This window comes from Holtiella tumoricola (assembly GCF_027857615.1).
Taxonomy (GTDB): domain Bacteria; phylum Bacillota; class Clostridia; order Lachnospirales; family Cellulosilyticaceae; genus Holtiella; species Holtiella tumoricola.
Genome location: NZ_JAQIFT010000049.1, coordinates 57,672 through 115,342 on the forward strand (window position 1 = coordinate 57,672; position 57,671 = coordinate 115,342).

The 57,671-nt window shown below is 35.0% G+C and carries 60 protein-coding genes (2 of these 60 cut by a window edge); 56 read left to right on the forward strand and 4 right to left on the reverse strand.

Features of this window, described 5'->3' with window-relative positions:
• From flhB to PBV87_RS14230, 44 genes are all read left to right on the forward strand, one after another.
• A protein-coding gene (flhB, locus tag PBV87_RS14015; RefSeq protein ID WP_242847657.1) for a flagellar biosynthesis protein FlhB crosses the window boundary here: on the forward strand, positions 1-59 show its 3' portion. 1,048 nt of this gene lie to the left of the window's left edge; only the last 59 of its 1,107 coding nucleotides appear in the window; its start codon lies off the left edge, out of view; its stop codon occupies positions 57-59.
• Positions 59-2,098, forward strand: coding sequence for a flagellar biosynthesis protein FlhA (gene flhA / locus PBV87_RS14020; RefSeq protein WP_053983916.1), 2,040 nt, complete (start codon positions 59-61; stop codon positions 2,096-2,098). The genes flhB and flhA overlap by 1 nt, the downstream gene beginning before the upstream one ends.
• The gene (flhF, locus tag PBV87_RS14025; RefSeq protein WP_053983915.1) at positions 2,095-3,237 is read left to right on the forward strand and encodes a flagellar biosynthesis protein FlhF; all 1,143 of its coding nucleotides are present in this window, start codon (positions 2,095-2,097) and stop codon (positions 3,235-3,237) included. Before flhA ends, flhF begins: the two co-directional genes overlap by 4 nt.
• Entirely contained in the window at positions 3,230-4,093 is an 864-nt protein-coding gene (locus PBV87_RS14030) for a MinD/ParA family protein (RefSeq protein WP_271012672.1), read from the forward strand. The genes flhF and PBV87_RS14030 overlap by 8 nt, the downstream gene beginning before the upstream one ends.
• Before the next feature lie 112 nt (positions 4,094-4,205).
• Entirely contained in the window at positions 4,206-4,811 is a 606-nt protein-coding gene (locus tag PBV87_RS14035) for a CheB methylesterase domain-containing protein (RefSeq protein ID WP_053983913.1), read from the forward strand.
• Positions 4,812-4,815: 4 nt separating this feature from the next.
• Positions 4,816-6,864: a chemotaxis protein CheA gene (locus PBV87_RS14040; RefSeq protein WP_271012673.1), complete on the forward strand. Its 2,049-nt coding sequence runs from the start codon at positions 4,816-4,818 to the stop codon at positions 6,862-6,864.
• 12 nt (positions 6,865-6,876) lie between these two features.
• Complete coding sequence (locus tag PBV87_RS14045; RefSeq protein ID WP_053983911.1) at positions 6,877-7,332, forward strand: chemotaxis protein CheW; 456 nt, start codon at positions 6,877-6,879, stop codon at positions 7,330-7,332.
• An 18-nt stretch (positions 7,333-7,350) separates the two neighbouring features.
• A complete protein-coding gene (locus tag PBV87_RS14050; RefSeq protein ID WP_053983910.1) occupies positions 7,351-7,977 on the forward strand; it encodes a chemotaxis protein CheC in 627 nt (208 codons plus the stop codon).
• The gene (locus tag PBV87_RS14055) at positions 7,970-8,458 is read left to right on the forward strand and encodes a chemotaxis protein CheD (RefSeq protein WP_053983909.1); all 489 of its coding nucleotides are present in this window, start codon (positions 7,970-7,972) and stop codon (positions 8,456-8,458) included. Before PBV87_RS14050 ends, PBV87_RS14055 begins: the two co-directional genes overlap by 8 nt.
• 27 nt (positions 8,459-8,485) lie before the next feature.
• Entirely contained in the window at positions 8,486-9,235 is a 750-nt protein-coding gene (locus PBV87_RS14060; protein WP_053983908.1) for a FliA/WhiG family RNA polymerase sigma factor, read from the forward strand.
• A 16-nt stretch (positions 9,236-9,251) separates the two neighbouring features.
• Positions 9,252-9,569, forward strand: a complete 318-nt coding sequence (locus PBV87_RS14065; RefSeq protein WP_271012674.1) for a hypothetical protein — start codon at positions 9,252-9,254, stop codon at positions 9,567-9,569.
• 18 nt (positions 9,570-9,587) lie between these two features.
• The gene (locus tag PBV87_RS14070) at positions 9,588-10,019 is read left to right on the forward strand and encodes a DUF6115 domain-containing protein (RefSeq protein ID WP_271012675.1); all 432 of its coding nucleotides are present in this window, start codon (positions 9,588-9,590) and stop codon (positions 10,017-10,019) included.
• A gap of 4 nt (positions 10,020-10,023) precedes the next feature.
• Positions 10,024-10,473, forward strand: coding sequence for a hypothetical protein (locus PBV87_RS14075; RefSeq protein ID WP_271012676.1), 450 nt, complete (start codon positions 10,024-10,026; stop codon positions 10,471-10,473).
• Between the two features lie 149 nt (positions 10,474-10,622).
• A complete protein-coding gene (rpsB, locus tag PBV87_RS14080) occupies positions 10,623-11,369 on the forward strand; it encodes a 30S ribosomal protein S2 (RefSeq protein ID WP_053983904.1) in 747 nt (248 codons plus the stop codon).
• Positions 11,370-11,390: 21 nt separating this feature from the next.
• Positions 11,391-12,302, forward strand: coding sequence for a translation elongation factor Ts (gene tsf, locus PBV87_RS14085; protein WP_053983903.1), 912 nt, complete (start codon positions 11,391-11,393; stop codon positions 12,300-12,302).
• 146 nt (positions 12,303-12,448) lie between these two features.
• Positions 12,449-13,156 (forward strand): UMP kinase, encoded by a 708-nt coding sequence (pyrH, locus tag PBV87_RS14090; RefSeq protein ID WP_053983902.1) that lies wholly within the window; start codon positions 12,449-12,451, stop codon positions 13,154-13,156.
• 18 nt (positions 13,157-13,174) lie between these two features.
• Complete coding sequence (gene frr, locus PBV87_RS14095) at positions 13,175-13,729, forward strand: ribosome recycling factor (protein WP_053983901.1); 555 nt, start codon at positions 13,175-13,177, stop codon at positions 13,727-13,729.
• Positions 13,730-13,783: 54 nt separating this feature from the next.
• Positions 13,784-14,494 carry an isoprenyl transferase gene (locus PBV87_RS14100; protein ID WP_053983900.1) on the forward strand — a complete coding sequence of 237 codons (711 nt, stop codon included), beginning with the start codon at positions 13,784-13,786 and terminating at the stop codon, positions 14,492-14,494.
• Positions 14,495-14,505: 11 nt separating this feature from the next.
• Positions 14,506-15,321 (forward strand): phosphatidate cytidylyltransferase, encoded by an 816-nt coding sequence (locus PBV87_RS14105; protein ID WP_271012677.1) that lies wholly within the window; start codon positions 14,506-14,508, stop codon positions 15,319-15,321.
• A 34-nt stretch (positions 15,322-15,355) separates the two neighbouring features.
• Entirely contained in the window at positions 15,356-16,519 is a 1,164-nt protein-coding gene (locus tag PBV87_RS14110; RefSeq protein ID WP_271012678.1) for a 1-deoxy-D-xylulose-5-phosphate reductoisomerase, read from the forward strand.
• Positions 16,516-17,544: a M50 family metallopeptidase gene (locus tag PBV87_RS14115; protein WP_053983897.1), complete on the forward strand. Its 1,029-nt coding sequence runs from the start codon at positions 16,516-16,518 to the stop codon at positions 17,542-17,544. Before PBV87_RS14110 ends, PBV87_RS14115 begins: the two co-directional genes overlap by 4 nt.
• Positions 17,544-18,599: a flavodoxin-dependent (E)-4-hydroxy-3-methylbut-2-enyl-diphosphate synthase gene (gene ispG, locus PBV87_RS14120; protein ID WP_271012679.1), complete on the forward strand. Its 1,056-nt coding sequence runs from the start codon at positions 17,544-17,546 to the stop codon at positions 18,597-18,599. The genes PBV87_RS14115 and ispG overlap by 1 nt, the downstream gene beginning before the upstream one ends.
• A gap of 371 nt (positions 18,600-18,970) precedes the next feature.
• A complete protein-coding gene (locus PBV87_RS14125) occupies positions 18,971-19,435 on the forward strand; it encodes a ribosome maturation factor RimP (protein ID WP_271012680.1) in 465 nt (154 codons plus the stop codon).
• A 24-nt stretch (positions 19,436-19,459) separates the two neighbouring features.
• Positions 19,460-20,599: a transcription termination factor NusA gene (gene nusA / locus PBV87_RS14130; RefSeq protein ID WP_271012681.1), complete on the forward strand. Its 1,140-nt coding sequence runs from the start codon at positions 19,460-19,462 to the stop codon at positions 20,597-20,599.
• A gap of 2 nt (positions 20,600-20,601) precedes the next feature.
• Positions 20,602-20,871 (forward strand): RNase P modulator RnpM, encoded by a 270-nt coding sequence (gene rnpM / locus PBV87_RS14135; protein ID WP_053986290.1) that lies wholly within the window; start codon positions 20,602-20,604, stop codon positions 20,869-20,871.
• Positions 20,864-21,175 carry a L7Ae/L30e/S12e/Gadd45 family ribosomal protein gene (locus PBV87_RS14140; RefSeq protein WP_053983893.1) on the forward strand — a complete coding sequence of 104 codons (312 nt, stop codon included), beginning with the start codon at positions 20,864-20,866 and terminating at the stop codon, positions 21,173-21,175. Before rnpM ends, PBV87_RS14140 begins: the two co-directional genes overlap by 8 nt.
• A gap of 27 nt (positions 21,176-21,202) precedes the next feature.
• Positions 21,203-23,410, forward strand: coding sequence for a translation initiation factor IF-2 (infB, locus tag PBV87_RS14145; protein ID WP_053983892.1), 2,208 nt, complete (start codon positions 21,203-21,205; stop codon positions 23,408-23,410).
• Between the two features lie 15 nt (positions 23,411-23,425).
• On the forward strand, positions 23,426-23,779 hold the full coding sequence (rbfA, locus tag PBV87_RS14150) for a 30S ribosome-binding factor RbfA (protein WP_053983891.1): 354 nt from the start codon (positions 23,426-23,428) through the stop codon (positions 23,777-23,779).
• A gap of 4 nt (positions 23,780-23,783) precedes the next feature.
• On the forward strand, positions 23,784-24,734 hold the full coding sequence (locus tag PBV87_RS14155; protein WP_271012682.1) for a DHH family phosphoesterase: 951 nt from the start codon (positions 23,784-23,786) through the stop codon (positions 24,732-24,734).
• Between the two features lie 13 nt (positions 24,735-24,747).
• Entirely contained in the window at positions 24,748-25,638 is an 891-nt protein-coding gene (gene truB / locus PBV87_RS14160; protein ID WP_271012683.1) for a tRNA pseudouridine(55) synthase TruB, read from the forward strand.
• A gap of 43 nt (positions 25,639-25,681) precedes the next feature.
• Positions 25,682-26,611: a bifunctional riboflavin kinase/FAD synthetase gene (locus PBV87_RS14165; RefSeq protein WP_271012684.1), complete on the forward strand. Its 930-nt coding sequence runs from the start codon at positions 25,682-25,684 to the stop codon at positions 26,609-26,611.
• Between the two features lie 119 nt (positions 26,612-26,730).
• Positions 26,731-26,994 (forward strand): 30S ribosomal protein S15, encoded by a 264-nt coding sequence (gene rpsO / locus PBV87_RS14170; RefSeq protein ID WP_053983887.1) that lies wholly within the window; start codon positions 26,731-26,733, stop codon positions 26,992-26,994.
• 162 nt (positions 26,995-27,156) lie between these two features.
• A complete protein-coding gene (locus tag PBV87_RS14175) occupies positions 27,157-29,289 on the forward strand; it encodes a polyribonucleotide nucleotidyltransferase (protein ID WP_271012685.1) in 2,133 nt (710 codons plus the stop codon).
• Between the two features lie 154 nt (positions 29,290-29,443).
• Positions 29,444-30,151, forward strand: coding sequence for an AzlC family ABC transporter permease (locus PBV87_RS14180; RefSeq protein ID WP_271012686.1), 708 nt, complete (start codon positions 29,444-29,446; stop codon positions 30,149-30,151).
• Positions 30,151-30,447: an AzlD domain-containing protein gene (locus PBV87_RS14185; protein WP_053983884.1), complete on the forward strand. Its 297-nt coding sequence runs from the start codon at positions 30,151-30,153 to the stop codon at positions 30,445-30,447. Before PBV87_RS14180 ends, PBV87_RS14185 begins: the two co-directional genes overlap by 1 nt.
• Positions 30,448-30,450: 3 nt before the next feature.
• The gene (locus PBV87_RS22925) at positions 30,451-31,074 is read left to right on the forward strand and encodes a GNAT family N-acetyltransferase (protein ID WP_198524886.1); all 624 of its coding nucleotides are present in this window, start codon (positions 30,451-30,453) and stop codon (positions 31,072-31,074) included.
• A gap of 135 nt (positions 31,075-31,209) precedes the next feature.
• A complete protein-coding gene (locus tag PBV87_RS14195; protein WP_053983882.1) occupies positions 31,210-32,601 on the forward strand; it encodes an NCS2 family permease in 1,392 nt (463 codons plus the stop codon).
• Between the two features lie 306 nt (positions 32,602-32,907).
• Entirely contained in the window at positions 32,908-33,339 is a 432-nt protein-coding gene (locus PBV87_RS14200; RefSeq protein ID WP_271012687.1) for a DUF1893 domain-containing protein, read from the forward strand.
• A 152-nt stretch (positions 33,340-33,491) separates the two neighbouring features.
• Positions 33,492-34,877, forward strand: a complete 1,386-nt coding sequence (locus PBV87_RS14205; protein ID WP_271012688.1) for a stalk domain-containing protein — start codon at positions 33,492-33,494, stop codon at positions 34,875-34,877.
• A 68-nt stretch (positions 34,878-34,945) separates the two neighbouring features.
• Positions 34,946-35,530 (forward strand): hypothetical protein, encoded by a 585-nt coding sequence (locus PBV87_RS14210; protein ID WP_271012689.1) that lies wholly within the window; start codon positions 34,946-34,948, stop codon positions 35,528-35,530.
• 149 nt (positions 35,531-35,679) lie between these two features.
• The gene (locus tag PBV87_RS14215; RefSeq protein ID WP_271012690.1) at positions 35,680-35,856 is read left to right on the forward strand and encodes a hypothetical protein; all 177 of its coding nucleotides are present in this window, start codon (positions 35,680-35,682) and stop codon (positions 35,854-35,856) included.
• A gap of 92 nt (positions 35,857-35,948) precedes the next feature.
• Positions 35,949-36,872 (forward strand): nucleoside hydrolase, encoded by a 924-nt coding sequence (locus PBV87_RS14220; RefSeq protein ID WP_271012691.1) that lies wholly within the window; start codon positions 35,949-35,951, stop codon positions 36,870-36,872.
• Positions 36,873-37,032: 160 nt separating this feature from the next.
• The gene (gene rbsK, locus PBV87_RS14225) at positions 37,033-37,917 is read left to right on the forward strand and encodes a ribokinase (protein ID WP_271012692.1); all 885 of its coding nucleotides are present in this window, start codon (positions 37,033-37,035) and stop codon (positions 37,915-37,917) included.
• 227 nt (positions 37,918-38,144) lie between these two features.
• Positions 38,145-38,528 carry a hypothetical protein gene (locus PBV87_RS14230; protein ID WP_053983876.1) on the forward strand — a complete coding sequence of 128 codons (384 nt, stop codon included), beginning with the start codon at positions 38,145-38,147 and terminating at the stop codon, positions 38,526-38,528.
• A gap of 15 nt (positions 38,529-38,543) precedes the next feature.
• On the opposite strand, the gene PBV87_RS14235 is transcribed toward PBV87_RS14230, so the two are convergent.
• The gene (locus PBV87_RS14235) at positions 38,544-39,221 is read right to left on the reverse strand and encodes a Crp/Fnr family transcriptional regulator (protein WP_271012693.1); all 678 of its coding nucleotides are present in this window, start codon (positions 39,219-39,221) and stop codon (positions 38,544-38,546) included.
• A gap of 243 nt (positions 39,222-39,464) precedes the next feature.
• On the opposite strand from PBV87_RS14235, the gene PBV87_RS14240 reads away from it, so the two are divergent.
• The 3 genes from PBV87_RS14240 (at position 39,465) to PBV87_RS14250 (ending at position 44,196) form a co-directional block, all read left to right on the forward strand.
• Positions 39,465-40,958 (forward strand): SLC13 family permease, encoded by a 1,494-nt coding sequence (locus PBV87_RS14240; RefSeq protein ID WP_053983874.1) that lies wholly within the window; start codon positions 39,465-39,467, stop codon positions 40,956-40,958.
• Between the two features lie 46 nt (positions 40,959-41,004).
• Complete coding sequence (locus tag PBV87_RS14245) at positions 41,005-42,873, forward strand: aryl-sulfate sulfotransferase (protein ID WP_271012694.1); 1,869 nt, start codon at positions 41,005-41,007, stop codon at positions 42,871-42,873.
• Between the two features lie 285 nt (positions 42,874-43,158).
• Positions 43,159-44,196 (forward strand): sialidase family protein, encoded by a 1,038-nt coding sequence (locus tag PBV87_RS14250; protein ID WP_271012695.1) that lies wholly within the window; start codon positions 43,159-43,161, stop codon positions 44,194-44,196.
• A 66-nt stretch (positions 44,197-44,262) separates the two neighbouring features.
• Here PBV87_RS14250 and tkt read toward each other — a convergent pair whose 3' ends face one another.
• Genes tkt through PBV87_RS14265 form a run of 3 tightly spaced genes read right to left on the reverse strand, consistent with a single transcriptional unit; the run spans position 44,263 to position 47,933 of the window.
• On the reverse strand, positions 44,263-46,242 hold the full coding sequence (gene tkt / locus PBV87_RS14255; RefSeq protein WP_271012696.1) for a transketolase: 1,980 nt from the start codon (positions 46,240-46,242) through the stop codon (positions 44,263-44,265).
• Positions 46,232-46,894: a fructose-6-phosphate aldolase gene (gene fsa / locus PBV87_RS14260; RefSeq protein ID WP_271012697.1), complete on the reverse strand. Its 663-nt coding sequence runs from the start codon at positions 46,892-46,894 to the stop codon at positions 46,232-46,234. Before fsa ends, tkt begins: the two co-directional genes overlap by 11 nt.
• A 22-nt stretch (positions 46,895-46,916) precedes the next feature.
• Complete coding sequence (locus tag PBV87_RS14265; RefSeq protein ID WP_271012698.1) at positions 46,917-47,933, reverse strand: LacI family DNA-binding transcriptional regulator; 1,017 nt, start codon at positions 47,931-47,933, stop codon at positions 46,917-46,919.
• Between the two features lie 321 nt (positions 47,934-48,254).
• On the opposite strand from PBV87_RS14265, the gene araA reads away from it, so the two are divergent.
• From araA to PBV87_RS14310, 9 genes are all read left to right on the forward strand, one after another.
• On the forward strand, positions 48,255-49,736 hold the full coding sequence (gene araA / locus PBV87_RS14270; protein WP_271012699.1) for an L-arabinose isomerase: 1,482 nt from the start codon (positions 48,255-48,257) through the stop codon (positions 49,734-49,736).
• 12 nt (positions 49,737-49,748) lie between these two features.
• The gene (locus PBV87_RS14275; RefSeq protein ID WP_271012700.1) at positions 49,749-51,386 is read left to right on the forward strand and encodes a ribulokinase; all 1,638 of its coding nucleotides are present in this window, start codon (positions 49,749-49,751) and stop codon (positions 51,384-51,386) included.
• 2 nt (positions 51,387-51,388) lie between these two features.
• A complete protein-coding gene (locus tag PBV87_RS14280; protein WP_053983866.1) occupies positions 51,389-52,087 on the forward strand; it encodes an L-ribulose-5-phosphate 4-epimerase in 699 nt (232 codons plus the stop codon).
• Between the two features lie 170 nt (positions 52,088-52,257).
• Positions 52,258-53,409, forward strand: a complete 1,152-nt coding sequence (locus tag PBV87_RS14285) for an AI-2E family transporter (protein ID WP_271012701.1) — start codon at positions 52,258-52,260, stop codon at positions 53,407-53,409.
• Between the two features lie 147 nt (positions 53,410-53,556).
• Positions 53,557-54,393: an HAD family hydrolase gene (locus tag PBV87_RS14290; RefSeq protein ID WP_271012702.1), complete on the forward strand. Its 837-nt coding sequence runs from the start codon at positions 53,557-53,559 to the stop codon at positions 54,391-54,393.
• Between the two features lie 257 nt (positions 54,394-54,650).
• A complete protein-coding gene (locus PBV87_RS14295) occupies positions 54,651-55,697 on the forward strand; it encodes an ABC transporter ATP-binding protein (RefSeq protein ID WP_271012703.1) in 1,047 nt (348 codons plus the stop codon).
• On the forward strand, positions 55,694-56,569 hold the full coding sequence (locus PBV87_RS14300; protein ID WP_198524884.1) for a carbohydrate ABC transporter permease: 876 nt from the start codon (positions 55,694-55,696) through the stop codon (positions 56,567-56,569). The genes PBV87_RS14295 and PBV87_RS14300 overlap by 4 nt, the downstream gene beginning before the upstream one ends.
• Before the next feature lie 9 nt (positions 56,570-56,578).
• A complete protein-coding gene (locus tag PBV87_RS14305) occupies positions 56,579-57,397 on the forward strand; it encodes a carbohydrate ABC transporter permease (protein WP_271012704.1) in 819 nt (272 codons plus the stop codon).
• Between the two features lie 38 nt (positions 57,398-57,435).
• Positions 57,436-57,671 carry the beginning of an ABC transporter substrate-binding protein gene (locus PBV87_RS14310; protein WP_271012705.1) on the forward strand. Its footprint extends 1,108 nt past the window's final position, so 236 of the gene's 1,344 nt are visible here — the first part of the coding sequence; the start codon lies at positions 57,436-57,438; its stop codon lies beyond the right edge, outside the window.

Genomic DNA, 57,671 nt, shown 5'->3' on the forward strand with positions numbered 1-57,671 from the left:
AAGTTTTAGCCTTTGTTTATAGCTTAGATAAGCAAAAGAAAAGTAGGAGGAAAAACTAGTGAAATTTAAATCCGGAGATATTATATTAGGATTATTTGTAGTTGGGATTTTATTTTTAATTATTATTCCACTACCAGAGTGGATACTTAGTATCTTTTTAATCCTTAATATTTCAATTGCGGCCATGCTCTTATTAAGTGCACTCTTTTCAAAAGAAGCCTTAGATTTATCTCTATTTCCTACCATATTATTAATTACAACTGTATTTAGATTAGGTCTTAATATTTCTTCAACAAGGCTTATTTTAAGAGATGCAGACGCAGGGGCGGTAGTCGATGCATTTGGATCATTCGTAGCAGGTGGGGACATAATCATTGGAGCGATTATCTTCCTCATTATTTCTATTATTAACTTTTTAGTTATTACAAAAGGCTCTGAGCGTGTAGCTGAAGTATCTGCACGTTTTACTTTAGATGCGATGCCAGGTAAGCAAATGGCTATTGATGCAGATCTTAATTCAGGGTTTATTGATGAGACCACAGCTAAAATGCGAAGACAAAAAATACAAGATGAAGCAAGCTTCTTCGGAGCAATGGATGGGGCATCAAAATTTGTAAAGAATGATGCTGTTGCAGGGCTTATTATTTCCTTTATTAATATTGGTGGAGGTATTATTTTAGGTGTTGCTATGAAAGGTATGCCATTTATGGAGGCACTTAATAAATACACAATTCTTACGATAGGAGATGGTTTAGTTAGTGCTATTCCAGCACTTTTTATTTCTATAGCAACAGGGGTACTGGTAACGAAGAATAATCAAGAAGGTCCTATGAGTGAAGCATTGTTTGGACAAATTGTTCAATCACCTATGGTACTTTACATAGTAGGTGCTGTTATTGTAGCACTAGGGGCTTTTACACCAATGGGTTTATTACTTACAGTACCAATTGCAGGGCTTTGGCTCTTATTAGGGTATTATCTAATGAATAAAAATAAAGAAAAAGCTGTTGAAGAAGAAATTGCTACAGAAGACGTTTTAGCAGATGAAATTAGAAAGCCAGAAAATGTTATGGGTCTTTTACAAGTCGATCCAATAGAGCTTGTATTTGGATATGGGATTATTCCTCTTGCAGATGTCAATCAAGGTGGGGATTTATTTGATAGGGTTGTTATGATCAGACGTCAAATAGCCTTAGAACTTGGTGCAATTGTGCCAATCATTAGGTTAAGAGATAATATTCAGCTTCCTCCTAATACATATAGTATCAAGATTAAAGGAACAGAAGTTGCACGTGGAGAGATCTTATTTGACCATTATATGGCTATGAATCCCGGTTATGTAGAAGATGAGATTGATGGTATTGAAACAAGAGAACCAGCTTTTGGTCTTCCAGCACTTTGGATTACAGAATCACAAAGAGAAAAAGCGGAGATTAAAGGGTATACAGTAGTAGATTGTCCATCTATTATTGCAACACATTTAACAGAAATTATTAAAAAGCATTTAGCAGAATTATTAAGTCGTCAAGATGTTCAAACACTTTTAGATAATGTATCAGAAAGTCATTCTGCGCTTATTAGTGAGTTAACACCAAAATTACTTGGGCTTGGAGAAATTCAAAAGGTGCTTGCAAATCTACTTTCTGAAGGGGTATCGATTAGAGACTTAGTAAGCATTTGTGAAATCTTAGCTGATTATGCACCCACTATTCGTGATACAGATGTATTAACGGAATATGTAAGACAAGGATTAGCACGTGCAATTTCTAAAAAGATATTTACACAACCAACCAATCAGGTTATTACATTAGACCCAGCTGTAGAGCAGATGATAATGGATAGTGTTCAGCATACAGAACAAGGTTCATATGTAGCATTAGATCCAAGAACACTACAAGATGTTGTGGGAAGTTTAAAACGTGAAGTGATGAAACTAACCAATGTAGGCTTACAACCTGTACTTTTAACATCACCTATTGTACGTATTTACTTTAAGCATTTAATTAATCAGTATATGCCTGATTTAACCATTATTTCATATAACGAAATTGACCAAAGTGTTGAAATTCAATCTATAGGAATGGTGAGTGCATCATGAGAATACTAAAAATTAAAGGAAAAGATGAACAGACAGTTTTAGCGCAAATAAAAAAAGAATACGGGGAAGATACCGTTATCATTAGTACACAACTTGAAAAACAACAAGGTATGATGGGCTTTTTTAAAAAGCCCACATGCAGTATAACCATTGCAGTACAAGATGAAGAGGAAATAGAGGAAAAGCCAACAAGCGTTTCAGATAACTATGTAGAAGAAACAAAAGGAATGTTTGATTATCTAAAAAATCAAATAGACTTTATCAAAAAGGATATAGCAAAGGTTAAAGACTTATCTGAGACTAAGCAAGTTGCTATGAGAGATACGTCGTTAGTAGGTGAAAAGACGCAAGTAAGCATTACACAAGGTGGGAGCCTCTACAACATTATGAAAGAGAAGCTAACCCGTGAAGGTATTCAAGAAGATGTAGTGGCTCATATTGTCTCAGGACTTGAAGATGAAGAAAATTTAGAAATCGTAGCTAGAAAACTTTATGAGCAAATGGATGAAATCATGCCTACTGCAAATCTATCTAAAGAACTTCCAAAGGTTATTGTATTTATTGGTTCGACAGGTGTTGGTAAAACAACAACGATAGCGAAGTTAACCGCAGATTATGTTATGAATAAAAGAAAAAAAGTTGCCCTTTTTACTGCAGATACCTATAGAATCGCAGCCATTGAGCAACTAAAAACATATGCTGAAATATTAGATGTGCCGATTGAAGTCATCTATTCAGAGAATGATTTAGATGTAGCTCTTGAAAAATGGAAAGATAGTGACCATATTTTTATTGATACTGCAGGACGTTCTCATAAGAATAAAGAACAAATAGAAGACTTAGCGAGGTTGCTACAAAGTATTGGAGAAAAGCAAGTCTACTTAGTATTAAATGTTAATACCAATTATAAAGATGTGAAACATATTGTAGATGTTTATAAGGAGTTTGCAGGATCCTTCCAACTCATTATTACCAAGCTAGATGAAACGGATGAAATCGGAAATTTGATGAATATTGTAGCCTATGCTAAAAGTCCAATCTCTTATGTTACTGATGGACAGAATGTACCAGATGATATTAGAACGTTTGATTGTGATGAGTATGTCAAGGCTCTATTAGGGAGGATAAATCATGAATGATCAAGCACAAGCGTTAAGAGACTTAGTTTCTAAAAAAAATCAGCCCATGCAAAAAATGAAAATTATAACGGTTACAAGTGGGAAAGGAGGCGTAGGCAAAAGTAATTTTACAACAAATCTTGCTCTAAGTTTAAAAGAATATGGTAAAACACCGGTTATTTTAGATGCAGATTTTGGTCTAGCCAATGTAGAAATTATATTAGGTCAACGTCCTAAGTACAATCTATCCCATCTTATTCATAAGAAGTGTACTTTTAGTGAATTAGTTTGTGAAAGTCAATATGGTATTCCTTTTATTTCAGGAGGATCAGGGGTTAAAGATATGCTCTTTTTGAGTCAAGATGAGATGGATACTATTGCAAATCAACTTACAGAACTAGAGCAAAGAACAGATTTACTTTTAATCGATACAGGTGCAGGGATTAATGAAATTGTATTGAAGTTTTGTCAGCTGGCAGATGAAGTCTATGTTATAGTCACACCAGAACCAGCTTCCATGACAGATGCCTATGCACTTATTAAAACATTAGTAAAAGATTTTTCACTTACACCACAATTTAATATTGTTATTAATAAGGCAATGAATAGAGAAGAAGCACATGATGTATATAGAAAGATGGCTTATGTAGTTAAAGAGTTTTTACAAGCATCTATTCGTTATGCAGGGTATATCCCTTATGATCCAAAACTGTTTGAAGCAGTAAAAAATCAAAGGCCTGTGATTCATTATGCACCAAAATGTTCAGCAAGCGAAGCCTATAAAGCCATTGGACGCTCTATATTGAATATGCCAGAACCAGAAAGAAGTTTAAAAACGAGTTGGTTAGATAAATTTAAAAAAGTCTTTTCGTCATGACCACGAAAAGACAAATTTTTCATCTTTCTCTCTCACTCTATAAAAAATGACATGTTATGCAACAGTGTGACAATGTATGATAAAGTTATAATATAGGTTAGGAGACACAAATATGAAAGGCATACAAAATCCTATTAAGAACTATGAATATATTGTAGCGATAGGGACCTCAACAGGAGGGCCTAAAGCATTAACAAAAGTTCTATCAGGTTTAGATAAAACGCTATCGGCAACATATGTTGTGGTACAGCATATGCCAGCTGGATTTACAAAATCTTTAGCTGAACGCCTCAATACATTAAGTGATCTCACCGTTAAGGAAGGGGAGAGTGACGAAAGATTACAACAAGGAACAGTTTATATTGCTCCGGGAGGGAAGCAATTAAAACTTAGAAATGTAAATCAGCTAGAACTTATTTTAACAGATGAAGAAGCTTATAAAGGGCATAAACCTTCGGTTAATGTGATGCTAAATTCACTTCAAATCTTGCCTCCTCATCAGAAACTCATTGTAGTTATTATGACAGGGATGGGAAGCGATGGACTAGAAGGGGTTCAATTATTAAAAAAAGATAAAAATATGACAGTTATTGCACAAGATGAAACTACAAGTACAGTGTTTGGCATGCCAAAAGCAATTGTACAGGCAGAGCTTGCAAATTACATTGTACCGGTTGATGAAATTGCAAAGACTATAAAAACAATAATGGGGGAATAAGATTATGGACATGAGTCAATATTTACAGATTTTTATTGAAGAATCTAATGATAATTTACAAAGCTTAAATGAGCATTTATTAAATTTAGAACATACACCAGATGATGCTCAAATATTAAATGAAATTTTTAGAGTAGCACATACTTTAAAAGGTATGGCAGGTACAATGGGCTATGTAAAAATGCAAAAACTTACACATAATATAGAAAATGTATTATCAGATATCAGAAGTGGGAAAATTCATGTGAATTCAGATATGCTGGATATATTATTCCAGTGCTTAGATGCATTAGAAAACTATGTAGATGAGATTGTAAGAACAGGTCAAGAAGGCCATGAAGAGTATAGAGATTTAATGGAAGCACTTGAGCGTATTATTAATCAAAGTGCAAGTATAAAAGTAGAACAATCAGCTGTATCAACTAGTCAAGCGGAAACTTCAGTAGTTACTTCTATAGATTTAATGAACTTACCAGAAGCACCATTACATATAAAAGATGAAGCATTAAGACAAGGGCTTAATGTATATCAAATTAATATTCGTCTTTCTGCAAATTGTGTCTTAAAATCAGCACGTGCTTTTGTTATTTTTAAAGATTTAGAAACAATTGGAGAGGTAATCTATTCTAATCCGGAAGTACAAGATATTGAAGATGAAAAGTTTGAAGAAAGCTTTTCATTAGTCTTTATTACTCAAGAAGACAAAGAAATAGTTAAGAAAAAAATGCTAGATGTTATGGAAGTTGAAGAAGTTACTATAGGGGTATTTGAGCAAAGTGATAGTTCTGAAGTAGTATCTATTAGCCAAAAAGATGAAGAAGGAGCAGAAAGTGATAAGGCAGTAAAAACTGAACAAGCAGCTGTACAACAACAAAATGGGCAAGCTGCAAAAACTCAGCAAGTTGCTAATAAAAGTGTGCGTGTAAGTATTGAACGCCTTGATAACTTAATGAATTTAGTCAGTGAGCTTATTATTGTAAAAACCCAACTAGATGGTGCAAAAGGCCATGGACAAGATGAGCATGCAACCAACTATAATGATTCTATTGAATACTTAGAACGTATTACAGATAATCTTCATCAGGCAGTTATGAAAGTAAGAATGGTTCCAGTTGAATCTGTATTTAATCGTTTCCCACGTATGATTCGTGATGTATCTCGTAAACTAGGAAAAGATATTGAACTTGTAATGTCAGGGGAAGAAACTGAACTTGACCGTACAGTTATTGATGAGATTGGTGATCCACTTATTCATTTACTTAGAAATGCAGCCGACCATGGTCTCGAAACAACAGAAGAGCGTCGTAAGCTTGGAAAAGATCCAAAAGGAACAATTCGTTTGCAAGCCTATCAAGATGGCAACAGCGTTGTAATTGAAGTAAGCGATGACGGTAAAGGTATTAATATCGATAAAATACGAGAAAGTAGTATTAAAAAAGGTGTTATAACAAGAGAAGAAGCCTCAGCTTTAAGTGAACAAGAAGTATTAGAATTATTATTTAAACCAGGTTTTAGTACATCAAGTGAAATTACAGATTTGTCAGGTCGTGGTGTTGGTCTTGATGTTGTTAAAAGTAAGATTACAGGACTTGGTGGTCATGTAGAAGTAAAAACGGAGATTGGTCGTGGAAGTAAATTTATTGTTCGATTACCACTTACGCTTGCTATTATTCAAGCATTAATGGTTAAAATAGCAGATGAAAAATATGCTATTCCACTTAATAATATTCAAAATATTGAAGATGTAAGAAAAGAAGAGATTAAGTTTGTTCAAAATCAAGAAGTTATTGTTTTAAGAGAAGAAGTTATTCCTATTGTAAGGCTTCACAAATTATTGGATCTTGAACAAGAAGAACGAGATGTTATGATGATCGTTATTGTGAAAAAAGGTGAGAAACAAATAGGATTTATGATAGACTCTTTAATTGGGCAACAAGAGATTGTTATTAAACCACTTGGAAAATACTTAAGTCATATTAATATGATTGCTGGGGCAACAATTTTAGGAAATGGTGAAGTAGCACTTATTCTTGATGTAAATACTTTAGTATAGGGGGACAAAAGAATGAAAAATGAGTATACGATGAATAAACAATTTGTTGTATTTAAATTAGAACAACAATATTATGGAGTAGATATACAAATTGTTCAAATTATAGAACGTATGAAAAGCATTATGCGCGTACCTAAAGCATCAGCTTGTATAAAAGGGGTAATGAACTTACGTGGAGAAATTATTCCGGTAGTGGATATGCGTACAAAGTTTGGATTAGAAGCAAGAGCATACGATGAAGACACACGTATTATTATTGTAAAAATAGATGAAGATATGATAGGAATTATTGTAGATCAAGTAAAAGAGGTTATTGAACTTTCTAGTGAACAAATTGAAACGGTTCCCAATATGCAAGATAAAACAAATGCTAACCATGTTCAAGGTGTTGGTAAACTAAAAGAGGAAGATATGATTGTAACCTTACTCAACTTAGGAACGATTATTGAAGAGGCATTCGAAGTTTAAGAATGGGGGAAGCATAAAATGAACATTCTCAATGAAATCACACCTGAAAAAATAGACATGCTTCGCGAAGCAGGAAATATTGGGTCAGGCAATGCAGTCACATCACTCAGTACACTTCTAGGTCAATCCGTGGATATGAGTATTGCAACGGTTAATATCAAAAAAATTGAAGAGCTTAACCAGGTTCTTGGAGATGAAGAAAACTATATTGCAGCAATGTTAATAGAAGTTTATGGAGAATTAAAGGCCATGCTTTTACTTGCATTAGAAGCAGATAGTGCCTATGAACTGGTTAAGCGTATCTTACAAAAAGAAGGACTATGGAAAGAAGAATCAGATTTTAATGAATTTGATTACTCAGTATTAAGTGAGACGGGGAATATTTTAGCAGGAGCTTATTTAAATGCTCTAAGTACACTAGCTAACCTTGAACTGATACCATCGGTACCTCAAACGGTTATTGACATGGCAGGAGCTATTTTAAGCTTTACAGCTACAGAATTTACACAAGAAGAAAATGCCATGATGTTTATTGAAACAAAATTTAAAGATAGTGAAGAATTATTAAATGGAACTTATATACTGATTCTAAATCAAGCCTCTTTAGAACGTATAACAGATTCTTTAGGTAGATATTATGAATAATGATTATATAAAAGTTGGTATGGCAGATCTTAATGTAGCAAGTGCACCAGCAGTTTTAACTACATTAGGACTGGGATCTTGTGTTGGCATTGCACTTTATGATCCTGCCATCCAATTGGGGGGAATGGCTCATATTATGTTGCCAGATAGCACTCAAATTAGAAATAATGAAAATGAAGCAAAGTTTGCAGATACAGGCGTAAAAGCATTACTTAGTATAATGGAAGCTAAAGGTGCAAAACGTCACCGTCTTGTTGCAAAAATTGCTGGAGGTGCTCAAATGTTCTCTTTCCCTAATATGGATGAATCTATGCGAATAGGTGTACGTAATACAATTGCTGTTAAATCCCTGCTGGAACTGTATAAAATTCCTCTTTTAGGAGAAGAAACTGGAGAGAACTACGGGCGGACTATTGAGTTACATACAGAAACGGGAAAATTAGTTGTAAAAACCATTGGTCATGGTATAAAAGAAATTTAGCATTAACAAATTACGGGGGTTCTCAAGGTGGAAGAAAAAAATATAGAAGTATTGTGGAAAAAATATGAAAAGTCAAGAACACAAGAAATCAAACAAGCATTAATAGAACATTATGTGTATCTTGTAAAATTAGTAGCAGGGCGATTAAGTATTTACTTAAATCATTATGTGGATTTAGACGATTTATTAAGCTATGGTGTAATTGGCCTTATCGATGCTTTAGATAAATTTGATTCTGCAAAAAATGTTAAGTTTGAAACCTATGCTTCTTTACGCATAAGAGGTGCTATTTTAGATGAAATCAGAAAGTTAGATTGGGTTCCACGCAGTCTACGAAAGAAACAAAAAGATTTGAACAAGGTTTATTTTGAACTTGAGAATAAACTTGGGAGAACACCTACAGACGATGAAATTGCTAATACATTACAAATGACTAAAGAAGATTACTATGGACTTTTACAAGATACCAATATTGCAAATCTTGTATTTATAGAGGATTATGAGTTACAAGCATCTAGTGTAAAAGATGAAAAGAATGATATGCCCGATGAATATATGGAAAAGCAGGAGATCATGCTGAAACTTAAAGAGGCACTGGATGAATTACCTGAGCGTGAAAAGCGTGTAATTACATTTTATTATTTTGAAGAATTAACTTTGAAAGAAATTAGTAATATACTAGAAGTCTCTGAATCACGTGTTTCACAACTTCATACAAAAGGTGTTTCAAGATTAAAAGTGAAGTTAGCAAAATATCATTTAGCCTTACCTCTATAAAAAAGGAGTGATTTGTATGATAAGACCCATAGATACTCAAATTCTGTATCCCAATTCACCTGAACTTTCAAATAGACAACAAATAGATAATCAAAAACCTTATTTACAACAAGAACAATTTGCACAGCTTATGCAAAAAGAACAGTTAGCTAAACAAGAAAAAGTTCATAAGATGGAAAAAGGTCAAAAAGTACAAGATTCTCTCCAAGAAAAAAAGAATAAGCAACAGAAAGAACATAGTAAAAAAGATAATAACAAACAAAAAGTACATGAAAAGATAAAGCCACAATCTTTAAATGGATACAGTGAAAGTCAAATTGATATACGTATTTAAAAGAAGGAGGCAAATCAAATGGATATAACAAGTTTACCTTATCTTGGACTTTTATGGACAGGAGTAGGCTTCTTGTGTATATTAGTAGGCTTCTTTATATTTGCTTATCATGAAAATGAAGAATCAGACTATACAAGTATAAATACAAATAGTGCAGAGGAGCTATTTGCCTATTTCTTAGAAGAAGAAGAAAAGAAAAATGATGCATTACGCCAAAGTTTAAAAACTACAGATAAGGCACAAAGTCCTTCAGTCAATCAAAAAGACAAGGATAAAAACAAAGAAAAAGAAGAAATGAAAACAATAAAATCAACTCAAGATGATACTCATATCTATAAAGAAATTGAAAAGCTTTATAATAGTGGAGTATCGGTAGATGAAATTGCCAAAAAGCTAAATAAGGGTAAAGGAGAAATACAACTTATGATTTCTCTTTATTCTATGAGGTAGAACAATGAAAAAAAAGGAAAAGTTTATTTATTGGTTTATCGGTTTAGGGTGTGGCATCATGTTATCAGGAATTATAATTACTTTTATAGGACTTAATCTGAAAACCATAGAGAATCCAAATATTAACCAACAAAAAATAGTTGATGACTTACCCAATGAATCTATAATGGAAAAGCCAATAACAGAAGATAAAGAACGACAAGAAGTATCTGAAGTTGAACAAGAGGTAAGGGAATCTGCTTATAAATGGGTAAATATCCCGAGCGCATATAGTGCAACACAAATTAGCTATTTTCTAGAGACTGAAGGTATAGTGGATGATGGTGTAGCTTTTAGAAACTATATAGCAGAACAAAAAAAGACAACAAAGTTAAGAACAGGGAATCAATATTTACCTATGAATGGAGAATATGACGAGATTCTTAATATTTTGACAGCCCAACCTAGCAATTAAAAATAAAAAATAAGATATTGTGTTCTAGCTTGGAATATGATATAATTCAATGCGAAAATAAAACACACGTATGGTGTGATACAAACGAGGTGCTTAAATAAGTGGTTTGTATTAGAACCCATGCGGAGGACTAACCAGGAGGAATTAAAATGAGCGTTATTTCAATGAAACAACTTTTAGAAGCTGGTGTACACTTCGGTCACCAAACAAGAAGATGGAATCCTAAAATGAAAGAATACATCTTCACAGAAAGAAATGGTATCTACATCATCGACCTTCAAAAAACAGCTAAAAAAATCGATGAAGCTTACGCAGTAATTCGTCAAGTTGGCGAACAAGGTGGTAAAGTATTATTCGTAGGTACTAAAAAACAAGCTCAAGATTCAGTTAAATCTGAAGCAGAACGTTGTGGTATGTACTACGTAAATCAAAGATGGTTAGGTGGTATGCTTACAAACTTCTCAACAATCAAAAGTCGTGTTGCTAGACTTAAACAATTAGAAGAAATGTCACAAGATGGTACTTTTGAAGTACTTCCTAAAAAAGAAGTAATCGAACTTCGCAAAGAAATGGATAAACTTGAAAAGAACTTAGGTGGTATCAAAGAAATGAAACAATTACCAGACCTTATGTTCGTAGTTGATCCAAGAAAAGAAAAAATTGCTATCCAAGAAGCTCACATCTTAGGAATTCCAGTAGTAGCTATCGTAGATACTAACTGTGATCCAGAAGAAGTTGATTACGTAATTCCAGGTAATGACGATGCTATCCGTGCGGTTAAATTAATCGTTGCTAAAATGGCAGATGCAATTATAGAAACAAATCAAGGTGAAATCTTTGAAGCAAATGCAGAAGACGAAGCAGAAGCAAACAGCGAACAAGTAATCGCTGAATAAGAAATCTGGAGGTAATGAATTATGGCTATTACAGCTGCAATGGTAAAAGAGTTACGTGAAAGAACTGGCGCAGGTATGATGGACTGCAAAAATGTATTAAATGAAGTTAATGGCGATATGGAAAAAGCTATTGAAGTATTACGCGAAAAAGGCTTAGCAAAAGCTGCTAAAAAAGCTGGTCGTGTTGCTGCTGAAGGTCTTGTAAAAGAAATGATTTCTGCTGATCACAAAACAGCTGCTTTAGTTGAAATCAACTCAGAAACAGACTTCGTTGCTAAAAACGAACAATTCATTACATTCGTTAACCAAGTAGCAGAAATGGTACTTAATAACGATGTAACTGATGTAGAAGCATTAAAAGCACTTCCATGGAGTGAAGATGCTTCTAAAACAGTTGGCGATGTTTTAACAGAAAAAATCGCTACAATTGGTGAAAACTTAACACTTCGTCGTATTGCACGTATGACAACAGAAGGCGTATTCGCTTCTTACACACATGGTGGTGGAAAAATCGTTTCTGTTGTAGAAGTTGCAACAGAAGGTGATAAAGCACTTGAAGTTGGACGTAACGTTGCAATGCAAGTTGCTGCTGCTAACCCAGAGTTCATCAGAACTACAGATGTTCCAGCAGAAAAACAAGAAAAAGAAAAAGAAATCCTTATGCACCAAGCACTTAATGAAAACCCAGGTAAACCTGAAAACATCATTGAGAAAATGGTAATGGGTAGATTAGCTAAACAACTTAAAGAAATTTGTTTACTTGAACAAGAATATGTTAAAGATCCAGATTTCACAGTTGGTAAATATGTTGCAGCTGAACTTGGTAACGCTGATGTAGTTAAAGCATTCGTACGTTTCGAAACTGGCGAAGGTATCGAAAAAGTAGAAGAAAACTTTGCTGAAGAAGTTGCTAAACAAATGGCTGGTAACTAATCATTCGATTAGCATATTAAGGGGGGACACGTTGTGTCCCCTTTTTTACGGGTGAAAGCCTTAGAAAATAAAGGTATTATTTTATTTTATATCTAGAAATGCAAAAGATTTTGTGGTAGAGTATTCATAGCAGGAAGGTGAAGATTATGCAAAAATATAGTCGTGTACTAGTTAAATTAAGTGGTGAAGCACTTGCTGGAGAACAACAAAGAGGCTTTGACCATAGTGTCATCACACGCGTTGCACGTGAATTAATTGAACTTGTTCGTAATGGAATCGAAGTTAGCGTTGTTATTGGCGGTGGTAACTTCTGGAGAGGGCGTACTAGTGGTGATATGGATCGTACAAAGGCAGATCAAATTGGTATGCTTGCAACTATTATGAATGCTATTTATGTAGCAGATGTATGTCGTGCAGAAGGTATTGAGGCTGTTGTTCAAACACCATTTGCTGTAGGTAATATGACTGAACTTTTTTCTAAAGAGCGTGCGCTTTTACATATGAAAGAAGGGAAGATTGTATTTTTTGCAGGTGGAACAGGTCATCCATTCTTTTCTACAGATACAGGCGCAGCTTTAAGAGGATGTGAAGTAGAAGTAGGTGCACTTCTTTTTGCTAAGAATATTGATGGGGTATATGATAGCGATCCAAAGCTAAACCCTGAAGCTAAAAAGTATGACAGCATTTCATGCCAAGAACTTTTAGCTAAAAACTTAAAAGCTATTGATGCAGCAGCAGCAACCTTATGTATTGATCAAAAGCTTCCTATTATTGTTTTTGATTTAGATATGCCTAATGGCATTTTAAAAGCAGCAGCTGGCGAAAAAATAGGTACAACCATTTATGTGGAATAACTTTTAGGAGGATATTTTATGAGTCAACAACTTAAAACTTACGAAGAAAAAATGCAAAAAACAGTCAATACCCTTTTAGACGAATTTAACACTATTAGAGTCGGAAGAGCAAATCCACATGTATTAGATCGTATCAGTGTAGATTACTATGGTACTCCAACACCAGTTGTACAAGTAGGTAACGTGAGTATTCCAGAAGCACGTATGCTTGTTATCCAACCATGGGATGGTACAATGCTTAAACTTATTGAAAAAGCTATTAATGAATCTGATCTTGGTATCAACCCTTCAAATGATGGTAAAGTTATTCGTCTTGTTTTCCCTGAACTTACAGAAGATCGTCGTAAAGAACTTACAAAAGAAACAAAGAAAAAAGGGGAAAATGCAAAAGTTGCAATCCGTAATATTCGTCGCGATGCAATAGATGCTTTCAAAAAAGCTCAAAAAGCAAATGAAATCACTGAAGATGAATTAAAATCAGTAGAAGATGGTGTGCAAAAATTAACAGATAAATTTGTATCAGAAATTGATCGCCATATTGAGAACAAAAATAAAGAAATTTTATCTGTTTAATCATTTAAAACTCCTCAATATGAGGGGTTTTTGTTTTATTAAGGAGGCGTAAGGATGGAAAAGTCGAAATTACCGAAACACGTTGCGATTATTATGGACGGAAATGGGAGATGGGCTAAAGAAAAGGGGTTATCTCGCAATGAAGGTCATAAAAAGGGTACAGAAGTTGTCAAGAAAATTACACAGCATGCAGAAGACTTAGGTATAGAATATGTTACATTGTATGCTTTTTCTACAGAAAATTGGAAAAGACCTCAAGATGAAGTAGAAGGACTTATGAATTTACTTCGACAATATTTGAAACAACATATCAAAGATGCTAAACGTAAGAATGCATGTTTCCATGTGATAGGGGATCGTTATGGACTACCAAGTGATATACAAAAACAAATTAATGAATTAGAGTCACTGACAAAAGATAAAAAAGGAATTTGCATTAATATTGCAATTAACTATGGAGGCCGTGATGAACTTATACGTGCTAGTCGTAGGATGATAGAAGCGATGCAAAGAGATGGACTTACAGCAGCTGATATTAATGAAGAATACTATGAACAATTTTTAGATACTGCAGGTATACCTGATCCAGACCTTATGATTCGTACAAGTGGAGAAATGCGAACAAGTAACTATTTACCATGGCAGCTTGCTTATAGTGAATTTTATTTTACATCATGTTTATGGCCAGACTTTACAGTTAAAGAGTTTGAACAAGCATTACTAGAATATAGTAATAGAAAAAGACGATTTGGTAAAAGCGAATAGGAGGAAATGCTGTGCTTAAACGAGTATTAACAGCTGTAATAGGAATACCTTTTGTTATTTTACTAATGGCCTTAGGAAATCCTATCTTAGGGATTGTAGGATGTATCGTAGCACTTATTGGCGTACATGAGTTTTATCAAGTTATAGAGAAAAAATACAAACCTATAACGTGGATAGGCTATATTGTACTGATTGTATTTTTTGTTGCTTATGAGTGGATAATGAGACACTTTGGTATATTTATAAGTGGCACATTAATGATATTGCTCATTGCTATGGTTGTAACGTATCCAAAACACAATATTGTAGATATTGCACTTACCTTATTTGCACCATTATATGTAGGACTTCTTATTAGCTTTATTATTATGATTCGTGGGGCAGAATATGGAGATTTTCTAGTATGGCTTGTCTTTATTAGTGCATGGGGAAGTGATACATGTGCATACTTTACAGGGATGTTATGTGGCAAGCATAAGTTGGCACCTGTACTAAGCCCTAAGAAGACCGTTGAAGGTGCTGTTGGAGGTGCTATTGGTGCTGCAGTTATTGCATGGATTTACACATGGATCTATACCCAATTTGCATATCCAATGATGGAAGAAAAAATGATTTTTATCATGGGCATTGTATTTGTAAGTGCTATACTTTCTCAATTTGGTGATCTAGCAGCATCAGCTATTAAGCGTACATTAGATGTAAAAGATTTTGGATATATTTTTCCAGGGCATGGTGGGGTATTAGATCGTTTTGATAGTATTTTGTTTGTAGCCCCATTTATAGCAATTACATTAGAATTTGTAGCAGGGCTTAAAATGATTGCTTAAAAGCAATATTAGAAGAAGAGGAGTTAACCAAGAGATGACAAAGAAAATTGCGCTTTTAGGTTCCACAGGTTCAATTGGAACGCAGACACTAGAGGTAGTAGCCAATGACCCCTCTTTAGAGGTAGTAGGCCTGACTGTACATCATAATATTGATTTACTTGAAGAGCAAATTAAAATGTTTCATCCACGTTTAGTATGTGTTATGGATGAAAAAAAAGCATTAGAGCTTCAAGAACGTGTTAGAGCACAAGGTATTAAGGTAGAAGTTCTAGCTGGAATGGAAGGACTTATTGCGGTAGCCACTATGGAGGAAGCAGACACTGTGCTGACAGCTGTAGTAGGCATGATAGGGCTATTGCCAACTATTGAAGCAATAAAGAAAGGTAAAGTCATTGCACTTGCGAATAAAGAAACACTTGTTACAGCGGGTGAGTTGGTAATGGGAGCTGCAAAGGCACATCAAGTTTCTATTTTACCCGTAGATAGTGAGCATAGTGCTATTTTTCAATGTCTAAGAGGAAATGAGCATCAATCTATTTCTAAATTGATTTTGACTGCATCTGGTGGGCCATTTAGAGACTATACAAAAGAAATGCTCCAAGATGTTACTGTAGAAGCAGCTTTGAAACATCCAAACTGGAGCATGGGTAGCAAAATTACTATTGATTCTGCAAGTTTGATGAATAAAGGCCTAGAAGTAATAGAAGCAAAACATCTTTTTGATGTTACACCAGAACAAATTGATGTGATTGTTCATCGTGAAAGTATCATTCATTCTATGGTAGAATACAAAGATGGGTCGACAATGGCACAGCTTGGACTACCTAATATGATGCATCCGATTGCTTATGCTTTATATTACCCAGAACGCAAACCTACATCTTGTGTTCATCCATTAGATTTTACAAAAGTAAGTAAGCTTACGTTTGATCCACCTAAAAAAGATTTATTCCCATGTTTGCAACTGGCATATGATGCTTTAATGGTTGGGGGAACCATGCCAGCTGTACTTAATGCAGCCAATGAAGTAGCAGTAGATGCCTTCTTAAAAAAACAGATTACCTTCTTACAAATTTCGCAAATTATTCATGAAGTCATGGCTCGTCACATATGTATAAATAGACCAAGCCTTGATGAAATCATAGGGATAGATGAATGGGCGAGAGTAATGAGTAGACAGGAGGTACAAAAACAATGAGTAAGATCATTATGATTGTGTTAATGTTTGCCCTTATTGTTTTAATCCATGAATTAGGACATTTTTTAGCGGCACGCTTTTTTAAAGTGCGTGTAAACGAGTTTGCCATCGGAATGGGGCCAAAATTATTTGGTATCCAAAAAGGAGATACACTTTATTCTATACGTGCACTTCCTCTAGGAGGATTTTGTGCTATAGAAGGTGAAGGCGGAGATTCTTACGAAGAAGATTCTATGATGAGTAAGAAGCCTTGGCAAAAATTTATTATCTTTATTGCAGGTGCAGTCATGAACTTTTTACTTGCATGGGTGATTTTTGCATCCATTATTGGTTATACAGGCACTGCAAGTAATACAGTATCTTTTGTTGAACCTAACTCTCCAGCGTATGAAGCAGGACTTAAAGAAGGGGATATGATTGTTGCTATTAACGGCAATAAAACAAAAGATTTTGTTGCCATTAAAGAGCAATTAGGCACATCAGCAGACGCTCATACTTTCCAAGTTATTGAAAGTAATAAAGCAGAAAAAACTTTAACCATTGAACCTAAACAAGTAGAAGATGGACGTTATATGTATGGGTTTAGACCAGGTAAAGCAGCAGCTTCATTTGTAGATATTGTTTGGGGCGGATTAAGAGATAGTGTAATGGTTGTGGTTCAAATATTCCAGACTTTTATTATGCTCATTACAGGTGAAGTACCCGTTCAAGAATTAGCAGGTATTGTAGGTGTTGTGCAGATTAGTTCTGATATGTGGAATGAGGGTATGAAACAAGGGATGATGACCGCTATTATGACCATTGTCAATTTAGCAGGTTTACTTTCAGCTAACTTAGCAGTCTTTAATCTATTGCCTTTACCAGCCTTAGATGGAGGACGTATTGTCTTTACAATTATTGAAATGATTAGACGTAAACCAGTAGATCCTGAAAAAGAGGGGATGGTACATACTATTGGATTTATTCTTCTAATGGTACTTATGGTTTTCGTACTCTTTAATGATTTAAGAAGGGTGTTTGGATAATGTATACAAGAGAACAAACAAGACAAATTCAAATTGGTCAAGTTAAAGTTGGTGGAGGTGCACCTATTGCCATCCAATCTATGACTAATACAAAAACACATGATATAGATGCTACAGTTGCACAAATTCTTAAACTAGAAGAAGCAGGCTGTGAAATCGTACGTGTTGCTGTTCCAGATGAAGCAGCAGCTAAAAGTATTGAGCAGATTGTTAAACGTATTCATATTCCATTGGTTGCAGATATTCACTTTGATTATCGTTTAGCGCTTATGGCTATTGAAAACGGTATTAATAAATTACGTATTAATCCAGGGAATATAGGTGATGAAGATAAAGTACGTAAAGTTGTAGAAAGTGCAAAGGCACATCAGATTCCTATTCGTATTGGCGTAAACTCAGGATCAGTAGAAAAAGGATTGCTTGAGAAATATGGTAAAGTATGTGCAGAGGCTATGGTAGAAAGTGCAAAAAAACATATTGATATTTTAGAAGAAATGAACTTCCAGGATATTGTCGTATCTTTGAAAGCCTCTACAGTACCTTTAGCCATAGAAGCTTATACACTTTTTGCTGAAAAATACGCTTACCCACTTCATGTAGGTATTACTGAATCAGGTACGCTTTATAAAGGTACTGTTAAATCTTCAGCAGGACTTGGTGCTATACTTTCTCGTGGAATAGGTGATACGATTCGTGTATCTCTTTCAGATGATCCAGTAGAAGAGATTAGATGTGCAAAGACTGTACTTCAATCATTAGAACTTCGGCATTTTGGGGTTGAAATTATTTCTTGCCCAACTTGTGGAAGAACCAATGTAGATCTTATAGGACTTGCAACAGAAGTTGAAAGACGTACAGCGCATATTAAGAAACCACTTCGTATTGCTGTAATGGGCTGCGTAGTTAATGGACCAGGTGAAGCTAAAGAAGCAGATATTGGTATAGCAGGTGGAAAAGGTGAGGGCCTAATCTTTAAAAAAGGTGAAATAATCCGTAAAGTTCCAGAGGAAAGCCTAATCGAAAACTTTATGCAAGAATTAGAAGAATTACTTTAGTATTTAGATTTTAGGACTTTAAAGAGAAGTCTAGAGTGTAAATTTAGAGTGTAGATTGAGAAAGAAAAGATTAAAGAGGTAGGAAGATGTGAATCATACATTGACCTACCTCTTTGGCATCTAAATGAGGATGATGAGTGAATTTCTTAAGAAGATACAGGGGTTCAGCATGTTTTCATACAAGACTTTATTTTGAATAGAGTCTTGATTTTTACATAAAAAAGGTATATACTTTTTGTAGTATATATTATTGTGACGTGAAAGAGTGGGTTAATCGCCCACTCTTTCTATATGCTTAGGTGAACTTTTCTTAACAAAATGAATAGTTCATTAAGAATAAGTCAAACTATTTGTATGAGAGGATGATTGGTATGAACAAAAAACAAATAGTCGATGAAGTAACTAAATATCTTGAGCCTATACTTGCAGAATTCAATTATGAGCTTGTAGATGTGGAGTTTGTAAAAGAAGGACCAACCTTCTATCTTCGTATCTATATTGATAAAGAAGGCGGCATAACAATTGAAGATTGTAGAGTAACTAGCCGTACGATTGAACCAGTCTTAGATGAAAAAGATATTATTGAGCCAGCTTATATGTTAGAAGTAAGTTCTCCTGGCCTTGACCGTGTAATTAAGAAAGACAAAGATTTTGAACGCTTTAATGGTGAAGTGGTAGATGTTAAACTCTACACCCCTATTAATAAACAAAAAACTCTTCAAGGTGAACTTATAAGCAAAACAGATGAGCTTTTAACTATTTGCGATGAAGAAGGGGAAACAATTGAAATTCCAATGAAAAATGTAGTTGTAGTAAGATTGGCTATTTTATTCTAAATAGCTTATTATAGGAGGATTATAATGAATCAAGATTTTATGTTAGCAATTGATCAGATTGCTAAGTCAAAAGGAATTAATAGAGATAAATTATTTGATGCGATTCGTCAATCTATTGAAGCTGCTTGTAAAAAGCATTTTGGTAACGTAGGACCTGTTAAACCAGTAATCCGTGTGGACATTAATGAGCAAACAGGTGACGTAAAAGTTTACTCTGTTAAGCGTGTAGTAGAAGATGAAGATGTACTTGTTGATATTGCAGAAATTAGTGTATCAGATGCTAAAAAAATCAACCCAATTATTGATGTAGATGACGTTGTAGATGTTGAAATTACACCAAGAAACTTTGGACGTATTGCTGCACAAAATGCAAAACAAGTTGTTATTCAAAAAATCAAAGAAGCTGAACGTGAAATGGTCTATAATGAATATAGTGTTAGACTTAATGACCTTGTTAAAGGTCAAGTATTAAGAAAAGATAAAAATGGATTTATTATCCAACTTGACCACACTGAAGCTTCATTACCATTAACAGAATCTATTCCAAATGAAACATTTGAAGATATAATGGGAGAACAAGAAGGCCTTCCACAAAAAGCATTCTACTTACTTAACGTAAAAGACTTTAATAAAAATGAGCAACGTCCAGATGGTAAACAAAAAGGTGGGGCACAAGTTATTGTATCTCGTACACATCCAGACCTTGTAAAACGTCTTTTTGAGCAAGAAGTTGTAGAGATTAAAGAAGGTACAGTTGTGATTAAGAGTATCGCAAGAGAAGCTGGTTCACGTACAAAAATTGCTGTACACTCAAATGATCCTAATGTAGATCCAGTAGGTGCATGTGTAGGTGAAAAAGGTAAACGTATTAGCTTAGTAGTAGAAGAGCTTAACGGAGAGAAAATCGACGTTGTACGTTGGAGTGAAGAACCAAAAGAGTTTATTGAAGCAGCACTTAGCCCAGCAAAAGTTTTAGAAGTTGCTTTAGAAGAAACTGAAACAGAGCGTGGAACAGAAAGAAGTGCAAAAGTTATTGTTCCAGAAAACATTTTAACTTTAGCAATCGGTAAAGGCGGTCAAAATGTTCGTCTTGCTGCTAAATTAACAGGATGGAAAATAGATATTAAAAGTCAACCAGAACCAAGTGAGGGTGAAGAATTCTAATGATGAAAGCGAAAAAAATTCCTTTACGTAAATGCACAGGTTGCGGTGAAATGAAAGATAAACGTGAAATGATACGTATTGTCAGAGACAGTGAAGGAAACTTTTCACTTGATTTTACAGGTAAAAAAGCTGGAAGAGGGGCTTATATCTGTAAAAACATCGATTGTCTCACCCAAGCTGAAAAAAATAAGGGGCTAGAACGCTCATATAAAACAAGTGTAGACAAAGAAATTTATAACCAACTTAGAAAAGAGTTTGAAGCAAATGAATAATCCTAGAATCTATCAACTTATTGGTCTTTGTCAAAAAGCAAGACATCTGATTTCAGGTGAATTTGCTGTTAAACAAGCAGTACTGAGTGAACAGGTAAAACTTGTTATAGTGACAGAAGATGCTTCAAAAAATACTTTAAAATTATTTACTGATAAATGTAGCTATCGTCAGATTCCATTTTTTGTATGGGGCGATCGCAATGAACTTGGACGTATGTTAGGTAAAGAAACCCGAGTTGTTATTGGAATAAAAGATGAAAAACTAGCGGAGAAGATAACTGAGATGATTAAAAGTGATGGATAACATGTAAAAGTTTATGGAGGTGGATTCATGTCAAAAGTGAGAGTATATGAAATCGCGAAACAACTTGATATAAGTACAAAAGAGATACTTGATAAATTAAAAGAATATGGTTTTGAAGTACATAGCCATATGAGTTCATTGCAAGAGGATGAAGTGAATCTAATCATGGAATACTATGCACAAGAAGAACCTACTAATGAAAAAAAAGTTGAATCTGAAGAAGTCATTAAGCCACCCACACCTACATTATCTGAACTTGAAAAGGCTAAAGAAACTTTGAAAAAGCAAGAAGAGCCATTACAACAATCAACACAAATAGCCGATCCGCGAACTACTAAGGAACGCACCAGGCCAGATTTAACGCATCAAGTTAAATCTACTAAAGGTAAGAATAAAAAGAAAAATAAAAATAAAAAGTTAGAAAAGGCAGGAAATATGGGACAACAAAATTTTGATAATGAAAACAAAAACTTAAACGAAGATATTAAAGTAATCGAAATCCCTGCGAATATTAGTATTCGTGATTTAGCTGACAAAATGAATATGGCAGCAATTGAACTTATTAAAAACCTTATGAAAAAAGGTAAAATGGCTACAATTAATCAAGAAATCGACTTTGAACTTGCAGCACAAGTAGCAGAAGAATTTGATATTATTGTAGAATTAGAAGAAGAAAAAGATTTACTAGAAGAAATCTTTAAAGAAGTTGAAGATAAAGAAGAAGATTTAGAAGCAAGACCTCCAGTAGTAGTAGTAATGGGACACGTTGACCATGGTAAAACATCTCTTCTTGATGCAATTCGTTCAACACACGTAACAACAAGAGAAGCAGGTGGTATTACACAACATATCGGTGCTTCAACAGTTACATTAAATGGTAAGAAAATCACTTTCCTTGATACACCAGGGCATGAGGCTTTCACAGCAATGCGTATGCGTGGTGCTCAAGTAACAGATATTGCAATCTTAGTTGTTGCTGCAGATGATGGTGTTATGCCTCAAACAATTGAAGCGATTAACCATGCACGTGCAGCAGGTGTTGAAATTATTGTTGCAATCAATAAAATGGATAAACAAGGTGCAAACCCTGACCGTGTTAAACAAGAACTTGCTGATCAAGGACTTTTAGTAGAAGACTGGGGCGGTGACACAATCTGTGTACCAGTATCAGCTGTTAAAGGAGAAGGTCTTGATAACCTTCTTGAAATGGTACTTTTAGTTGCAGAAATGAACAACTATAAAGCAAATCCTAACTGTAAAGCACGTGGTACAATTGTTGAAGCACAGCTTGATAAAGGTCGTGGACCAGTTGCAACTGTACTTGTACAACGCGGTACGCTTAAAGTAGGAGATCCTATTGTAGCTGGATGTGCATATGGTCGTATTCGTGCGATGGTAGATGACAAAGGTCGTCAAGTGAAAAAAGCAGGTCCTTCTACACCAGTAGAAATCTTAGGTTTATCTGAAGTACCAGTAGCTGGTGATATGTTCTATGTAGCAAATAGCGATAAACAAGCACGTCAAGCAGCTGATAAAGTAAAAGCTCAAGGTAGACTTCAAATCCTTGGACAATCACAACAAAAAGTATCTTTAGATGACCTTTATAACCAAATCCAAGAAGGACAAATGAAAGAACTTAATCTTATTGTTAAAGCAGACGTACAAGGTTCTGTTGAAGCAGTAAAACAAAGTTTAGAACGTCTTTCAAATGAAGAAGTACGTATTCGTATTATCCACGGTGCTGTTGGGGCAATCACAGAATCTGACTTAATGCTTGCATCTGCATCAGGTGCGATCATCATTGGTTTCAACGTAAGACCTGATACTGCAACAAAAGCAATTGCAGACCGTGAAGAAGTTGATATTCGTCTTTACCGTGTTATCTACAATGCGATTGAAGATATTAAATCAGCGATGAAAGGTATGCTTGATCCTGAATTCGTAGAAAAAGTAACAGGACATATTGAAGTACGTCAAACATTCAAAGTATCTGGTGTAGGTACAGTTGCAGGTGGATACGTATTAGATGGTAAAGTAGGACGTCATAGTGGTGTACGTATTGTTCGTGACGGTATCGTAGTTTATGAAGGTAAGCTTGCATCATTAAAACGTTTCAAAGATGACGTTAAAGAAGTTAATACTGGATACGAATGTGGTCTTATGTTTGAACGTTTCAATGACATTAAAGAAGGCGACATTGCAGAAGCCTTCATTATGGAAGAAGTTCCAAGATAGGAAGTGGAGAATTAAATGGCTAGTCAACGTATCATTAAGATAAACGAAGAAATTCGCAAAGAACTTTCAGAAATTGTTCGTTCAGAAATTAAAGACCCTCGTGTATCAGGTGCTATGGTTTCTGTTATGGACGTAGAAACAACAAATGATTTAAAATTTGCTAAAGTCTTTATTAGTGTTTTACAAGAAGACAAAAAAGAAGAAGCAATTGCTGGACTCAATGCAGCAGGTGGCTTCTTACGCAAAGAAATTGCAAGACGTATTAATTTACGTAATACACCACAACTTATTTTTAAATTAGATGAAACAATCGCTTATGGTATGAAAATGTCTAAGATGATTGATGATGCAATAAAAGGTCATAACTAAGACTATGTTTAGTCAAGTTATTGAAACCATTAAAGCAGCAAAGCATCTAACAATAAGTGCACATACTAACCCCGATGGTGATGCCATCGGGGCTATGGTGGCTATGGGACAAATTTGTGCTTTAATGGATAAACCTTATACTATTTTATTAGAAGAACCTATTAAGAAGTTAAGTTACTTAATAGAAACTTGTAATTGGGCAACAAGCTTAGAACAACCAGTAGATACATTTATTGCACTAGATTGTGGAGATGTTGATAGGTTAGTAGGTTACAAAGCTTATTTTAAGGACGCACATACAACCATTAATATTGATCATCATATGACAAACACATTTTATGGTGCATATAATATAGTAGAAAAAGAGGCTTCTTCAACATGTGAAGTGATTTATCAATTAGTTTTTGCATTAGGTTTAGAAATAAATGTACCTCTTGGACAAGCACTTTATACAGGGCTTGTAACAGATACTGGTGGTTTTATGCATAATTGTACAGCACCTAGTACCCATTTAGCAGCAGCTAAACTCATTGAATTAGATTTTGATGCACCAGCAATATACCGTAAACTTATTCATGAGAAGTCCCTTGCAACAGTTAAGTTACAAGGCATGGCAGTGAGTCATTTAGAATGCTTAGATGAAAAGGGTATTTATCTTGCAACATTATCACAAGATGAACTTGTAAAAAGTGGAGCTACTAAAGAAGATGTAGATGGTGTAGTAAGCTATCTTAAAAATATTGAGGGAATAGAGGTTATGGCCTTTATTTACCCAAAAGGTGAAAACAGTTATAAGTTAAGTATGCGTGCAAATCCACCTTATGATGTAGCTAGCTTTTGTGCTCAGTTTGGTGGAGGTGGTCACATCTTAGCTGCTGGTGCCACAATTGATGGTACTTTAGAGGGAGCAACCCGCCTTGTAAAAGATAAATTAAAAGAAATGATGAGTAGCTAGAAAGAGGATGTTTATGCAAAGTGGTATCATTAATATTTACAAAGAAAAGGGATTCACTTCTCATGACGTTGTAGCTAAAGCACGTGGCATTTTGCGTGAACGTAAGATTGGGCACACTGGTACGCTAGATCCAGATGCAGAAGGTGTACTTCCAATTTGTATTGGTAAAGCAACCAAAGTTGTTCCCTATTTAACAGATGCAGATAAATGCTACGAAGCAACTGTACGTTTAGGTGCATACACAACAACAGAAGATGCGTCAGGTGAAATTTTAGAAACGTTTCCTGTTCAAGTAACAAAGGAACAAATCCTAGAAGTTGTTAAAAGTTTTGAAGGAGCATATACTCAAATTCCACCTATGTACTCAGCAATCAAAGTAAATGGAGTACGTCTTTATGAATTGGCGCGTAAAGGAATTGTTGTAGATCGCCCTAGTCGTGAAGTCACTATTATGCAATGTGATGTCATAGAATGGATAGATGAAACAGCTTTTAAAATTCGGGTAGATTGTTCTAAAGGCACGTATATTCGCACACTTTGTACAGATATAGGTAAAAAATTAGGATGCGGTGCCTATATGGAGACCCTTCTAAGAACCAGGGTAGGACAGTATATGCTTGAAGATAGCATTACTCTTAAACAACTTGAGACCTATAAAGAAGAAATTACACCTTATATGCATACAATAGAAGCATTATTTAAAAAATATCCTGAAGTGACGATTAAAGAAGACTATAATAAAATATTGTATAATGGTAATCCACTAAGCTTTAAAGCAGCTGTTGCGTTACCGAAAGAACCAGTAGACTTCATACGTGTTTACGATAATGAAGGGAAATTTATAGGTCTTTATACAATCAATGAGGCTAAACAACAATTAACAATGGAAAGAAACTTTATGTAGTTCATTTTAAAGGTACATGATGGTACCAAAAGGAGGTGGGACTGTGCAATATAAGTGTGGGGAAACAACACTAGAACTTGGAAATGAAAGTGTAGTTGTATTAGGAAATTTTGATGGTGTACATAAAGGACATCAAAAACTTTTGCAAGTAGCTAAAGACTTAGCAAAAGCCAAGAATCTTTTAGCAGTTGCACTTTCCTTTTATCCACATCCTACATGGGTGCTTGGAAATCAACCAAAGCCTCTTGTTATGTCTAGACAAGATCGCAAACATAAAATTAAAGAGGAAGGAATGGATGTGTTTATTGAATATCCATTTACTAAATCTTTTGCATCAATTAGTCCAGAGCAATTTTTTAAAGAGGTACTTGTTGATAAGTTACATGCACGTGCTATTGTTATAGGAAGTAATTATTTCTTTGGTAAAGGTAAAGCTGGTAATGTAACTTGTATGCGTGGTCTTGGTGAGAAGTACGATGTGGAAATTATTGTAGTAGATACCGTTAAAATAGAAGGGGAAGTTATATCAAGTACACATATTCGAAGTCTTATTAGTGAAGGTAAGATGGAAGAAGCTGAGGACTTATTGGGACACCCCTATACAATCATTGGAACTGTTGTACATGGTAAGAAGTTAGGACGTACAATTGGATTTCCGACTTTAAACATTATTGCAGACCCAGATCGTATTCATCCACCAAATGGTGTATATGCTACAACAGTGAAGGTATATAATCATGTATATATGGGAATAACTAATGTAGGATATAATCCAACTGTAGGTGGCAATGTGAAGATGATAGAGACACATCTTATGGATTTTGAAGGAGATTTATATGGTGTGGAGATAGAAGTTTCCTTCCATTGCTTCATTCGACCTGAAAAGAAATTTACTGGAATTGAAGAACTTTCAAATCAAATTGCTGCAGATACAAAAGTAGTGAGAAATTTTTTAGCGAAAATGAGGAAGTAGTTTACAAGCTACACCCTGTATGCTATACTATTTAAGGATTTAGACCATTACTCAGATTTTGGACACTCCGACCTTTATCTTAGTAAATGGAACACTTACAAACTTAGGAGGAAGTCACAATGACTAAAGAATTCAAACAAGAACTTATGCAAAAATACGCAAGAACTGCTAACGATACTGGTTCTCCAGAAGTACAAATCGCACTTCTTACAGAAAGAATCAACCACTTAACAGATCACTTACGTACACACAAAAAAGACCACCATTCACGTCGTGGTTTATTCTTAATGATCGGTAAAAGAAGAGGTCTTTTAGATTACTTAATCAGAACAGACATCGAAAGATACCGTGCAATCATCAAAGAATTAGGAATCAGAAAATAATAACTTTGACAGGACAGGGCGGAGGTTTCCGCCCTTTTTTGTAATACTAATGGGGCAGACGCATACTTATTGTGCAATGTTACAAATCTTTAAGTGCTTAAAGATTTATAAGATTGCGCAAGCGATGTGAGATGCCTCAAGATAATCGAAAGGGGTATTGTTATGGTAAAAAATTATTCAACTACATTAGCAGGTAGACCACTTAAAGTGGAAATTGGCAAAATGGCTGGTCTTGCAAATGGTAGTGCATTAGTAAGTTATGGTGAAACAACTATTTTAGCTACAGTAGTAGCAAGTGATGAACCAAAAGAAGGGATTGACTTTTTCCCTCTTAGTGTAAACTATGAAGAAAAGTTCTATGCAGTAGGAAGAATTCCAGGAGGATACATTAAACGTGAGGGACGTCCATCAGAACGTGCGATTCTTACATCACGTGTTATTGACCGTCCAATGCGTCCACTTTTCCCAAAAGATTACCGTAATGATGTTGTTATTACAACAACTGTTATGTCTGTAGACCAAGATTGTAGTCCAGAAGTAACAGCTATGATTGCAGCTTCACTTGTTGTAGATATTTCAGATATTCCATTTGCAGGTCCAGTAGGTTCTGTACAAGTTGGTTTAGTAGATGGAGAACTCATCATCAACCCAACTTCAGCTCAAAGAGAAGTAAGTGACCTTGCTTTAACTGTTTCATCAAGTAGTACAAAAGTTATGATGATTGAAGCTGGAGCAAATGAAGTAGCAGAAGATCTTATGTTTGATGCAATTATGAAAGCACATGCAGTAAACCAAGAAATCGTTCAATTTATTAACGAGATTAAAGCTGACTGTGGTAAAGCTAAAAAAGATAATTATACAACATGTACAGTACCAGCAGATATTCAAAACGAAATCATTGCAATGATTGGTGATGAACGTATGGAAACTGCTGTATTTACAGATGATAAACAAGTTCGTGAAACACAACTTAAAGCAATTAAAGATGAAATCATTGAAAAATTAACAGCAGAAGGTAAAGAAGAACATTTAGCTCAGCTTGGTGAAGTGTTCTACAACTTCGAAAAGAAAACAGTACGTCGTATGATCTTAAAAGAACATAAACGTCCAGATGGTCGTGCATTAGACGAAATTCGTCCACTTGCAGCTGATATCGATTTAATTCCACGTGTACACGGATCAGGTATGTTTACTAGAGGACAAACACAAGTATTAACACTTACAACACTTGGACCTTTAGCAGATACACAAACATTAGATGGTTTAGATGAATTAGAAGTATCTAAACGTTATATGCACCACTATAACTTCCCACCTTACTCAGTAGGTGAAGCCCGTTCACCACGTGCACCAGGCCGTCGTGAAGTAGGTCATGGTGCCCTTGCAGAACGTGCACTTTTACCAGTATTACCATCAGAACATGAATTCCCATATGCAATTCGTACTGTATCAGAAGTATTAAGCTCAAATGGTTCTACTTCTCAAGCAAGTATTTGTGGTTCATCACTTTCTCTTATGGCAGCAGGTGTACCACTTAAATCAGCAGTTGCAGGTATTTCAGTAGGTCTTGTAACAGGTGAGTCAGATGAAGATTTCGTAATGCTTACAGATATCCAAGGCTTAGAAGACTTCTTTGGAGATATGGACTTTAAAGTAGGTGGAACACATAAAGGGATTACAGCTATTCAAATGGATATGAAAATCCAAGGGTTAACACCAGAAATTATTCGTCAAGCATTTGAACAAACAAGAAAAGGCCGTTTATATATCTTAGATGAGATTATGACACCTGCTATTGCTGCACCACGTACAGAACTTTCTGAGTATGCACCACAAATTATTCAAATCACAATTAACCCAGAAAAGATTAGTGAAGTAATCGGACCAAAAGGTAAAATGATTAATAAAATCATTGATGAAACAGGCGTTAAAATTGATATTGAAGATGATGGACGCGTATTTATCTGTGGTACAGATGCGGATAAAACTGCTCGTGCAATTGAAATCATTCAAGGGATTGCAAAAGATATCGAAGCAGGAGAAGTATACAACGGTAAAGTTGTAAGGCTTATGAACTTTGGTGCCTTTGTAGAACTTTTACCAGGTAAAGAAGGCCTTGTACACATTTCTCAGCTTGCACATGAACGTGTAGAAAAAGTTGAAGATGTGGTAGCTGTAGGTGATATGATTCAAGTTAAAGTTATTGAAATTGACAAACAAGGTCGTATCAATCTTTCAAGAAAAGTTTTACTTGAAAAACCTAAACGTGAAGAAACTGTTACAGAAGAAAAATAGGCATAAAGTATTAAACTTTAGCATAGAGTAGGATAGTTGTACAATATAGGGCTGTTGTAAAAAGTTCACTTGATGTAGTGAACTTGCGACAGCCCTCTATTCTGTCTTAAAATAAACTAATGAAAAGGCCATATTTACTTTGGGGAGTAGAAAAATGGATAATAAAGAACGCTTTACTTTGGGACTTAGAAAGGCTATGCCAATAGCATTAGGCTATTTCCCAGTATCATTTACATTTGGAATTATGGCAGCCTCAGGGGGATTAAGTCCTCTTATGGCTGTCCTCATTTCCATGACAAACTTTACATCAGCAGGGCAATTTGCAGGTACTCAATTAATGCTTATAAGTGGGCCTCTTTTAGAGATTGCTGTAACTACATTTGTGATTAACATTCGCTATATGCTGATGTCTCTTGCCATTAGCCAGAAACTTGCACCTATGAGATTAGGAAAAAAATTAATTTTAGCTTTTGGAATTACAGATGAAACGTTTGCACTTGCGTCACTTGAGAAAAAAGAAATACCTTTTTTACATATGTTAGGGATTATTGTAGGACCTTATATAGGATGGGCATTAGGTACCTTTTGTGGTGCCTATGCATCATCTTTACTACCAATGAGTATTCAACAAGCTATGGGAATCGCTTTATATGCTATGTTTATCGCCCTTATTATACCAGGTATGAAGAAAGCTAAGGCAGTATGCTATGTCGTGCTTTTGACAATCGGGTTGAGTTTATTATTCCATTTTATGCCTTTTATTAGGCAATTAACGGATGGTTGGAAGATTATCTTTATTACCATTATAGGAAGTGGTATAGGGGCATGGTTATTTCCAATTAATGAGGAGGATTTTACATAATGTACATATTATTAGCGATTGGAGTGATGGCTCTTGTAACCTATTTACCAAGAGTTATTCCCCTAATCTTAATGAAAAAGAAAATACAGTCCAAATTTGTGCAATCCTTTTTATACTATGTGCCCTATACTGTTTTAGCTGCAATGACTTTTCCAGCTATTTTTAATTCGACAGGAAGCTTATTAAGTGGTATAGTAGGTGCAGGGATAAGCATAGGCCTTGCGTATTTGGGTGGAAGTTTACTTCAAGTGTCTATTGTGGCTGTTATTGCAGTCTATATTATGAATCTATTTTAGAAGGTGAATGTTATTTTAATTAGGATTAAACAAAACAACTTAACTAGAAAACGTATGGCACATTTATTTGCGGATGCGTTTTATGATGATCCTCTTTATGTTTATATCTTTCCCGATGATAAAACAAGGTTAGAGGCTTTAGAAGTTTTCTTTAAGATGTATTTAGATGTATTAGGTAAATATGGTGAGTTAGTGACAAATTCAGAAGATATGACAGCTGTAGCCTATATTTATTATGAAGAACGCTTCAAAAGTAAATCACTTTATTACAAAGATTTATTTTTGGCTTCATTAAGGTTAACAGATTTTTTACGATATGTTAAAGTACGTGATGTTTATCGTATGTTAAAAACAGTTCATCACTTATCGTCCGAATGGATTCATCATAATGTAGAAGGGAACTACATACATTTGGACTTATTAGCTGTTCAAAGAGAATATCGTGGACTTGGAAAAGCAAAGGCACTTGTGGATTATGCAATACAAGAAGCCAAGCTTAGAAACTTGCCACTTACATTAGAGACACAAAATGCAAAGAATATTAATTTATATAGACATTTTGAGTTTGAAACAGTAAAAGAGATTAGTTATGAAAATATGGTACAATATTGTATGATACGAAAGTAGAAGGTTGTTGCAGATAAGCAGCGGCCTTTTTTATTTTGTAAATTTGCAAAAAATTTAGTTTAACAAGTTGTCCTTACGGTCTAAACCTATAACACTTTCAATATATATGAAGTGAATAGAGATTGGAGGGATATTATGGAGAGGTTTTTTAAGCTTAAAGAAAATGGTACAACAGTAAAGACAGAGATTTTTGCAGGAATAACCACTTATTTGACTATGGCTTATATTCTATTTGTTAACCCTATGATTTTATCTCAAACGGGTATGGATCAAAAAGCTGTCTTTATGGCCACCATTTTGGCAGCGGTTATAGGAACCTTAGTAATGGGATTAGTTGCTAATGTACCTTTTGCGCAAGCACCAGGGATGGGACTTAATGCAATGTTTACATTTACAATTGTGTTTGGTTTAGGATTCACTTGGCAACAGGCATTAGCAATGGTCTTTATATGTGGGCTTATTAATATTGTCATTACGGTGACAAAAGTACGAAAAATGATTATCAATGCGATTCCAACCTCTTTACAATATGCTATTTCTGCGGGAATTGGACTTTTTATTACTTATATTGGGCTTAAGCAAGCACATTTCATTACCTTTTCTGCCAGTGCATCAGATTGCATAACGAGCGGAGATTCTAGTATTTATATTAATGTACAACACGGATTAACAAACTTCACCGATCCTATTGCGTTGCTTGCATTAATTGGTCTTGTATTAACGATTATTTTATTACTCCTTAAGGTTAATGGGGCAATCTTATGGGGCATTTTAGGTACAACGATTATAGGTATATTTATGGGTGTAACACAAGTAGGAAATTTAAGTGGCATGAGTTTTGAAATACCAAGTATAGCGCCAACTTTCTTAAAACTAGATTTTGCAGGATTATTTAGTGAACCTGGTAAATTCTTTTTAGTTTTTTCAACGATTTTTGCTTTGTCTTTATCTGATACATTTGATACGATAGGTACATTTTTAGGAACAGGACGTAAAGCTGGTATTTTTGATGAAAAAGATGAAGAGGTCTTTAAAAAAGGTCATAGTTTTTCTTCTAAACTTGAAAGAGCGCTTTTTGCGGATGCAACAGCAACTTCTATTGGTGCACTTTTAGGAACAAGTAATACAACTACTTATGTAGAAAGTGCGGCAGGTATTAGTGTAGGTGGTAAGACGGGATTAACTTCTGTTGTGGTAGCTTGTTTATTTTTACTTTCTATCTTTATTAGTCCGATAGTAGGCATTGTGCCTGCAGCGGCTACAGCACCAGCCCTTATTGTAGTGGGTATTATGATGAGTGAATCTTTAGCAAAAATAGCATGGCATGAATTTGAGGTTGCAGCACCAGCTTTCTTTACATTCATTTTTATGGCATTTACAGGTAGTATTACTAATGGTATCGCAATAGGATTTATTTGCTATTGTATTTGTATGGTAGTTAAAGGTAAAGCTAAAAAAATACATCCTATTATGTATATTGTAACCCTATTGTTTATCTTAAATATGGTGATTCAAGCATTTATGTAAAAATAGATGAATAGATTAACGATATAATAATTAAAAATCATAGATTAAACTACATGAAATAAGTATTTATTAACTTGTAAAATAGAGTATGAGTAAGCCCCTAGAGCAAATAGATCTGCTGTAGGGGCTTTATGCATTGAGTAGAATCAATCTTTTAGAGGATAGGATTGTTAAAGGAGTGGCGTTGCAGTAAATCAGATTTATTTATAAAAAGAGTATAGAAAACATTAAAAGATTAGAGTAGAGTATATAGTATAAGAAAAAAATATAGATGCAAGAGCATAGCTATAGAATAAGGAGATAAGGATGACACGTGAAGCACTTAAGACATTATTGAATGAACAAGAAGCAAGTTGTATACTTTTTGAAAATGGACAAATGATTATGAACTCTTATGAAAAGGGTGTTTTGCCTTTATGGCGTTATATAACAGAGTGTGAAAGCCTTCCAGAAGGAATATTAGAAGTAGCTGATAAAATGGTAGGACGCGCAGTAGCTTATTTACTGATTTATTTAGGTGTAAGCAATGTTTATACCAAAGTCATTAGCAAGACAGCACTAGAAGTATTGAGCCGTTATGCAATGACAGTACATTATGATGAAGTTGTACCTTATATTTTAAATCGTACAAAAGATGGTCAATGTCCGATGGAAGCAGCACTTGAGCAAGTAGGTGTTGAACAAGAAGCTTTTAAGATTATTGATCAGTTTGTAAAAAGAAGGTTAGGCATAGCTTAGAACATAAAAAGGAGTGAATAAATGTAAATAAGATATAAAGATAAATAAATTTGTGAGAGTAAATACAAGAAATAATATAAAGATGGATATAAAATTAAGTTCGAAAAAAGTTTCAAATAAAAAGGTAAACAGCAAATTTTAGGAGGCAATAGATGAGAGGAAATAGAATGCTTATACATAAAAAGGTAGCCTGTGGCTTACTTGGGGCTACAATGCTTTTAAATCAGCAGTATAGGGTTTATGGACAACCTTTGCCAGAGGATATTGTTGTAGAGGGTGTCAAAGTAGAGTTTGATGCTACAACAGGTGTACCTATAACCATAGAGGGACGTACACATGTACCACTACGTCTTATGGCAGAAAGGTTAGGGTATAAAACAGGATGGGATGCTCTAGCAGGAAGAGTAACAGTAGAGGATGGGAATAACCATATGTCTCTACAAATAGGAAGCCCAAAGGCAACCATCAATGGCAAACAAGTATATATTGATGAGAGAGAGGGTGTGCCTGTATATTCCACGACAGCAAGTTTAAGAAATGATAGAACTTATGTACCTTTACGGTTTGTAACAGAAAATCTAGGTTGTGAAGTGAACTTTGAAAATGGGATTACTTATATTACAAATAAACAAGAAGCAGAAGGTCCAATTGATCCATGGCGTTATCAAGGGTTATTAGGACAAGGGATGGATGTAGACTGGTCTAAAACGGAACAAGGACGTAAGTCTTATAATAAACAAGCTGCACAAGACTTTAAAGATGCAGGGGTTAGCCATGTACGCATTAGAATAAAAGATGAAGCAGATGAAGAACTCTTTAAAAGCTTAGATCAACAGATAGAAGATTGTCTTGAAGTAGGTTTAATACCTATCATTGCATATCAAGCGGATGAATTTAAAAATGAACCAAGTGAGAAGAATATTAAAAAGGTGATAAAGTGGTGGGAAACCGTTGCTAAGCGCTATCAAGATGTTTCTCATCTTCTTTCCTTTGATTTACTTATTGAAGCAACAGATGCACTAAATAAGCAACCAGAGAAATTAAATGAAATTTATGAGCGTATTGTAGCAACTATTCGTCAAACAAATCCAACAAGGATTATTATGATTTCACCAAGATTACGTTCGGATGCGGCGTACCTAAGTGAACTTAAAATACCATCAAACCATAATGGCTACTTAATGGCAGAGTGGCATTTTTATGCTTCAGGACCGAGTAAGACCAACGAGCGTAAGCTATGGACCATAGGAACAGAAGAAGAAAAAGTGCTTATCAATGAAAAGATTGATTTAGCACTTGAATGGCAACAATCAACAGGTATACCAACATGGGTAGGTGCTTGGATGCCAGGTAACTATAATGATGGAAATGATTATACCATTCATGAACAAGTAGTCTTTGCAACATATATAAGTGAACAATTAATAGAGGCAGGCATACCTTTTGCAGTGAATTCAGATACGAAGTTCTATGATAGAGAAACCAATGCATGGGTAGAAGAGATGCTACCAGTAAGAACATCTATTTATAAGAAATAGAATTTTTAGGAGCAAATTGGAAAAAGAGAGCATATATTGATGGTATCAAACATCATGGAGGTCTCAAAATGCAACGTCATAGTCAACAATCAATGCAATCTGGACTAGGATTAGGAAGTATTTTGATAGCTGGTCTTGTTTTCAGAAGTATGACACAAGCTTCACAAAAAGAAGAAAGTGAAGTAGTAGAGAATGAGCAATCAGAAAGTATAGATGTAGTAGTAGATGAAGAACCTGTTGAAAGAGTAGTAGAAATGCCCATAGGTATGCCAAATCCTATTATAGAATACGCAACGTTAGAAGAACTTGAGGCTGCATTACCTTTCACATTAAAGTTACCTACTATTCCGAGTGACTATATGATGAGTAGTTTTTCAACTATAGATGGGCATATAGCACAAGTGGTATATACAAGTTCTACCAATGAAATCACTTATCGTATGGCTGAAGGTACACAGGACATCAGTGGAGATTATACGGATTATCCACTAGAAGAAGATGTGGATAGTAAATGGGATGAGGTTACATTAAAAGGTGATTCTAGTGGTATTTATTTAGCCGTATGGACAGATAGTACTTATACTTACTCCATAAGGAGCCAAGAGGCATTAAATGAACAAGAAATGATGGATTTAGTTGAAAGTATAGGATAAGATGAGGACTTAAGTAAGTGAGATCATTTACTTAAGTCCTTATTCTATGAGTTAGAAATTAGAAAATTTAATGGAGACAAGAAGATTTTTGGTCTAGAACAAGAAATTATGTAATAGCTATTAATATGGAAAATAGAGGAGATGGGATCATGATTAAGTGTAGATTAAAAGAATTTGTGACCTATTATATTCATTCTATGTTAAAAGCCTATAAGCTAAGAGATTATTTAGCTTGCAAAAAGAATATTTCAAAAGAAGAAGCCAATCAAATGTGGTATGCTTATATGGGCATTTTAGCACAGGGAAATGATTGGACGAATGTATAAAAAAAGTGATAGAATAGAGAATAAAAAGATACAATGAAAAGAATGAAGTGTTTAAAGATAAATTCAATTAAGATAAGAAAGAGGAAAAGATAATGAAGGCCCTATCAGTGATCATAGATACCGATCCAGGAGTAGATGATTTTGTAGCACTTATGCTAGCAAAACAAAATCCACAATTAAAGATAGAAGGGATTACAACCGTAGCAGGAAATTTAGGAAGTGATAAGGTTACACAAAATGCTTTAAATATTGTTAAATTCCTAGAATTAGAAGCACCTGTTATACGCGGTGCACGATCACCTTTGGGACATTCACTTGAAAGTGCAGAAGCTTTTCATGGAGAAGGTGGGTTAGGTGGTGTTAAATTACCACAATCTAATCAAAAATGTATTGAGCAGTACGCATGGGACTTTATCTATGAAAAAGCAGTAAGTTTAAAGGGTGAATTAGAAATTATTGCACTAGGGCCGTTAACTAATCTTGCTAAGGCACTAAAAAAGTATCCTGATTTATCTCAACATGTTAAGACGATTACATTTATGGGTGGCTCCACTGGAAGAGGAAATCGTACACCTTTTGCAGAATTTAATATATGGGCAGATCCACTAGCTGCTCAGATCGTATTCGAGTCAGGAATTCCTCTCAAAATGGTAGGATTAGATGTAACAACAAAAGGTGTTTTAAATGAAACCAACATGAATAAGTTATTAGAATATGAACATCCTTATAAAGAGGTTGTGAAGCAGTTACTACATTTTTTACAACAACTCAGTAAGCAAATGGGAAAGGATACAGTTATGCTTCATGATGCATTAGCTGTAGCTAGCGTGATTTGCCCCCCATTATTAACGTATACAGCCTGTTATAGTGAGGTAGAGATACACGATGAAAAGTACAGAGGGCAAACACGTATAGACTTAGAACATGTAACCAGGAAGCAGCCTAATGTAGAGGTAGCTATAGCGGTTGATACCCCTAGATTTATTCATTTACTTGAAGAAATGTTAAAGTATTAAATATAAAGAAGGGCTGATAGACGTTGAAGGTTATCAGCTTTTTCTTATGAACTTTATTAAATCCCAATAGACTTTAAATGAAGAGTGATGAAGTATGATAAAATATAAATCACGTAAAAGGACAAAAATAAAGCAGATGAAATGCAAAAGGAGATTAAATATGATTGTAGTGGTAGGTAGTTTAAATATAGATTTAGTTGTGGAAGTAGAGAGAAGACCGGAAAAAGGTGAAACCTTATCAGGACGTGACTTTCATACATTTCCTGGAGGAAAAGGAGCTAATCAAGCAGTAACTATTGGAAGGTTAGGCGAAACATGTGCAATGCTTGGATGTATTGGACAAGATACGAATGGTAAGTTAATGTATGAGGTGCTTCAAAAAGAGGGCTTAGAACTTGCGTATCTTAAGCAAGTAGAGGGACCAAATGGTGTAGCTGTTATTACACTCAGTGAACAAGATAATAGTATCATTGTTGTACCAGGAGCCAATCAATCTGTAACAGTAGACTATATAGAAGCCAATCGTAAGATAATAGAAGCAGCTGATTTAGTTGTTACTCAGTTGGAGATTCCATTAGAGGCTGTATGCTATTTAGGAGAAATGACTTCTAAAAAAGGCATTCCACTTATTCTAAATCCAGCACCAGCACAGGTCTTACCCAAAGCACTTATTGAACAATGTACGTACTTAACACCTAATGAGCATGAATGCAAAATATTATTTGGGCAAGAAGAATCTCTTGAAGCATGTCTTAAAAAGTATCCCAATAAATTAATTGTTACCCAGGGTGCACAAGGGGTAAGTTTTTATGATGGGAAAGAAGTGGTTAATGTACCTGCTTATAAGATGGAAGTAGTAGATACAACAGGTGCAGGAGATACCTTTAATGGTGCACTTGCATATCAATTAGCACAAGGAACAGGATTAAGGGAAGCTATTGATTTTGCAAACTTGGCAGCGGGCCTGTCTGTAACCCAATTAAGTGCACAAGGTGGTATGCCAACTTTAGAACAAATAAAAGCTTATAGAAACAATGTAAAATAAGTAAAAAGATACCTCACAAAAAGGCCAAAATATAAAATTGAAATATCTAATTAAATATGATATTTTATAAAAGTATATAAAAATATTGTGACATCTAAAAAGCATAGGTAAGACTTAGATATAAACGAATGCATTGGATTTATAGCGTTGTATAGAGGGATACAAAGTAAGGGGCAAAGCTTTAGAACTTATAAAAAACCAAAAAAGAATGTAGAAGGGGAGATTAAATGAAGGATATAAAGTTAACACAAGTGTTAGGGATTATAGGGATACTCTTATGGGCGGTGACCATTTTTTTAAGAGAGACGAGTGTAAGCGCAATAAGTGGAGTGGGTTTTATACTAGGTGTGATGCCAAACTTTGCAGCAGTATGGTTCTTTGCTAGTTGTGTTTGTCAAGTGTATGAAACCTATTATAAAAAAGCATTTACGTTAAAATCTATGATGATAACTCTTGGATGTATTTTTATAGGGGCATTAGGATCTGAAATTGTTCATGATCTGTTTTTAAATAGTCCATTTGATGGATATGATATACTGGTAACCATTATAGCAATAGTTCTCTTTGCAGGAGCAGACTACATACAATTAAAAAAGTCCTTAAGCTGTTAAGCTTTGAGGACTTTTTTAATATTGAAGGATTTTTTTATTTTGAGCATAATCCATAAGGGCCTCTTGATCAAGAATTTTGATGGAGTGGCCTAATTTTTTTATAATACCCTCATCTTTAAAACTACCAATAATTCTAGCTACGGTAATATGATGAATGCCTAAGTACTTAGAAAGCTCAGGATAGTTAAATTCTTTATGTAATATAAAATCACCATTTACTTCTTCTGCAAGAGAGAGCAAGGTAAAGGCAATTTTTGAAGCCGCATTACTTTCTTGAGCGGTATAGAAATGTTTAAGCAAATTTCTAGAAGTATTAGCCATGGAAAGCATAATAAATTTTAAGATTTGTGGATAAGTTTGCATGAGTTCAAAAATATGCTCTTTTTCAAGACGATATACCGTGCAGTTACTTTTGGCTTTAAGAAGAAAGTAAGCTTCAGAAGTTGTATCTTGTTCATGAGTATATTCTAAAAAGGCTGGAGTAAAACCAATGATAGAACCTGGTTTGAGATAATGATAAATATGTTCTTTGCCAGAATCTTTAAGGCTCATCAAGGCGCAAAGGCCATCAGTTAGGCAGTAGATGGCATCAAGATTATCGTAACCATCATAAAAGATATGGCCTTTGGGGAGTTTTTGAAGCGTACCTGCATTACAGAGAATTTGAAAATGTTCATGGTCAAGTTGTTTCATAGCATACCTCCTGAGGTAAAGATGTTGAAAATAAATTAACAAAATAAAAATATAGCATACGTTTTGTTTTGAATAAATAGGTTGCATACAATGCACAAATAAAATTTTAAAACTATCTTTATTATAACGTAAATAGCTATATAAAAATATATTTTTGTTAAAAAAATATAAAATATTAGCGTGGACTAATCGTAAAAACAAAACTATATGATATTATTTTAACAAATAAAGGAGGGAGCAAATATGTCGAAGGAAGCTGTTCTAGAGGTAAAGGGTGTAGCAGTCGAAACAAAAAGTAAAGTAGATGTGATGTACTTATGTCATTGTTCTATAGGTTTATTATTCATGTTTGGCTTTGGGTATTTATCACCTATCGATCCGATTACACCAATGGGAATGAAAATATTAGGGATTTTCTTAGGACTTATTTATTTATGGACAACAGTAGATACTGTATGGCCAAGTTTATTAGGGCTCGTAGCCATTGCACTAACAGGATTTATGCCGATGAATAAAGCATTTGCTGAATCTTTTGGGAGTAACCAAATTATTTTAGTTGTAGGGATCTTGGCACTTGTAGGTGCAATTAATGCAAATGATATTTGTAAATACATAGGTAGATGGTTCGTAACACGTAAAGTTATTAATGGTAGACCATGGGTATTTACGTTTATGATTTTTATGGGTGTATATATTTTAACCATATTAACTTCTACAGATACAGCCATTTTCTTATTCTGGCCAATACTTTATGGACTTTTTAAAGATATTGGATATAAACCAGGTGATCAATATGCAACCTTAATGATTGTTGGTGTTGTTATGGTCGGACTCTTTGGATTTGCGGCAATGCCATTTAGAGGGATTGTACTTTTAATGCTTACAAACTTTGAAGCGTTATCAGGTATTGCCATTAATCAACTTTCATACTTAACCATTTCTCTTATATTAGGGTTGGTACTTATTGTAGGTCTTGTACTTGTGTTTAAATATATTTTCCGTCCGGATATTACCTTATTAAAATCCGTACGTACAGAGTTATTTGAAAAAGAAAAACTTCCGCCTATGAATTTAAGACAAAAGATGTTAGTCGGTGCACTTATTATCTTTATGGCAGGGATGTTCCTACCTAACCTTTTACCAGAAGGGTTATGGATTAAAAACATCTTAAATACATTAGGGCCTGCAGGTTTTGTAACACTTCTTGTAGCCTGTTTAGCACTTATTCGTATAGAGGGAAAACCTTTATTACCATTTGCTCAGATTATGAATAGAGTCATGAACTGGCCAATGGTATGTATTATTGGAACAGCACTGGTTATTGGTTCTGCTTTAACAAGTCCAGAAACAGGAATTCGAGACTTTTTAACCAATGTTTTCTCAGGTATTGTAGCAGGTAAAAGTCCTATTATGATTATGGTGATCTTCGTAATTATTGCACTGATTGCAACAAACTTTAGTAATAACTATGTTATTGGAGTTATCTTACTTACAATTTCATCATCTCTAGCAACAACAATGGGCTTTAATCCAATTCCTGTAGCTATGCTCATTATCTTTACTGTACACATTGCAAGTGTAACACCTGCAGCATGTCCTTATGCAGCTATTTTACATTCCAATAAAGAATGGGTAAAAACTAATGAAGTTTATAAATACACTATCGCAATGTCAGCCTATGTATTACTTGTATTACTCGTTTTAGGTGTGCCACTTGCTAATTTAGTTATAGGTTAGAAATTAAATAAATTTTAAAAGGGTTATGAAAAAAGGAGCGATAAAAATGGCAGTAGAAATGATAAAAAGAGAACATCTTATTCATAGTCAATATGAAAGTGAACAAGCAATGCTTGCTGAATTTGAACAAGGTCATTATACTTATGACCAGCCTTATGTGAAGTTAAATCCTTATCATGTTGTGCCTTTAGCAGCAGTAGTAGCTTTTAAGACAGAGGAACCAGTAGCTGTAACAGTTGCAGTAAAAGGTAAAGAAGAAGCAGGTACAATCAGTCATACCTATGAAGCAGCAACAACTCATGTTCTACCTGTACTTGGACTCTATGCAGACTATAACAATACGGTTGAAATCACACTTGCAACAGGAGAAGTTCATTGTTTCAATCTTCAAACAGAACCTCTTCATGCAATGGCATTAAAACCAACTAAAATTGAAACAACAAGTGCTTATATGAAAGATAATTTAATGTTTATCAGTCCAACAGGTAAAGCTTATTGTGCAGCTTATGATTACCAAGGTGAATGCCGTTGGTACTTAGCAGATACCTTTGTATTTGATATTAAACGCATTAAAAATGGACACTTTTTAATTGGTTCAGAACGTTTCTTAGAAAAACCTTATACAACAACAGGTGTTGTTGAGATGGATATGGTAGGGAAAATGTATAAAGAATTCCGTTTGCCAGGAGGTTACCATCATGACCAACTTGAGATGGAAGATGGTAATATTATGATCCTTACTCAAGACTTTGAAAGAGGAACCATTGAAGATCTTTGTGTACTTGTAGATCGTAACACAGGAGAAATCATTAAAAAATGGGATATCCAAAGTGTATTACCACAAGAAGTAGGTAAATCAGGAAGCTGGACACCACACGACTGGTTCCACAATAATGCAGTATGGTATGATAAGAAAACAAATAGTTTATCTTTCTCAGGTAGACACCAAGATGCGATTATTAATGTGGATTACGATACCTGTAAGCTTAATTGGATTCTTGGTAATCCAGATGGCTGGCCACAAGAAATGGTAGAAAAATATTTCTTCACACCAGTTGGTGAAAACTTTGATTGGCAATATGAGCAACATGCATGCCTTATTACACCAGAAGGGGATGTGATGTGCTTTGATAACGGTCAATACCGTGCAAAACGTAAAGAAGACTATATTAAAAATGGTGATAACTTCTCAAGAGGTGTACGCTACAAAATTGATACAGACAAGATGACAATTGAACAAGTATGGCAATACGGAAAAGAGCGTGGGTCAGAGTTCTTCTCACCTTATATTTGTAACGTAGAATATTATGCAGATGGACATTACCTTGTTCACTCAGGTGGTATTGTAATGGAAGACGGTAAACCAACTGAAAGTCTTATGAAAAGTGCAGTGTCAACAGAAAATAATGTAACACGTAATGCTATTACAGTTGAAATTCTAAATGATGAAGTCATGTTTGAAATGCAAGTACCAAGTAACTACTACCGTGCAGAAAAAATGCCACTTTACCACAATGGTGCAAATTTAGAGCTTGGAAAAGGTGAAATTCTTGGCACATTAGGGACATCAGAAGAATTCTTAACAGAAATTCCTGATCTTAAAGATGAAGGCAATAGTGTACCAGAAAAGTACAAAGCACACTTTGCAGAAGAAATAGACCGTATCGTATTTAATGCAGAATTTGCAAAAGGTCAATTAGTTATGCTTCTTTTAGAAGGCGCAGACAAAACTTATCAATACTATGTGCCAACAACAGAAAAAACATTTACAGCAATCTGTGTAGCAAGCTTCCAAACAGACCTTAAACGTGCCATTCAAATGAATGTAATGAAAGAGGGCGTAAAAGGGGAATTTAATATTGCAGTCGTAATTGATGATGAAAAATTCCAAACAGGTTTAACTGTAACTTTCTAAAAAATGAGTAAGGCAAGTGATACATAATAAATAGCTATTAACTTAAATGAATAGAAGAGTTCTAAAACTAAAGTAAGATAAAGTTTTAGAGCTCTTTTTGTCATTAAGAAGTATAGGCTTATAGGTGAACAAGATTAAAGCTTGGACATAAAGTAAGGCCAATTAGAAAAGCGATAAGGAAAATTTAATAAGTAAAAAAACAGAGTGGAAAAAGTAAAATTTTAGTGTTAATATTTAAATAGCAGTACAAAATTATAATAAGACTTATACGAAGGGAAATTTGAGATGAAGGTAGAATGTACCACTTATTTGACAGCTAATGAAAATTTTGATTCGAAGTATTTTAGAATACCATTTTGTGAAGTAACCAATCATAATGTTTTAATCGCTGGGGGTGATATTCGTTATAATGGTTCTAGTGATGTAGACAATATTGATATTGGAATACGTAGAAGTTTAGATTTAGGCAATACTTTTTTAGAAGAACAGAAAGTACTATGTAATCAGCGTAGCGTAGAAAAATCGAGAATATTAGATGCTTGTATTTTAGTGGATAGACAAACAAATCGTGTCTTTATCTTTGGACATAACGTAGATAGTAATGCATTATGGGAACATACAAAGGAACCTAGTGCAATAGAAGCTTATATGGTATATACCTATTCAGATGATGATGGGGCAACATGGGCTCCGAAAAGAAGTCTGGCACACTTAAAGGATGAGACAATGGTAAGCTTTTTCCCAGCTCCAGGTAAAGGCATACAAATGGAAGATGGAACGTTAGTTGTACCTTGTCAAATTAAAACCAATGAGCAGGAGGTGCCCTCTATTCAATCTTGCATTATGATTTCAGAAGATGGAGGTAATACATGGGCGTTCCCAGGAGGAAGAGTAGAGGCGTTTTCTTCAGAATGCCAGGTTGTAGAGTTAGATTCAGGTATATTAATGCTTAATTGTAGAAGTTATGCCAGCTACAGAAGAGTTTATCTAAGCTACGATAAAGGGAAAACATGGGTACCTCATGAAACGGATAGCCATGTTCTTGTAGAACCTTATGCTTGCCAAGGAAGTTTTGATAAGATAACTGTTGATGGACAACCCCTTTATATATTTGTCAATCCAAACTCTAAGGAGAAAAGGGAAAAAATTACTCTAAAAGTTTCTAAGGATACGATCAACTGGCAAGAGCATGTCATGTTGGTAGAGGAGGAAACAGATGGTTATACGTGTATTTGCCATTTAGATCATCTACTTTTTATTGCCGTTGAAAGACGAGGTAATATTGAACTCTATAAAGTAGAAATGAACTGTTATAAGTCTTAAATGAAAAGAGCTCTCTAATGCTAGAATTTTAATCTAGCATTAGAGAGCTCTTTATTTATTTTACCGTTAAGCTTGTAAGTAAGCTTTAACTTGTTCAACGATATTTTCTACGCAGAAACCATGTTTCTTGAAAATTAAATCAGCAGGTGCAGATTCACCAAAAGTATCAAGAGAAATAATACGACCATCTAAACCTGTATAGCGGTCCCAGCCAAAGGAAGTAAGGGCTTCTACAGCCAGACGTTTACGATTAGATGTTGGCAAAATACTTTGCTTATAATTTAATGGTTGTTGCTCGAATAAATCCATAGAAGGCATACTGATGACACAAGCTTTAATATGTGCTTCGTCAAGAAGTGTAGCAGCTTTTTCAATGAGTTGTACTTCTGAACCAGTAGCCATTAAGAGGATATCTGCTTCATTTGGTGTATATGAACCAATAACATAAGCACCCTTTTTAGCTTCTTCACCACTATTTGCAAGGTAAGGTAGGTTTTGTCTTGAAAGGACAATACTAACAGGTGCATCTTGGCTATTCATGGCATACTCCCAAGCTGCAATGGTTTCTTTTGCATCAGCAGGGCGGAAAGTAATCATATTAGGCATACTACGTAACATTGCAAGGTGTTCAATGGGTTGATGTGTTGGTCCGTCTTCGCCAACCCCAATACTATCATGAGTCAGAACATAGGTAACAGGTAAATGCATGAGTGCAGAAAGACGCATCGCATTTTTCATGTAATCACTAAAGACAAAGAAAGTGGAGCAGAAAACTTTTAAACCACCGTATAAGGCCATACCATTAGCAATAGCGGCCATGGCATGTTCACGAATACCAAAGTGGAGGTTATGTCCTGTGTAATCCTCAGCACTAAAGTCTCCTTTATTAGCCATATATGTCTTCGTTGAAGGTGCAAGGTCAGCAGAACCCCCAATAAAGTTAGGAACACGTTTAGCAAGTTTGTTGATTACTTCATAAGAGGCTTGGCGTGTAGCAAGAGATTTTGAAGGATCACTATAGTTGGCATAAAGATCTTCTAAGCTATAAGAAGTAGGGGTGTGCCAGTCTTCCCATTCTTTAGCGAGTTCAGGATATTCGGCTTTATAAGCTTCAAAATTCCAGTTCCAATTGGCTTCTTTTTCGTAGGCAGTTTGACAAAAGGCATCCATATCCTTACGAAGTTCGTCACTCACGTAGAAGTCTTGGACCGGAAGTCCTAAGTCTATCTTCATTTGAGTAATATTGTCTTTTCCAAGAGGTTCACCGTGTGCACTTGCTTTACCTACTTTTTGTGCACAACCATATCCAATTTGTGTCTTAATTTCAATAAAACTTGGTTTGTCTTTTGTAGCTTTTGCCTGGGCGATGGCTGAAGAAATAGCAGCTGTATCGTTACCATCTTCTACAAGTTGAGTGTGGAAGCCTTGCGCTTCCATGCGACTACGTACGTTTTCAGTAAAGGCAAGAGAAGTAGAGCCTTCAATGGTAATATTATTTGAATCGTATAAAACGATTAATTTATCAAGTTTAAGTGTACCTGCAAGAGAAAGAGCTTCATAAGAAATCCCTTCCATAAGGCAGCCGTCACCTACAAGGGCATAAGTATAATGATCAACAATAGGGAAGTTAGGACGGTTAAAGTGAGCTGCCATATGTGCCTCGGCCATAGCAAAACCAACAGCAGATGCAACGCCTTGACCAAGAGGACCAGTGGTCATCTCGACTCCTTTTGTATGGGCATATTCAGGGTGACCTGGTGTAAGAGAATTTTCTTGACGGAAGTTTTTAAGATCCTCAGTTGTAAGCCCGTAGTCAAAAAGATGTAAGGCAGCATAAAGGAGGGCAGAACCATGTCCTGCTGATAAGATAAAGCGGTCACGGTTAGGCCATTTAGGATTGTGAGGATTATGGTTCATGTGTTCTTGCCATAAAGTATACACAATAGGTGCAGCACCCAGTGGTAAGCCAGGGTGTCCAGAGTTTGCAGCTTGAACAGCATCAGCAGCAAGGGCACGAAGGGTGTTAATTGCTTGATTATTTCTCATTGTTAAGTACCTCCGTAAGACCAGCCCAGTCAGCCATAAATCTTTCGATCCCTGCTGTAGTAAGTGGGTGATTCACCATTTGTTTAATAACACTATAAGGAACAGTTGCAATATGTGCACCCGCTTTAGCCGATTCTAATACATGAATAGGGTTACGTACACTTGCTGCTATAATTTCAGTTGTTATTTTATGTGTTTCAAAGATTTCAGCAATATCCTTAATAAGAACATTTCCATCAAAACCAATGTCATCAAGGCGTCCAACAAATGGACTTACATATGTAGCACCTGCACGTGCAGCAAGAAGGGCTTGGTTTGCAGAAAAGACAAGGGTAACGTTTGTTTTGATATTTTTGCTAGAAAGGATTTTGGTTGCTTTTAGACCTTCTAAAGTCATTGGGAGTTTGATAACGATATTTGGATGAATGCTAGCAAGTTTAAGTGCTTCTTCTACCATACCAGGTGCTTCAAGTGATAAAACTTCTGCACTAATAGGACCATCTACAATAGTTGTAATCTCTTTAATCACTTCTTCAAAAACAAGACCTTCTTTTGCAATAAGTGAAGGATTCGTTGTTACCCCACAGATCACACCTAATTCATTGGCCATAGCAATATCTTTTGTATTCGCAGTATCAATAAATAACTTCATAATAAAACCTCCTAAAATTTGATTAATTAAATGAGTTAAAGCTTTCTCTAAGAATAATTTTGTGTGGTACAGTCACTTTTAAAGATTCTGTACGTTCACCGGAAATACGTTCTAGTAAAAGTTTGATACCTATTTGCCCCATAAGTTCAGTATAGATTTTTATAGTAGAAAGCGTAGGCGAAGTGTACTGAGAAGTTGGAATATCGTTACAACCAATGATTTTTATATCTTTAGGTACAGATAGACCCGCTTCATTAATGGCACGTAAGGCACCAATAGCAAGGGTGTCACTAGCAGCAAATATACAAGTTGGTAAATGATCCTTACAAGACTTTAATAATTGTCCCATAAGGGTATAACCACTATGAAAGTCGAAAGAGCCAATAAGAACATAGTCAGGATTATAAAGTCCTATTTTAGTTAAATAATCCTTAAAGGTTTGTTCTCTTTCATCTTCTAGGGGTGTATTAGAAAAGGGCAGTATTTCATGTCCTCCAATAAAACCAATCCTAGTATGACCTTTGTCTACAATATGTTGTAAGACATGAAGGGTAATATTCGTAAAATCAGCTTTTACGCAGTCATAATCAAAATGTTGTTCATTGGAATGAATAAACACAATATGGGGTGCGTATTTTTTAAATTGCTCAATGTGTGCGTCAGGAAATTTCCCTAAAACAATAAGTCCATCTAATGACACTTGTGGGAAGTTAGCCTCTAAAGTGTCAGAATTAAAGATTTTAATCAGTTGAATAGCATGGGTGTTACAAAGTTCTTCAATTCCCATACGAATAGAAATAAAGTAAGGGTCATTAAGCTCTTGTAGCTCGTCGAACCAATGGACCAAGCCCACAGTATAAGAGGATTGGTCATCTTTTTTAGAACGAGAAGGTTTTTGATAAGAGACAAGTTCCGCCGTTTCAAAGATGCGTTTACGTGTTTCTTTAGAAACGCTAATCGTTTCATCATGATTAAGAACACGAGATACAGTAGCAGGGGAGACACCACACATTTTTGCGAGTTCTCGTATGGTAGCCATAATGTACTCCTTTCGTAGTAAACTGTTTGATAAACTAAATGGTAAACAAAAAATATATTAAAGTCAATAAAGAATAATGGAAAAATAGAGATAGATAATGTGTGAACTAAACAAAAAGGTTGAAAATAAAGGGTTTAAAACTTGAAAAATAAATTTAACATGATAAAAAGAGAAATATAACTATATAAATCAACGTTTAAGTATAATCGTACAAATAAATATAAAAATTTATGAAATTTGTATTGAATATTAAAAATAGATATGATAAATTAGTAAACAAGAAGTAAACAATAAGAATGAAAATGAATAAGGAGCGATAAAATGAGTAAACAAAAAATATGGTTTATTACAGGAAGTCAACATCTTTATGGTGAAGAATGTTTAAAACAAGTTGCAGAAGATGCAAAATATATTGTAGAGTCACTGAATCAATCTTCACATATTTCATTAGAGATTGTATGGAAACCTACAGTGACAACACCAGAACAAATTAGAGATACATGTATGGCAGCAAGCAATGATGAAAGTTGTGTAGGGGTTATTACTTGGATGCATACATTTTCACCATCAAAAATGTGGATTAACGGATTAAAATTGCTTACAAAACCTATATTACATTTACATACACAACGTAATCAAGCGATTCCATGGGAAAGCATTGATATGGATTTTATGAATTTAAATCAATCAGCTCATGGGGACCGCGAACATGGATTTATCTATACACGTATGGGCATTAACCGCAAAGTGGTTGTTGGTTACTTTGAAGAAGAACGTGTACAACAACAAATTGGAAAATGGGCACGTGTTGCAAAAGCAGCAAGTTTAGGACACCTTCTTAAAGTCGCAAGATTTGGTGATAACATGAGAGAAGTAGCTGTTACAGAAGGTGACAAAGTAGAAGCACAAGTAAAATTCGGATGGTCTATTAATGGTTATGGCGTAGGTGATTTAGTAGAAGAAATGAATAAAGTAACAGAAGAAGACCTTGCTAAACTCATTGAAGTATACAAAGCAAACTATACTTTTGCTGCAGACTGTCAAGAAGGTACACCATTTTTTGAAAATGTAAAAGAGCAGGCAAAAATGGAGATTGCTATGGAACGTTTCTTAGAGGCAAATGAGTGCAGTGCCTTTACAAACACATTCCAAGACTTACATGGTATGAAACAATTGCCAGGGCTTGCAACACAAAGACTTATGGAAAAAGGTTATGGCTATGGTGGAGAAGGGGACTGGAAAGTAGCAGCCTTAACACGTGTTATGAAAGTAATTGCAGATAACAAAGGGACATCGTTTATGGAAGACTATACTTATAACCTAGTAAATGGTGAAGAGATGGTACTTGGTGCCCACATGCTTGAAGTATGTCCAACCATATCTAGTACAAAACCACAAATTGAAGTACATCCACTTAGTATTGGAGATAAAGAGCCACCAGCACGTTTAGTGTTTAATGGTGGAAAAGGGGAAGCTGTATGTGCATGCCTTATTGATATGGGAGGCAGATTCAGATTGATTATAGCAGAAGTAGAAGGGGTGGCAGTTGAAAAAGATATGCCTAAGTTACCTGTTGCACGTACATTGTGGAAACTTAAACCTTCTATGGAAGTAGGGGCTACAGCTTGGATTTTGGCAGGTGGCGCTCACCATACAGTATTCTCATATGAAGTAACAGCCGAAGATTTAGTAGATTGGGCAGAAATGATGGATATTGAGTATGTAGTCATTAATGATAAAACAGATATACTTTCTTTCAAACAAGCATTAAAAACCAATGAATTACTCTGGAAACTAAGATAAGGAGTGGAGAATATGGATAAAAAATATGTTATCGGTATTGATTACGGCAGTGACTCATGTAGAGGTGTTATTGTAGATCCAATGAGTGGTAAAGAATTAGCAAGTCATGTTTTCTACTATCCAAGATGGAAGCAAGGATTATATTGCAATCCTGCAAAAGCACAGTTTAGACAACATCCATTAGACTATGTAGAAGGGCTTAAAACAGTAATCAAGGAAACTGTAAAAGTAGTAGGTCCTGAAGTTGCACAAAATATTGTAGGCCTTAGTGTAGATACAACAGGTTCTACACCATGTGCAGTAAATAAAGAAGGAACACCTTTAGCACTTCTTCCTGAGTTTAGCGAAAATCCACATGCTATGTTTATCTTATGGAAAGATCATACAGCGACTAAAGAAGCAAGTGAGATTAACCACTATGCAAAAACATGGGGCGGAATTGACTATACACAATATATAGGAAGTGTTTACTCTTCAGAATGGTTTTGGGCTAAAATTTTAAAAACCCTTAGGGAAGATCAAGCGGTAAAAGAAGCAGCTTATAGCTGGGTTGAACACTGTGATTGGATACCAGCACTTTTAACAGGTGTTAAAGATGCGGATCAGATTAAACGTAGTCGTTGTGCTGCAGGTCATAAAGCCATGTGGCATCAAGCGTATAATGGTCTTCCAAGTGAAGCATTCTTTGCAGGGATTGATCCACTTTTAGCTGGTCTTCGTGGAAGATTGTTTGAAGATACCTATACAGCAGATGAAGTAGCAGGTGTGATCGCCCCTGAATGGGCTGAGGCATTAGGTTTACCACAAGACGTAAAAGTAGGATGCGGTGCATTTGATTGCCATATGGGGGCTGTAGGAGGAAATATTCGCCCTAATGCCCTTGTTAAAGTAATGGGAACTTCTACTTGTGATATCTTAATTGAGAATATGGATGTGATGAAAGATACATTAGTTGAAGGGATCTGTGGTCAAGTAGATGGATCTGTTATTCGTGGCATGCTTGGAATGGAAGCAGGGCAATCCGCTTTTGGTGATGTGTATGCGTGGTATAAACGTCTTTTAGCATGGCCTCTTCAAACTGTAGAACCAGAAAAACGTGAAGAAATTGAAAGTAAGTTACTTGTAGAACTTGAAAAAGCAGCAAACGAGGTAAATCCATTAGAAAGTGGTGTGATGGCCATTGACTGGATGAATGGAAGACGTACACCTTATGCCAATCAGAATTTAAAAGGCGCTATTTTAGGCATTCATTTAGGCACAGAAGCACCTCATATCTATCGTGCGCTTATTGAAGCAACCGCATATGGTGCACGTGCCATTGTTGAACGCTTTAGAGCATGTGGTGTAGCCATTAATGAAGTCATTGCTATTGGTGGTGTAGCAAAGAAATCAGCACTTAATATGCAAATTGTAGCTAATGTATTAGGTATGCCAATCAATGTATGCGAGTCGGAACAAGCAGTAGCCTTAGGTGCATCTATCTTTGCATCTGTTGTTGGAGGCATTTATGGCAATGTGGAAGAAGCACAACGTCATATGGCGAGCCCAACAGAAAAAGTTTATTTGCCACAACCTGAAATGGTAGAAGTTTATAATAAACTTTATGAAAAGTATCTAGAAGTTGGAACGTTCATTGAAGGGAGCATGTAAAAATGTTAGAAAAGCTCAAACAAGAAGTATGGGAAGCCAACTTAGACCTTCCTAAACAAGGTCTCGTTGTTTATACTTGGGGTAATGTGAGTGGGATTGATAGAGCGACAGGACTTGTAGTCATCAAACCAAGTGGTGTAGAATACGACCACCTTAAAGTGGAGGATATGGTTGTTGTAGATTTAGAAGGCAATGTGGTAGAAGGAACATTAAATCCTTCCTCAGATACACCAACACATCTTGAAATCTATAAAGCATTCCCTGAAGTTGGAGGAGTTGTGCATACACATTCTTCTATGGCAGTAAGCTTTGCACAAGCAGGTAGATCCTTACCTGCTATGGGTACTACACATGCAGACTATTTCTATGGTGCTGTACCATGTACACGTGCTATGACACCTGAAGAAATTGCAGGAGAATATGAAAAAGAAACAGGTAAGGTGATTGTGGAAACCTTCAAAGATATTCCTGCCTTAGAAGTACCAGCTGTACTTGTAAGAGAACATGGTCCTTTTACTTGGGGAAAAACACCTGCTGATGCAGTGTATCATTCAGTTGTACTTGAAGAAGTAAGTAAAATGGCTTTCCATACAGCTTTACTAGCTCAAGATATGGCCAATATGCAACAAGCATTACTAGATAAACATTTCTTAAGAAAGCATGGAAAAAATGCTTATTATGGTCAAAAACAAATCAGCTAATCAATAAAAAGATATGCAGGTCCTCCTATAAAAATGGGAGGATCTTTTTCATTTTGTAGAAGCCTATTTCTCCTGCTTTGTTTCATATGCCCACTTTAAAAAAGAATAGGTTAATTTTACTTTATAGTATATAATGTATAAGTATTCATGAGGAAAGGACATAAAAGGACATGAAAGAATGGCTAGCAAAGTATAAAAAGTACGTAGAACAAGGTATATTTTTGCTCATTATGATAGTACTTGTATTTGGGATTTATACGTTGTTTAAAAATGGGAAGATCATTACACAGGTTGTAACCAGTGGAACGGGGAGATTTTTAGATGTTATATCACCAATTATATATGCTTTTGCCTTAGCATATATATTGTATCGTCCGATGAAATTTATTGAAGGAAAATTAACAACGCTTATAAATAAGTGTTGTAAAGATAAGTCATTTAAAGGGATAGAGCTGGGCGTAAGACTTTTAAGTATTGTGATTGTCTTTGTAATAGTAGGCGCATCACTTATGCTTCTTATCCATTTTCTAGTGCCACCAATTGTAGAGAATGTACAAAAGCTTCTTAGAAGTAATCTACAACTGGGAGAACCTTTTAAAACAGCATTATTAGAACTTAACCATACTTTAGAAAATGCTAAAAGTGATTTCAATGTGTTGATTCAGTCGAAAGACTTTATTCTAACATTAGCAGGCTATGTAGGTAAAGTTATAGGAAACTTAGGTGGGGCAGTCATTGACTTTGTTGCCACATTAATCCTAACCTTCTATTTCTTAAAAGATAAAGAACGTTTATTTAAGGCAATGGATCGTTTTGGAGATGTCATCTTTTCACCTAAAATAAAAAAATATGTACAAGTCGCACTTGGGGATATAGATGAAATTATAGGTGGTTTTATTGTTGGAACCCTATTAGCGGGAATAATCGTAGGTGTGATTTCAACGGCACTCATGCTCATGATCGGTCATCCTTTTGCTGTACTTATTGGAACAGTGGCAGGGATTACCAATATGATTCCCTATGTAGGCCCACTAGTAGGTGCAGTGCTTGCTTTAATCCTTGGATTATTAGACAGTGTATCCTTAGGGGTAACAGGATGTATTTTATTACTACTTTATCAACAAATTGATGGGAATTTTATTGAGCCTAAAGTAGTAGGAGATAAAATTGGTTTACCACCTGTGTGGATTTTAATTGTAGTGATCATAGGTGGCAGTTATTATGGCGGTATGGGAATGATTTTATCAGCACCCGTTGCTGCACTGATTAAAATTTATATTGATCGTATTTATGAATATAAGAAAAATAGAGCCTCTCAGTAAAATGAGAGGCTTATTTCTTTGTTAAAAATAGATAGATAAAGTTAAAATTAGTTTAAATAGATTGAATGATAAATAATAATCATATATTTTAGAGCGTAAGTATATAACTGAACCTATAACAATTTAAAATAGCAAAGAGGTGTAAAAATGGAACATATTAAAGTAATTATTTGTGACTTAGATGGAACCTTATATAGAGATGAAAAATTTTATCAAAGATTCATTTCTCACATCCTAAAAGGGAGTGTATTTGAAGCAGATGAGGCAATCATTCAACAAAAAGCAGAAGCAATCTTACTCGGGAAGGATCCCTTTACATTAGGACAATTTTATGATAGAACCAGTGATTTAACAGGAAAATCTCTAGAAGAACGATTAAACATTAAGGGTATTGTAAATACTGAAGCCCACTTTGAAAGTTATTTAGATAGAAAGTATGGTTTTATGGCTGATGCATGGAGTGTTGTCTTTATGCTGGCTAATCAATTAGGCATAGCTAGTGATGTGGTAGATGCGGGGTTTGTTAAAGTAAGGGAAGAAATGCTTATGCCAGAATATGCCATAGAGGTCAGTGAGCAACTTGTAAAAGTACTAGGAGAACTTGCAAAGTATACAGAAGGCATGTATATGCTTACTAATACCAATGAACCAGAAGCAATAGAGTTTACGAAGTATATAGGATTAGAAGATAAGTTTGATGTGATCAAATATGGTGCAGATAAACCTTTTGGCCTTATGAATGTCTTACCGGACATCTTAAACACGCATCAAATTGATGGGCATGAAATATTAGCTATTGGAGATCATGGCTATAATGACTTATATCCAGTAAAAGTTTTAGGGGGTAAGACTATATTGACTTCACCTTATCAAATTCAAGATCATATGGATTGGTCAGTACGTGTTCATACATTAGAAGCTTTAAAAGGACAATTAGAAGAAGTGCTTACACATTGTAAGAATAGAGAGGGCAGGATTGCTTAATGGCAAACATAACAGAGAAAATACTACCCGTTAAAGGGGAGAACCTAGTACTTTAGTGAATAGAAGTTCTAAAAACACACAGCATTTAAGTGTGTTTTTTTTGTTTTGAAAATATATATTAATTTATATTTATTAATAATTTAATATAAAAATAAATCTTTTAACTTGCTCTTATTTTTGATTTAATAAAAAGACTATAGAATAAGACTTGTCAGAAACACAGGACAATAAACTCTAGGAAAGAGTAAGGAGGATTTATGTCAGAGATTTTGTTAAAAAATATAAGAAAGACTTATGATAATGGAACAACCGTTATAGAAAATTTAGACTTAAAAATTGAGTCAGGCAGCTTCACTGTATTGGTAGGACCTTCTGGATGTGGGAAGTCTACGACACTTAGAATGATCGCTGGATTAGAGGATATCACAGGAGGCGAGATTTATATCGATGGCAAATGTATGAATGCTATACAGCCAGGTGATCGTGATATTGCGATGGTATTCCAAAATTATGCCCTGTATCCGACTATGAGTGTAAAAGGAAACATTGAGTTTGGATTAATCAATGCGAAAATACCTAAACAAGAACGTGAACGCTTAATAGATGAGATTGTAGATATTGTAGATTTAAGAGATCATCTTCATAAAAAACCCTCGCAGCTATCAGGTGGTCAAAGGCAACGTGTAGCCTTAGCAAGAGCTATGGTTAAAAAACCAAAAGTATTCTTAATGGATGAACCTTTGAGTAACTTAGATGCAAAACTCCGTAACCAAATGCGTTCAGAACTTATTGAACTTCATCATAAACTGGGTGCAACATTTGTTTATGTAACCCATGACCAAGTAGAGGCTCTCTCTATGGCAACAGACATTGTGCTTATGGAAAAAGGTGTGATTAGACAACACAGTACACCCCATGAAATTTATGTGGAACCACAAAATGTTTTTACTGCACAGTTTATTGGAACACCAGAAATGAATGTGCTAACCCGTGAGAAAGTTGAAAAGTATATAGACTTAGATCATGAAGTGGCTTATATAGGCTTTAGACCTTCGAAAGTAAAGCTTTATAAAGAAGGGGATGAGCAGGAAGATAAATTTGTATTTGAAGGCTATATACTGACAAGAGAAATGCTTGGTTCAGAAGTGATTTATCGTGTTCAGACACAGATGGGGGTTGTAGCGGTTAAAGTATTTAATGATGTAGAACTGGAGTTAGATGACCAGGTGAAACTCTCTCTTTCTTATAAACATATGTACGGATTTGACAAAAGTAAAGATAGAATCAAAGGAAGTGAATCATGAAAAAAGTGATTCAAACCCTTAAACCCTATCTTTTTGTAGCACCAGCCCTCATCATCTTTTTAGCTTTTTCGATTTACCCAATCTTAAATACGATTTATCTAAGCTTCCATGAATGGGATCTGATCTCACCTACCAAACAATTTGTAGGGCTTAAAAATTACCATACCTTATTTAAAGACGTAAAGTTTTATCAAACCTTATCCAATACTTTTGTGTATATGGTATTAACCGTAGGTTTAGGGGTGATTTTGGCCATTGCCTTAGCCCTATTTCTTAGAAAAGATACACGTATTAATAAGTTTATGCAAAACTTAATCTTTACACCCTACATTGTATCTCTTGCATCTATTTCTTTCTTATGGATGTGGCTGATGAATAATGACTTTGGGCTTCTGAATTATATTTTATCATTAGTAGGTATTCCGCCTATAGACTGGTTGGGAAATCCAAAAGTAGCCTTGATTTCATTAGTTATCATATCTGTGTGGAAAACACTAGGATATAATACCCTTATTATTTTATCAGCACTACAAAGTATTCCAAAACATTTGTATGAAGCAGCTGCGCTAGATAAATCATCTAGGAAACAAACTTTTCTTAAGATTACCCTTCCTATGATTTCACCCACACTCTTTTTCTTAACCATTGTCAATGTCATTGCATCCTTTAAGGTGTTTGAAACCATTCAGATCATAACCAGTGGAGGACCGCAAAACAGTACCAATACCCTTGTGTATTCTATTTATGAATATGGATTCCAATTCTATAAAATTGGTTATGCATCAGCTATTGGTGTAATTTTACTTGTGATTATTTCAATCTTTACAGTTATGTACTTTAAATTACTTTCTAAGAAAGTCCATTACCAATAGGAGGGCGTTATGAAGTCTATTAAACAACTTCCAAGAGCCATTGTGACGATTATATTATTTCTTATTTTCTTCTTTCCGTTTTACTGGATGTTTATCACTTCAGTTAAAACTTTAGGAGAGACTGTAATATTCCCACCAAGTATGTGGCCAGAGGTTTTTCAATGGCAAAACTTTAAGCAAGCCTTTGAAGCTATACCTTTTATGCACTACTTAAAAAATAGTGTGATCATTACAGTGAGTGTTCTTGTTTTACAAATGTTAACCATTATTCCTGCAGCCTATGCTTTTGCAAGATATGAATTTAAAGGGGATAAACTTATTTTTGGTCTAATCATGGTAACGATGATGATACCAGGGCAACTGGTTTTCCTACCTTTATTCGTTATATTCTCAAATCTTAATTTAATTAACAAATTACCAAGTCTGATTTTACCTTTTGCCTCAAGTGCTTTTGGAATCTTTATGCTGAGACAGACCTTTAAGCAAGTACCTAAAGAACTTATAGAAGCAGCGAAGTTAGATAAAGCAAGTGAGTTTAAAGTAATCACCAAGATTATGTTACCACTTGCTAGACCTACACTGACCACCCTCGCCTTACTTACTTTTATTAGTACATGGAATGACTACTTTTGGCCATTAACTCTTACAACCAATGATCGTGTAAGAACATTACCTGTCGGTATTGCTTCTTTAAGGCAAATTGAAAGTGGTGTAAACTATCATATTTTGATGGCTGGAAACGTCATGCTTATTGTACCTATTTTAATCGCTTTTATTTTTGCACAAAAACAAATAATTAAAGCATTCACCTATATGGGTGATAAATAATAGATAAAATCAAATGATTGATTAAAAGGAGAATGATTATGAATAAAACGGTACTTAAAAAACTTCTAGCTTTATCTTTAATGGCTACAACATCAGTAGCTGTAATGGGTTGCTCTACAACGGCATCAGTGAAAGCTCAACCTAATCAAGAAGGCACAAGCCAAGAAGCAAAACAAGAAACACAAGATACCCAAGAAGAAATCATTGAGTTAGAGTTTTGGTATTCTTGGCAAGATAAAGTAGCTGAAAATAACAAAGAGCTTACAGCAAAGTT

Coding starts and splice junctions, on each gene's coding strand:
- flhF (WP_053983915.1), top strand. CDS start 2,095: ATGAGAATACTAAAAATTAAAGGAAAAGATGAACAGACAGTTTTAGCG.
- PBV87_RS14030 (WP_271012672.1), top strand. CDS start 3,230: ATGAATGATCAAGCACAAGCGTTAAGAGACTTAGTTTCTAAAAAAAAT.
- PBV87_RS14035 (WP_053983913.1), top strand. CDS start 4,206: ATGAAAGGCATACAAAATCCTATTAAGAACTATGAATATATTGTAGCG.
- PBV87_RS14040 (WP_271012673.1), top strand. CDS start 4,816: ATGGACATGAGTCAATATTTACAGATTTTTATTGAAGAATCTAATGAT.
- PBV87_RS14045 (WP_053983911.1), top strand. CDS start 6,877: ATGAAAAATGAGTATACGATGAATAAACAATTTGTTGTATTTAAATTA.
- PBV87_RS14050 (WP_053983910.1), top strand. CDS start 7,351: ATGAACATTCTCAATGAAATCACACCTGAAAAAATAGACATGCTTCGC.
- PBV87_RS14055 (WP_053983909.1), top strand. CDS start 7,970: ATGAATAATGATTATATAAAAGTTGGTATGGCAGATCTTAATGTAGCA.
- PBV87_RS14065 (WP_271012674.1), top strand. CDS start 9,252: ATGATAAGACCCATAGATACTCAAATTCTGTATCCCAATTCACCTGAA.
- PBV87_RS14070 (WP_271012675.1), top strand. CDS start 9,588: ATGGATATAACAAGTTTACCTTATCTTGGACTTTTATGGACAGGAGTA.
- PBV87_RS14075 (WP_271012676.1), top strand. CDS start 10,024: ATGAAAAAAAAGGAAAAGTTTATTTATTGGTTTATCGGTTTAGGGTGT.
- rpsB (WP_053983904.1), top strand. CDS start 10,623: ATGAGCGTTATTTCAATGAAACAACTTTTAGAAGCTGGTGTACACTTC.
- tsf (WP_053983903.1), top strand. CDS start 11,391: ATGGCTATTACAGCTGCAATGGTAAAAGAGTTACGTGAAAGAACTGGC.
- pyrH (WP_053983902.1), top strand. CDS start 12,449: ATGCAAAAATATAGTCGTGTACTAGTTAAATTAAGTGGTGAAGCACTT.
- frr (WP_053983901.1), top strand. CDS start 13,175: ATGAGTCAACAACTTAAAACTTACGAAGAAAAAATGCAAAAAACAGTC.
- PBV87_RS14100 (WP_053983900.1), top strand. CDS start 13,784: ATGGAAAAGTCGAAATTACCGAAACACGTTGCGATTATTATGGACGGA.
- PBV87_RS14110 (WP_271012678.1), top strand. CDS start 15,356: ATGACAAAGAAAATTGCGCTTTTAGGTTCCACAGGTTCAATTGGAACG.
- PBV87_RS14115 (WP_053983897.1), top strand. CDS start 16,516: ATGAGTAAGATCATTATGATTGTGTTAATGTTTGCCCTTATTGTTTTA.
- ispG (WP_271012679.1), top strand. CDS start 17,544: ATGTATACAAGAGAACAAACAAGACAAATTCAAATTGGTCAAGTTAAA.
- PBV87_RS14125 (WP_271012680.1), top strand. CDS start 18,971: ATGAACAAAAAACAAATAGTCGATGAAGTAACTAAATATCTTGAGCCT.
- nusA (WP_271012681.1), top strand. CDS start 19,460: ATGAATCAAGATTTTATGTTAGCAATTGATCAGATTGCTAAGTCAAAA.
- rnpM (WP_053986290.1), top strand. CDS start 20,602: ATGAAAGCGAAAAAAATTCCTTTACGTAAATGCACAGGTTGCGGTGAA.
- PBV87_RS14140 (WP_053983893.1), top strand. CDS start 20,864: ATGAATAATCCTAGAATCTATCAACTTATTGGTCTTTGTCAAAAAGCA.
- infB (WP_053983892.1), top strand. CDS start 21,203: ATGTCAAAAGTGAGAGTATATGAAATCGCGAAACAACTTGATATAAGT.
- rbfA (WP_053983891.1), top strand. CDS start 23,426: ATGGCTAGTCAACGTATCATTAAGATAAACGAAGAAATTCGCAAAGAA.
- PBV87_RS14155 (WP_271012682.1), top strand. CDS start 23,784: ATGTTTAGTCAAGTTATTGAAACCATTAAAGCAGCAAAGCATCTAACA.
- truB (WP_271012683.1), top strand. CDS start 24,748: ATGCAAAGTGGTATCATTAATATTTACAAAGAAAAGGGATTCACTTCT.
- rpsO (WP_053983887.1), top strand. CDS start 26,731: ATGACTAAAGAATTCAAACAAGAACTTATGCAAAAATACGCAAGAACT.
- PBV87_RS14175 (WP_271012685.1), top strand. CDS start 27,157: ATGGTAAAAAATTATTCAACTACATTAGCAGGTAGACCACTTAAAGTG.
- PBV87_RS14180 (WP_271012686.1), top strand. CDS start 29,444: ATGGATAATAAAGAACGCTTTACTTTGGGACTTAGAAAGGCTATGCCA.
- PBV87_RS14185 (WP_053983884.1), top strand. CDS start 30,151: ATGTACATATTATTAGCGATTGGAGTGATGGCTCTTGTAACCTATTTA.
- PBV87_RS14195 (WP_053983882.1), top strand. CDS start 31,210: ATGGAGAGGTTTTTTAAGCTTAAAGAAAATGGTACAACAGTAAAGACA.
- PBV87_RS14200 (WP_271012687.1), top strand. CDS start 32,908: ATGACACGTGAAGCACTTAAGACATTATTGAATGAACAAGAAGCAAGT.
- PBV87_RS14205 (WP_271012688.1), top strand. CDS start 33,492: ATGAGAGGAAATAGAATGCTTATACATAAAAAGGTAGCCTGTGGCTTA.
- PBV87_RS14210 (WP_271012689.1), top strand. CDS start 34,946: ATGCAACGTCATAGTCAACAATCAATGCAATCTGGACTAGGATTAGGA.
- PBV87_RS14215 (WP_271012690.1), top strand. CDS start 35,680: ATGATTAAGTGTAGATTAAAAGAATTTGTGACCTATTATATTCATTCT.
- PBV87_RS14220 (WP_271012691.1), top strand. CDS start 35,949: ATGAAGGCCCTATCAGTGATCATAGATACCGATCCAGGAGTAGATGAT.
- rbsK (WP_271012692.1), top strand. CDS start 37,033: ATGATTGTAGTGGTAGGTAGTTTAAATATAGATTTAGTTGTGGAAGTA.
- PBV87_RS14230 (WP_053983876.1), top strand. CDS start 38,145: ATGAAGGATATAAAGTTAACACAAGTGTTAGGGATTATAGGGATACTC.
- PBV87_RS14235 (WP_271012693.1), bottom strand. CDS start 39,221: ATGAAACAACTTGACCATGAACATTTTCAAATTCTCTGTAATGCAGGT.
- PBV87_RS14240 (WP_053983874.1), top strand. CDS start 39,465: ATGTCGAAGGAAGCTGTTCTAGAGGTAAAGGGTGTAGCAGTCGAAACA.
- PBV87_RS14245 (WP_271012694.1), top strand. CDS start 41,005: ATGGCAGTAGAAATGATAAAAAGAGAACATCTTATTCATAGTCAATAT.
- PBV87_RS14250 (WP_271012695.1), top strand. CDS start 43,159: ATGAAGGTAGAATGTACCACTTATTTGACAGCTAATGAAAATTTTGAT.
- tkt (WP_271012696.1), bottom strand. CDS start 46,242: ATGAGAAATAATCAAGCAATTAACACCCTTCGTGCCCTTGCTGCTGAT.
- fsa (WP_271012697.1), bottom strand. CDS start 46,894: ATGAAGTTATTTATTGATACTGCGAATACAAAAGATATTGCTATGGCC.
- PBV87_RS14265 (WP_271012698.1), bottom strand. CDS start 47,933: ATGGCTACCATACGAGAACTCGCAAAAATGTGTGGTGTCTCCCCTGCT.
- araA (WP_271012699.1), top strand. CDS start 48,255: ATGAGTAAACAAAAAATATGGTTTATTACAGGAAGTCAACATCTTTAT.
- PBV87_RS14275 (WP_271012700.1), top strand. CDS start 49,749: ATGGATAAAAAATATGTTATCGGTATTGATTACGGCAGTGACTCATGT.
- PBV87_RS14280 (WP_053983866.1), top strand. CDS start 51,389: ATGTTAGAAAAGCTCAAACAAGAAGTATGGGAAGCCAACTTAGACCTT.
- PBV87_RS14285 (WP_271012701.1), top strand. CDS start 52,258: ATGAAAGAATGGCTAGCAAAGTATAAAAAGTACGTAGAACAAGGTATA.
- PBV87_RS14290 (WP_271012702.1), top strand. CDS start 53,557: ATGGAACATATTAAAGTAATTATTTGTGACTTAGATGGAACCTTATAT.
- PBV87_RS14295 (WP_271012703.1), top strand. CDS start 54,651: ATGTCAGAGATTTTGTTAAAAAATATAAGAAAGACTTATGATAATGGA.
- PBV87_RS14300 (WP_198524884.1), top strand. CDS start 55,694: ATGAAAAAAGTGATTCAAACCCTTAAACCCTATCTTTTTGTAGCACCA.
- PBV87_RS14305 (WP_271012704.1), top strand. CDS start 56,579: ATGAAGTCTATTAAACAACTTCCAAGAGCCATTGTGACGATTATATTA.